41 protein-coding genes, 1 tRNA gene and 1 pseudogene are annotated in these 45,348 nt (G+C 67.9%); 28 read left to right on the forward strand and 15 right to left on the reverse strand.

The features are described 5' to 3' along the window. The coding region (rpoB, locus tag K2Y03_RS00005) for a DNA-directed RNA polymerase subunit beta (RefSeq protein WP_294087230.1) at positions 1–2,350 on the reverse strand (2,350 nt) is incomplete at its 3' end. A 333-nt stretch (positions 2,351–2,683) separates the two neighbouring features. On the opposite strand from rpoB, the gene K2Y03_RS00010 reads away from it, so the two are divergent. After that, positions 2,684–4,573 carry a CocE/NonD family hydrolase gene (locus K2Y03_RS00010; RefSeq protein WP_294087232.1) on the forward strand — a complete coding sequence of 630 codons (1,890 nt, stop codon included), beginning with the start codon at positions 2,684–2,686 and terminating at the stop codon, positions 4,571–4,573. 178 nt (positions 4,574–4,751) lie between these two features. On the opposite strand, the gene rplL is transcribed toward K2Y03_RS00010, so the two are convergent. The 8 genes from rplL to secE form a co-directional block, all read right to left on the reverse strand. Next, a complete protein-coding gene (gene rplL, locus K2Y03_RS00015; RefSeq protein WP_294087234.1) occupies positions 4,752–5,129 on the reverse strand; it encodes a 50S ribosomal protein L7/L12 in 378 nt (125 codons plus the stop codon). Positions 5,130–5,180: 51 nt separating this feature from the next. Beyond that, the gene (gene rplJ / locus K2Y03_RS00020; RefSeq protein WP_294087236.1) at positions 5,181–5,702 is read right to left on the reverse strand and encodes a 50S ribosomal protein L10; all 522 of its coding nucleotides are present in this window, start codon (positions 5,700–5,702) and stop codon (positions 5,181–5,183) included. Between the two features lie 280 nt (positions 5,703–5,982). Then, positions 5,983–6,498 carry a phosphoribosyltransferase gene (locus tag K2Y03_RS00025; protein ID WP_294087238.1) on the reverse strand — a complete coding sequence of 172 codons (516 nt, stop codon included), beginning with the start codon at positions 6,496–6,498 and terminating at the stop codon, positions 5,983–5,985. Further along, positions 6,491–7,513, reverse strand: coding sequence for an adenosine deaminase (locus K2Y03_RS00030; RefSeq protein WP_294087240.1), 1,023 nt, complete (start codon positions 7,511–7,513; stop codon positions 6,491–6,493). The genes K2Y03_RS00025 and K2Y03_RS00030 overlap by 8 nt, the downstream gene beginning before the upstream one ends. 211 nt (positions 7,514–7,724) lie before the next feature. Continuing rightward, the gene (gene rplA / locus K2Y03_RS00035; RefSeq protein ID WP_294087243.1) at positions 7,725–8,423 is read right to left on the reverse strand and encodes a 50S ribosomal protein L1; all 699 of its coding nucleotides are present in this window, start codon (positions 8,421–8,423) and stop codon (positions 7,725–7,727) included. 4 nt (positions 8,424–8,427) lie between these two features. Beyond that, on the reverse strand, positions 8,428–8,859 hold the full coding sequence (gene rplK / locus K2Y03_RS00040; RefSeq protein ID WP_294087245.1) for a 50S ribosomal protein L11: 432 nt from the start codon (positions 8,857–8,859) through the stop codon (positions 8,428–8,430). Positions 8,860–9,008: 149 nt separating this feature from the next. After that, positions 9,009–9,545 carry a transcription termination/antitermination protein NusG gene (nusG, locus tag K2Y03_RS00045; RefSeq protein ID WP_294087246.1) on the reverse strand — a complete coding sequence of 179 codons (537 nt, stop codon included), beginning with the start codon at positions 9,543–9,545 and terminating at the stop codon, positions 9,009–9,011. Positions 9,546–9,555: 10 nt separating this feature from the next. Then, positions 9,556–9,753 (reverse strand): preprotein translocase subunit SecE, encoded by a 198-nt coding sequence (gene secE, locus K2Y03_RS00050; protein ID WP_294087247.1) that lies wholly within the window; start codon positions 9,751–9,753, stop codon positions 9,556–9,558. Positions 9,754–10,019: 266 nt separating this feature from the next. Here secE and K2Y03_RS00055 point away from each other — a divergent pair, with 266 nt between their 5' ends. Further along, positions 10,020–11,414 carry a methyl-accepting chemotaxis protein gene (locus tag K2Y03_RS00055; RefSeq protein WP_294087248.1) on the forward strand — a complete coding sequence of 465 codons (1,395 nt, stop codon included), beginning with the start codon at positions 10,020–10,022 and terminating at the stop codon, positions 11,412–11,414. A 75-nt stretch (positions 11,415–11,489) separates the two neighbouring features. Here the strand turns inward: K2Y03_RS00055 and K2Y03_RS00060 are convergent. The 3 genes from K2Y03_RS00060 to K2Y03_RS00070 all read right to left on the reverse strand — a co-directional run bounded on the left by K2Y03_RS00060 (position 11,490) and on the right by K2Y03_RS00070 (position 15,797). Next, a tRNA-Trp gene (locus K2Y03_RS00060) sits at positions 11,490–11,566 on the reverse strand. A gap of 47 nt (positions 11,567–11,613) precedes the next feature. Further along, positions 11,614–13,971, reverse strand: a complete 2,358-nt coding sequence (locus tag K2Y03_RS00065) for a bifunctional diguanylate cyclase/phosphodiesterase (RefSeq protein ID WP_294087250.1) — start codon at positions 13,969–13,971, stop codon at positions 11,614–11,616. Between the two features lie 62 nt (positions 13,972–14,033). Beyond that, on the reverse strand, positions 14,034–15,797 hold the full coding sequence (locus K2Y03_RS00070; protein WP_294087251.1) for a fatty acyl-AMP ligase: 1,764 nt from the start codon (positions 15,795–15,797) through the stop codon (positions 14,034–14,036). A gap of 105 nt (positions 15,798–15,902) precedes the next feature. Between K2Y03_RS00070 and K2Y03_RS00075 the strand changes: the two genes are divergently transcribed. The 5 genes and pseudogenes from K2Y03_RS00075 to K2Y03_RS00095 all read left to right on the forward strand — a co-directional run. Continuing rightward, complete coding sequence (locus K2Y03_RS00075) at positions 15,903–16,436, forward strand: RecX family transcriptional regulator (RefSeq protein ID WP_294087252.1); 534 nt, start codon at positions 15,903–15,905, stop codon at positions 16,434–16,436. Between the two features lie 113 nt (positions 16,437–16,549). After that, on the forward strand, positions 16,550–17,089 hold the full coding sequence (locus K2Y03_RS00080) for a cold shock protein (protein ID WP_294087254.1): 540 nt from the start codon (positions 16,550–16,552) through the stop codon (positions 17,087–17,089). 11 nt (positions 17,090–17,100) lie between these two features. Continuing rightward, a complete protein-coding gene (locus tag K2Y03_RS00085) occupies positions 17,101–17,589 on the forward strand; it encodes a DUF192 domain-containing protein (RefSeq protein WP_294087256.1) in 489 nt (162 codons plus the stop codon). 43 nt (positions 17,590–17,632) lie between these two features. After that, positions 17,633–18,025 (forward strand): NADH:ubiquinone oxidoreductase subunit NDUFA12, encoded by a 393-nt coding sequence (locus K2Y03_RS00090; protein ID WP_294087258.1) that lies wholly within the window; start codon positions 17,633–17,635, stop codon positions 18,023–18,025. 220 nt (positions 18,026–18,245) lie between these two features. Next, positions 18,246–18,479 (forward strand): annotated as a pseudogene (locus K2Y03_RS00095) (DUF2155 domain-containing protein); the annotation flags it as partial. A gap of 35 nt (positions 18,480–18,514) precedes the next feature. Here the strand turns inward: K2Y03_RS00095 and aat are convergent. The 3 genes from aat to K2Y03_RS00110 all read right to left on the reverse strand — a co-directional run bounded on the left by aat (position 18,515) and on the right by K2Y03_RS00110 (position 21,406). Further along, positions 18,515–19,267, reverse strand: a complete 753-nt coding sequence (gene aat, locus K2Y03_RS00100; protein WP_294087260.1) for a leucyl/phenylalanyl-tRNA--protein transferase — start codon at positions 19,265–19,267, stop codon at positions 18,515–18,517. 11 nt (positions 19,268–19,278) lie between these two features. Continuing rightward, a complete protein-coding gene (locus K2Y03_RS00105; protein WP_294087261.1) occupies positions 19,279–20,004 on the reverse strand; it encodes a ParA family protein in 726 nt (241 codons plus the stop codon). 73 nt (positions 20,005–20,077) lie between these two features. Then, a complete protein-coding gene (locus K2Y03_RS00110; RefSeq protein WP_294087262.1) occupies positions 20,078–21,406 on the reverse strand; it encodes a type VI secretion protein ImpB in 1,329 nt (442 codons plus the stop codon). Between the two features lie 117 nt (positions 21,407–21,523). Between K2Y03_RS00110 and K2Y03_RS00115 the strand changes: the two genes are divergently transcribed. The 21 genes from K2Y03_RS00115 to K2Y03_RS00215 all read left to right on the forward strand — a co-directional run. Beyond that, positions 21,524–23,569, forward strand: coding sequence for an amidohydrolase family protein (locus tag K2Y03_RS00115; protein WP_294087263.1), 2,046 nt, complete (start codon positions 21,524–21,526; stop codon positions 23,567–23,569). Further along, complete coding sequence (locus tag K2Y03_RS00120) at positions 23,566–23,898, forward strand: DUF962 domain-containing protein (RefSeq protein WP_294087264.1); 333 nt, start codon at positions 23,566–23,568, stop codon at positions 23,896–23,898. The genes K2Y03_RS00115 and K2Y03_RS00120 overlap by 4 nt, the downstream gene beginning before the upstream one ends. Before the next feature lie 65 nt (positions 23,899–23,963). Continuing rightward, a complete protein-coding gene (locus tag K2Y03_RS00125; RefSeq protein WP_294087266.1) occupies positions 23,964–24,956 on the forward strand; it encodes a cysteine synthase A in 993 nt (330 codons plus the stop codon). Between the two features lie 83 nt (positions 24,957–25,039). Beyond that, positions 25,040–25,306, forward strand: a complete 267-nt coding sequence (locus tag K2Y03_RS00130; RefSeq protein WP_294087268.1) for a hypothetical protein — start codon at positions 25,040–25,042, stop codon at positions 25,304–25,306. A gap of 336 nt (positions 25,307–25,642) precedes the next feature. Beyond that, positions 25,643–26,146 carry a division/cell wall cluster transcriptional repressor MraZ gene (locus K2Y03_RS00135; RefSeq protein WP_294087269.1) on the forward strand — a complete coding sequence of 168 codons (504 nt, stop codon included), beginning with the start codon at positions 25,643–25,645 and terminating at the stop codon, positions 26,144–26,146. Then, positions 26,143–27,087 carry a 16S rRNA (cytosine(1402)-N(4))-methyltransferase RsmH gene (rsmH, locus tag K2Y03_RS00140; protein ID WP_294087270.1) on the forward strand — a complete coding sequence of 315 codons (945 nt, stop codon included), beginning with the start codon at positions 26,143–26,145 and terminating at the stop codon, positions 27,085–27,087. The genes K2Y03_RS00135 and rsmH overlap by 4 nt, the downstream gene beginning before the upstream one ends. Then, complete coding sequence (locus tag K2Y03_RS00145; protein WP_294087272.1) at positions 27,084–27,668, forward strand: hypothetical protein; 585 nt, start codon at positions 27,084–27,086, stop codon at positions 27,666–27,668. Before rsmH ends, K2Y03_RS00145 begins: the two co-directional genes overlap by 4 nt. A gap of 38 nt (positions 27,669–27,706) precedes the next feature. Next, entirely contained in the window at positions 27,707–29,398 is a 1,692-nt protein-coding gene (locus K2Y03_RS00150) for a penicillin-binding protein 2 (RefSeq protein ID WP_294087294.1), read from the forward strand. Further along, on the forward strand, positions 29,395–30,810 hold the full coding sequence (locus K2Y03_RS00155) for a UDP-N-acetylmuramoyl-L-alanyl-D-glutamate--2,6-diaminopimelate ligase (protein ID WP_294087274.1): 1,416 nt from the start codon (positions 29,395–29,397) through the stop codon (positions 30,808–30,810). Before K2Y03_RS00150 ends, K2Y03_RS00155 begins: the two co-directional genes overlap by 4 nt. Beyond that, positions 30,810–32,183, forward strand: a complete 1,374-nt coding sequence (gene murF / locus K2Y03_RS00160; RefSeq protein WP_294087276.1) for a UDP-N-acetylmuramoyl-tripeptide--D-alanyl-D-alanine ligase — start codon at positions 30,810–30,812, stop codon at positions 32,181–32,183. The genes K2Y03_RS00155 and murF overlap by 1 nt, the downstream gene beginning before the upstream one ends. Further along, the gene (mraY, locus tag K2Y03_RS00165) at positions 32,183–33,253 is read left to right on the forward strand and encodes a phospho-N-acetylmuramoyl-pentapeptide-transferase (protein WP_294087277.1); all 1,071 of its coding nucleotides are present in this window, start codon (positions 32,183–32,185) and stop codon (positions 33,251–33,253) included. Before murF ends, mraY begins: the two co-directional genes overlap by 1 nt. Next, positions 33,250–34,635, forward strand: coding sequence for a UDP-N-acetylmuramoyl-L-alanine--D-glutamate ligase (gene murD / locus K2Y03_RS00170; RefSeq protein WP_294087279.1), 1,386 nt, complete (start codon positions 33,250–33,252; stop codon positions 34,633–34,635). Before mraY ends, murD begins: the two co-directional genes overlap by 4 nt. After that, on the forward strand, positions 34,632–35,870 hold the full coding sequence (locus tag K2Y03_RS00175) for a putative peptidoglycan glycosyltransferase FtsW (protein ID WP_294087281.1): 1,239 nt from the start codon (positions 34,632–34,634) through the stop codon (positions 35,868–35,870). The genes murD and K2Y03_RS00175 overlap by 4 nt, the downstream gene beginning before the upstream one ends. Next, positions 35,867–37,027: an undecaprenyldiphospho-muramoylpentapeptide beta-N-acetylglucosaminyltransferase gene (gene murG, locus K2Y03_RS00180; RefSeq protein ID WP_294087283.1), complete on the forward strand. Its 1,161-nt coding sequence runs from the start codon at positions 35,867–35,869 to the stop codon at positions 37,025–37,027. The genes K2Y03_RS00175 and murG overlap by 4 nt, the downstream gene beginning before the upstream one ends. Positions 37,028–37,034: 7 nt before the next feature. Then, complete coding sequence (gene murC, locus K2Y03_RS00185; protein WP_294087296.1) at positions 37,035–38,438, forward strand: UDP-N-acetylmuramate--L-alanine ligase; 1,404 nt, start codon at positions 37,035–37,037, stop codon at positions 38,436–38,438. Then, positions 38,435–39,334 carry a UDP-N-acetylmuramate dehydrogenase gene (gene murB / locus K2Y03_RS00190; protein ID WP_294087285.1) on the forward strand — a complete coding sequence of 300 codons (900 nt, stop codon included), beginning with the start codon at positions 38,435–38,437 and terminating at the stop codon, positions 39,332–39,334. The genes murC and murB overlap by 4 nt, the downstream gene beginning before the upstream one ends. A gap of 151 nt (positions 39,335–39,485) precedes the next feature. After that, positions 39,486–40,439: a D-alanine--D-alanine ligase gene (locus K2Y03_RS00195; protein WP_294087287.1), complete on the forward strand. Its 954-nt coding sequence runs from the start codon at positions 39,486–39,488 to the stop codon at positions 40,437–40,439. Next, entirely contained in the window at positions 40,436–41,347 is a 912-nt protein-coding gene (locus tag K2Y03_RS00200) for a cell division protein FtsQ/DivIB (protein ID WP_294087289.1), read from the forward strand. The genes K2Y03_RS00195 and K2Y03_RS00200 overlap by 4 nt, the downstream gene beginning before the upstream one ends. Before the next feature lies 1 nt (position 41,348). Continuing rightward, on the forward strand, positions 41,349–42,608 hold the full coding sequence (gene ftsA / locus K2Y03_RS00205) for a cell division protein FtsA (RefSeq protein WP_294087291.1): 1,260 nt from the start codon (positions 41,349–41,351) through the stop codon (positions 42,606–42,608). A 110-nt stretch (positions 42,609–42,718) separates the two neighbouring features. Continuing rightward, positions 42,719–44,254, forward strand: coding sequence for a cell division protein FtsZ (gene ftsZ, locus K2Y03_RS00210; protein ID WP_294087292.1), 1,536 nt, complete (start codon positions 42,719–42,721; stop codon positions 44,252–44,254). Between the two features lie 62 nt (positions 44,255–44,316). Beyond that, positions 44,317–45,348 (forward strand): tetratricopeptide repeat protein (locus K2Y03_RS00215; RefSeq protein ID WP_367114736.1); only part of this gene is annotated, 1,032 nt, incomplete at its 3' end.

A 45,348-nucleotide genomic window follows, 5' to 3' on the forward strand; every position in this document is an offset into this window, starting at 1 on the left:
CCACCTTCACCAGCGGGCGCTGGTTGATGCAGGTGTTCTGGTTGGAACGCTGGAACTTCATCAGCGTGTAGATGTCCACGCCCGACTTGCCGGCTTCGACATCGCCGGTCGCGCGCACCACGATGCGGGTGGCGTCGACCTGATCGACGATGCCCGAACGCTTGGCCGCGATCGCCGCGCCCGAATCGCGCGCAACGGTTGCTTCCATGCCGGTGCCGACGAACGGCGCCTCGGCCCGCACCAGCGGCACGGCCTGGCGCTGCATGTTCGAGCCCATCAGCGCGCGGTTGGCGTCGTCATTTTCCAAGAAGGGAATGAGCGAGGCGGCAACCGACACCAGCTGCTTGGGGCTGACGTCCATCAGCGTGATCGTGTCGGGGATCGCCATCAGGAATTCACCCGCCTGGCGTGCCGAGACGAGGTCTTCGACGAAGCGGCCCTCGGCATCCAGCTCGGCATTGGCCTGCGCGATGGTGTGCTTGGCCTCTTCCATGGCGGAGAGATAGACCACCTCGTTGGTGACGCGGCCATCGACGATCTTGCGATAGGGCGTTTCGATGAAGCCGTATTTGTTGACCCGGCTGAAGCTCGCCAGCGAGTTGATCAGGCCGATATTCGGGCCTTCGGGCGTTTCAATCGGGCAGATGCGGCCATAATGCGTCGGGTGCACGTCGCGCACTTCGAAGCCCGCGCGCTCGCGGGTGAGGCCGCCCGGCCCAAGTGCCGAGACGCGGCGCTTGTGCGTCACTTCCGACAGCGGGTTGGTCTGGTCCATGAACTGCGACAGCTGCGACGAGCCGAAGAATTCGCGCACCGCCGCCACCGCGGGCTTGGCGTTGATCAGGTCGTTCGGCATCACGGTCGACACGTCGACCGACGACATCCGCTCCTTCACTGCGCGCTCCATCCGGAGCAGGCCGACGCGGTACTGGTTCTCCAGCAGCTCGCCGACCGAGCGCACGCGGCGGTTGCCGAGATTGTCGATATCGTCGATTTCGCCCTTGCCGTCCTTCAGGTCGACGAGCGTCTTGACGACCGCCAGAATGTCTTCGGTGCGCAGCGTCGTCACCGTGTCCGGGCAGTCGAGGTCGAGGCGCATGTTAAGCTTCACGCGGCCCACCGCCGACAGGTCATACCGGTCGGGATCGAAGAACAGGCCGGCGAACAGCGATTCCGCCGTTTCCAGCGTCGGCGGTTCGCCAGGGCGCATCACGCGGTAGATGTCCGACAGCGCCTGCTCGCGCTCCTCGGCCTTGTCGGCCTTCAGCGTGTTGCGGATCCAGGGGCCGGTGGCGACATGGTCGATGTCGAGCAGCTCGATCCGGTCGATGCCGGCCTTGTCGAGCTTTTCGAGATTGTCGGCCGACACTTCGTCGCCCGCCTCGATATAGATTTCGCCCGTCGCCTCGTTGATCAGGTCATAGGCGGAATAGCGGCCGAAGATTTCCTCGGTCGGAATGAGCAGGTCAGTCAGGCCGTCCTTGGCTGCCTTGTTGGCGGCGCGCGGGCTGATCTTCTGGCCCGATGCGAACACCACTTCGCCGGTCTTGGCGTCGATGATGTCGAACATCGGCTTCTGGCCGCGCCAGTTTTCCGCCTGGAACGGGATCTGCCAGCCACCCTGGCCGCGCACGAAGGTGACGCGGTTGTAGAAATGGTTGAGGATTTCCTCGCTGTTCAGCCCCAGCGCATAGAGGAGCGCGGTGACCGGCAGCTTGCGCTTGCGGTCGATGCGGACGTTGACGATGTCCTTCGCGTCGAACTCGAAATCGAGCCAGCTGCCGCGATAGGGAATGACGCGGGCTGCGAACAGATATTTGCCCGAGGCGTGCGTCTTGCCGCGGTCATGGTCGAACAGCACGCCCGGCGAGCGGTGCATCTGCGACACGATGACACGTTCGGTGCCATTGATGATGAAGGTGCCGTTCGCGGTCATGAGCGGCATGTCGCCCATGTACACGTCCTGCTCCTTGATATCGAGCACCGAGCGGGCCTCGGTATCGGGGTCCACCTCGAACACGATCAGGCGCAGCGTAACGCGCATCGGTGCGGCATAGGTGATGCCGCGCTGGCGGCACTCGTCGGTGTCGAACTTGGGCGGCTCCAGCTCGTAGTTCACGAAATCAAGCTCGGCGGTGCCGGCGAAATCGCGGATCGGGAACACGCTGCGCAGCGTCTTTTCCAGGCCGGAGACATAGCCGATCGACGGGTCGGAGCGCAGGAACTGCTCATAGCTTTCGCGCTGAACCTCGATCAGGTTCGGCATCTGCACCACTTCGTGAATATTGCCGAAAACCTTGCGAATGCGGCGCTTGTTGGTGGCGCCGCTGTCGATTGCCTTGGTTGCCATAGGGTTGAGCTTGCCTCGTTACCGCAAAAATTTATGCCGGAAAAACCTTCCGGCCGGGCACGCAAGAAAACGCAAAAAGCCGCGTCTCCCGCCGGGGGATCGCAGCTTCAGCGTCTGGACACCGATCGTTCCATACTGTGAACCCGCTGCGCGACGGCGGACCCTGTCCCGGAAAAGCGATGGCGAACGCGCCATGTAGGATTTGGCGCCGTGCCTGTCAAACCGCAAATGTCAAACTGCTAAATCGGCCGCAGGTCGGCCGGGGCCGCTTGCGCGGATGCCGGCAATCGGCACAATCGAATGCTTGTGCGCCACGCCCCGGGGGGATGATGAATGAAGAAACTGCTGCTTGCCGCGACCCTGATGCTGGTGCCGCCGGCACTCGCCCAGCAGGCCGCACCGCGCGGCGACGTTCCCGCCAAATTCACCCCGCCCAACAGCGCCAATGACTATGTGAAGCGCGAGGTGATGATCCCGATGCGCGACGGGGTGAAGCTGTACACCGTCATCGTCATGCCCAAGGGGGCCGCCAACGCGCCGATCGTGCTGACCCGCACGCCCTATAACGCGGCCGCCCGCGCCAGCCGGATGGACAGCCCCAACCTGCTGTCGGTGCTGCCGATGGCGGACGAGGCCTTTGCGCGCGCGGGCTATATCCGCGTCTTTCAGGATGTGCGCGGCAAATATGGGTCGGAAGGGGACTATGTCGTTACCCGCCCGCCGATCGGCCCGCTCAACCCCACCACCACCGACCATGGCACCGATGCGTGGGACACGATCGACTGGCTGGTGAACAAGGCCAATCTGCCCCAGTCGAACGGGCGGGTAGGGATGATCGGCTCCTCCTATGAGGGCTTCACCGTGGTGATGGCGTTGCTGAAGCCGCACCCCGCGCTGAAAGTGGCCGCACCCGAAAGCCCGATGATCGACGGCTGGATGGGCGATGACTGGTTTCACTACGGCGCCTTTCGCCTGGCCAATATCGGCTGGATCGCCTCGCAGACCGGCTACAAGGGCAGGGGGCGCGACCCGGCAACGGGCATCTATGACAATTATGACGAGTTCCGCCGTATCGGCGGCGCGGCCGAATGGGCAAAGACGTCGGGCTTCGACCAGCTGCCCGCCTGGCAGCGGATGCTGGCCCACCCGGCCTATGATGCGTTCTGGCAGGGGCAGGCGCTCGACCGGATGCTGGCCGCGAACCCCGGCAACATTCCGACCATCTGGGAACAGGGGCTGTGGGACCAGGAGGATATCTATGGCGCGATCCACGCCTGGGAAGCGCTGAAGGCGGCGGGCAAGGCCGGCAACAACTATCTGGTGATGGGGCCGTGGCGGCACAGCCAGGTCAATCGCGACGGCCGCACGCTGGGGCCGTTCCAGTGGAGCGCCGACACCGCCGCCCAGTTCCGCGAGGACATGGTGTTCCCGCTGTTCGACCATTATCTGAACGACGGCCCGGCCCCCCGGCTGGCGCCGGTCACGCTCTACAATCCCGGGCTCAACCGCTGGCAGACGTTCAGCGACTGGCCGCAGGCATGCGAGCGAGGCTGTGCGGCGCCGCTCACGCCCTATTATCTGCGCAGCGAAGGCGGCCTTGGCACCGCCAGCGACGCGGCCGGCGAGGACAGCTATGTCAGCGATCCCGCCAAGCCCGTGCCGCACCTGCCGCGCCCGGTGAATTTCGACGATGGCCGCTGGGGCGACTGGCTGGTGAGCGACCAGCGCCATGTCGACGGGCGCCCCGACGTGATGACCTATGTCAGCCCGGTGCTTGCCACGCCACTCAGCGTCTCCGGCGTGCCGGTGGCCGAGGTGTTCGCCAAGACGACCGGCACCGATGGCGACTTCGTCGTCAAGCTGATCGACGTCTATCCCGACGAGGTCGCCGGCGACGCCAAGATGGGCGGCTATCAGCTGGCCGTCAGCCTGGACATCTTCCGGGGCCGCTACCGCGACAGCTTCGAACAGCCCAGCCCGATCCCGGCGGGCAAGGTGCAGCGCTACCGCTTCCGCCTGCCGGTGGTGAACCATGTCTTCCGGCCCGGCCACCGGGTGATGGTGCAGGTGCAGTCCAGCCTGTTCCCGCTCTATGACCGCAACCCGCAGAAATATGTGCCCAACATCTTCCTCGCCAAGCGCGAGGATTATCAGAAGGCGACAATCACCCTGATGCGCGGCGGCGCACAGGCCAGCGCGGTGTGGCTGCCGGTGGTGAAGTAACACATTCTCCCCTCCCGCTTGCGGGAGGGGCCGGGGGTGAGCCGGCAATGTCGTGCCCGGGGACATGCCCACCCCAAACCCCTCCCGCAGGCGGGAGGGGCTTTTCGGTTGGGCGCACACAAGAAAAGGGCCGCCCCCGGCTGGGGACGGCCCTTTCGATAAGCGTCGGTGAGACGGCTTACTTGATCTCGACAGTCGCGCCGGCTTCTTCCAGCTGCTTCTTGATCTTTTCGGCTTCGTCCTTCGACACGCCTTCCTTCACGGCCTTCGGCGCGCCTTCGACCAGCGCCTTGGCTTCGGTCAGGCCGAGCGAGGTGATCGCGCGGACTTCCTTGATGACGTTGATCTTCTTGCCGCCGTCGCCGGTCAGGATGACGTCGAATTCGGTCTTTTCTTCAACCACCGGGGCGGCAGCGCCACCGCCGGCCGGGGCCGCAACCGCAACCGCTGCCGCGGCCGAGACGCCCCACTTCTCTTCGAGAAGCTTCGAAAGTTCAGCCGCCTCGAGGACGGTCAGTTCGCTCAGCTGGTCAACCAGCGCGTTCAGGTCTGCCATGTTCAATCTCCGAAAAATTGGGTTCAGTTTGCAAATTCGCTGCCTTGAAGATCAGGCCGCTTCCTTGTCCTTGTCGGCATAGGCCGCGAACACGCGCGCAAGCTGCGCGGCCGGGGCCTGGGTGATCGAGGCCAGCTTCTGTGCCGGTGCCTGGATCAGCCCGATCAGCTTGGCGCGAAGCTCGTCGAGTGACGGCATCGTCGCCAGCGCCTTCACGCCATCGACATCAAGAACGGTCGCCCCCATCGCGCCGCCGACGATTTCGAACTTGTCGTTCGTCTTGGCGAAATCGACCGCGACCTTCGCCGCGGCCACGGGGTCAACCGAAGTGGCCAGCCCGACCGGCCCGGTGAGCAGATCGCCCAGCGAGAGATAGTCGGTGCCACCCAGCGCGATCTTGGCAAGCTTGTTCTTCGAGACCTTGTAGCTTGCGCCGGCGTCGCGCATCTTGTTCCGAAGCGCCGTCGACTGCGCGACGGTCATGCCCAGGTTACGGGTGACGACCACCACGTTGACCTCGGAAAAAGTGCGGTTCAGCTCGGCAACCAGCTCGGCCTTTTCAGCACGATCCATGCCATTCTCCACGTAACATGGCCCCGTTGCCAAATGGCGCGGGGGCCGGGTGAACCGGGCATGGGCAGGGAGTCCCCGCGCCAGGCCCGGCAACAGTCCGTCAAAGGGGGTGGATCGTGGCGCAAACCACGGCAGACCGACGGCAGCGTCGCCGCAATCGGTTCCAGTCCCCGTCTAGGCAGGAGATTAAGCGGGTTGCCCCGCGCCTGCGGTCTCGGACGGCGGCGTCCGCGCGAGCGCGAACGTCAGGGCGCGGGCGTTAGCGGAAATCCGCGCAAAGTCAAGCGGTGCGTTCGGGCACGGCGGCGGCGTCTTCCAGCACGGTGGCAGTGGGGGCGACGGCTTCCCAGGGAAAGACGAACCAGTCCTTCACCACCGCCCGGTCGATGACGCGGGCGGCATAGTCCACCCGCGCGATCGAGCGGCAATTGTCGATCAGCGTGGCAAAGCGCACCGCGCCTTCCACCGCGCCTGCCGCCGCCAGTTCCTGGCGCAGCCGGGTGATGGTGCCGCCGGTGTCGTTGATGTCATCGACGAACAGCAGCTTTTCGCCGGCCCGGGTACGCGCCGCCAGCTTCACCAGCGGTTCGCCCGAAAAATCGGCGACGGGCGAGGAGTAATCGACTGACAGCATCTTCAGTCCTGCCGCGTGCGACAGGAACACCGCCGGGGTCAGCCCGCCCCGGCCGATGCCGATCAGGAAGTCGGGCGTCCAGCCGCTGTCGGCCAGCTGTGCGGCGAGCACGCGCACACCGGCCACGAACTCGTCGTGTGCGATGGGGGTCAGCTCAGGCATCGGCCTGCGCCCCGGCATAGGCGTCGAGCCGGGCGAGGAGCGGCGCCTGTTCAGCGGCGCTCAGGAAGCTGCCGGTGATGCTGTTGCGCGCCAGCTGCACCAGCGCGGCCCGGCCCAGCCCGCGCCCGGCCGCCACCGCGCGATAATTGTCGGCGACATAGCCGCCGAAATAGGCGGGATCGTCCGAATTGATGGTGGCCTTCAGCCCGGCCGCCAGCATCCGGTCGATGGGGTGGTTCTCGATCGCATCGACCACGCACAGCTTCACGTTCGACAGCGGGCAGACGGTGAGCACCATCTGCTCGGCCGCGAGCCGCGCGACCAGCGCCCCGTCGTCCAGCGAGCGGTTGCCATGGTCCAGCCGGTCGATCTTCAGCACATCGAGCGCTTCACGCACATAATCGGCCGGGCCTTCTTCGCCGGCATGGGCGACGCGCTTCAACCCCATCGCGCCGGCACGGTCGAACACGCGCGCGAATTTGGCCGGCGGGTGGCCCAGTTCCGACGAATCGAGGCCGACCCCGGCAATGCGGTCGAGCCAGGGCTCGGCGGCGGCGAGCGTGTCGAACGCGGCCTCCTCGTCCAGATGGCGCAGGAAGCACAGGATCAGCTTGCTGGTCAGCCCGTGGCGCGCCTCGGCCTCGGCCATGCCGGCGAACAGCCCGTCGATCACCTCGCGCATCGGAATGCCGCGATCGGTGTGGGTCTGCGGATCGAAGAAGATTTCGGCGTGGACGACGCCATCGGCCGCCGCGCGGTCGAAATAGGCGCTGGCCAGGTCGCGGAAATCCTGTGCCGTCTGCAGCACGGCGGCGCCCGCATAATAGATGTCGAGAAAGTCCTGCAGCCGGGTGAAGGCATAGGCCGCGCGCACCGCCTCCACCGAGTCGAACGGGATCGTCACCCGGTTGCGCCGCGCCAGCGCAAACATCAGTTCGGGCTCAAGACTGCCCTCGATATGCAGGTGAAGCTCGGCCTTGGGCAGGCCGGTGATGAAGTCGTTGAGGTCCGCCATGCGCCAGTCTTACGCAGGCCGGCCGGAAAACAAAAGGGCCGGCGTTGCGGCGCCGCGCCAATCCTCCCCATTCATGGGGAGGGGGACCGCCCGCATCGCGGGTGGTGGAGGGGGTTTCGCGGCTGGGCGCCACAGCGCTGCCGGTCAGCACCCCCTCCGTCCGCCGCCAAAGCGGCTGCCACCTCCCCGTAAACGGGGAAGATCTTTTGGGTTACGCGCCCGCCACGTCGGCCACGTCAACCTTGATGCCGGCGCCCATGGTCGAGCTGACGGCGATCTTCTTGACGTACTTGCCCTTGGCGCCCGACGGCTTGGCCTTCACCACCGCGTCGACCAGCGCGTCGAAATTGGCGCGCAGATCTTCGGCCGGGAAGCTCGCCTTGCCGATGCCGGAATGGATGATGCCGGCCTTTTCGACGCGGTATTCCACCTGGCCGCCCTTGGCCGCCTTCACCGCTTCGGCGACGTTCATCGTCACGGTGCCGAGCTTGGGGTTGGGCATCAGGCCCTTGGGGCCCAGAATCTTGCCCAGCCGGCCGACCACGCCCATCATGTCGGGCGTCGCGATGCAGCGATCGAACTCGATCGTGCCGCCCTGCACCAGCTCCATCAGGTCTTCGGCGCCCACCACATCGGCGCCGGCGGCCTTGGCTTCATCGGCCTTCGCGCCCTTGGCGAACACGCCGACGCGCACGGTCTTGCCGGTGCCCTTGGGCAGGGTGACGACGCCGCGCACCATCTGGTCGGCGTGACGCGGATCGACGCCCAGGTTCAGCGCGACTTCGATCGTCTCGTCGAACTTGGCGGTGGCATTGGCCTTGGCCAGCGCAATCGCATCGTCGACCGAATAAAGCTTCTCGCGGTCAACCGCGGCGGTGAGGGCCTTTGCCTTCTTGGTCATGGTTGCCATCGTCTCAGCCCTCCACCACTTCGAGGCCCATCGCGCGGGCGGAGCCTTCGATGATGCGGGTCGCCGCTTCGATGTCGTTGGCGTTCAGGTCCTTCATCTTCACCTGCGCGATTTCGCTCAGCTGCGAGCGCTTGATCTTGCCGGCAGACGTCTTGCCCGGCTCCTTCGAGCCCGACTTCAGGTTGATCGCCTTCTTGATGAGATAGGTCGCCGGCGGCGTCTTGGTCTCGAACGAGAAGCTGCGGTCGGCATAGACGGTGATCACGGTCGGGATCGGCGAGCCCTTTTCAAGCTCGGTCGTCGCCGCGTTGAACGCCTTGCAGAATTCCATGATGTTGACGCCGCGCTGACCGAGCGCGGGGCCGATCGGCGGGCTGGGGTTGGCGGCGCCGGCTGGCACCTGCAGCTTGATATAGCCGGTTATCTTCTTTGCCATGTGTCACTCTCTAGTAGAGCGGGCTTTCGGGCCCGCCCGGTTCAAGTCTAGCGGTGCAAACGGCCCGAAAGCCTCCCGCAAGCATGCGCTGCCCGCGAATCGGGCGGCGCAAGGCCACGCGCGATAGCGGCACGCCGCCGCGCGCGCAATCACTTCATCCGTTCGACCTGCTCGAAATCCAGCTCGACCGGGGTGGCGCGGCCGAAGATGGAGACCGACACCTTGACCTTGGACTTGTCGAAATCCAGCCCCTCGACCGTGCCGTTGAAGCTGGCGAACGGGCCTTCCAGCACCTTCACCGCGTCGCCGATCTCGAAATCGACCTTCATCTTGGCCTTGGGCGCGGCGACCGGATCGTCCTTGGTCGACAGCATCCGGGCGGCCTCGGCGTCGCTGATCGGCTGGGGCTTGCCCATCGCGCCCAGAAAGCCGGTCACCTTGGGCGTGTTCTTCACCAGGTGATAGACATCGTCGTTCATGCTGAGCTTGGCCAGCACATAGCCGGGCATGAACTTGCGTTCGACCTGCACCTTCTTGCCGCGCCGGGCCTCGGTCACGGTTTCGGTGGGCACTTCCACCGCCTCGACCAGTTGCTCCAGCCCCATGCGGGTGGCCTCCGACATGATCGCGTCGCGAACCTTGCCCTCGAAACCCGAATAAGCGTGAATGATGTACCAGCGCGCCATGTCTTCTCTCTTACTTGGCCAGGGACAGCAGCAGCGCGACGGCCGCGTCGAACACCGAGTCGATTGCAAAGAAGAAGGTGCCCAGCATCGTCGTCATGATCACCACCATCACGCCGGTCATCCAGGTTTCGCGCCGCGTCGGCCACACTACCTTGGCGGTTTCCGCGCGCACCTGGCGGATGAAATCGATCGGGGTCGTCTTTGCCACTGTTCTGTCGTCCTATCAGCTCCGGTGCATCGGGACATGGGGCCGCCGTCCGGCCCTGCGCAAGGTGCCGACGACGTTTAATCCCGATTTCGGATTAGTGCGTCGCATAACGATCCTGCGCGCGGCTGGCAAGCGCCCGTCGCCAGCCCGACAAATACACCCGAAATGGGTATATCGTAAGTCTACGGATTGCCAGCCTTAGGAACCGGCTAACCGGTCGCGTGACAACGATTGCGCCTGTTTAGCGTAACGGGAGTAGTTGGGCGATGATCGTCTGGTTTCAGAAGCACGCACCGATCCGCCGCAAGTTCGACGTGATGCTCGGCACGCATCTGGCGCTGACCGGGGGCGTCGCGGCGACGATCTACTCGGCGCAAGGGTGGAGCATGCCGACCTATGTCGCGCTGGGCGCGACGGCAGTGACCGGCGTCATCGTCTGGGGTGCCAAGCAGCTGATCTGCACGCCCTATGTCAACACGGTGGTGCGGATGGAGGCACTGGCCCGGGGCGACGTGGACACCCCCATTGCCTATACCGACTTCACCGATTGCGTGGGCCGGATGACGCGGGCGATGGACGTGTTCCGCGCCAATGCGAAAACGCTTCAGGAAGACAGCGGCAAGGCGCTGGACGTGGTGGTCGGCTATCTTAGCCAGGCGCTGGAAGCGCTGGCGGCAGGGCAGCTGCACCACCGGGTGACCGCCGAATTCCCCGCCGGCTATGACGTGTTGAAGGCCAATTTCAACCATGCGATCGGCGATCTGGAAGCGCTGATGGCGCGCGTGATCGAGTCCGCCGGCAGCGTGCGGGTCGGCGCGTCCGAAATCAATTCGGCCTCGCACGATCTCGCCCAGCGCACCGAGCGTCAGGCCGCCTCGCTGGCCGAAACCGCCGGCGCCATGGCCGCCGCCACTCGCGCGCTGAACGAATCCGCCCAGGGGGCGCACGGCGCCAGCCAGTCGATCGGCACCGTGCATGAACAGGCGGTCGCCGGCGGCCGCGTGGTGCAGGATGCGGTGGCGGCGATGGCCGCGATCGAAAAGTCGGCGGGCGAGATCGGCCAGATCATCAACGTGATCGACGGCATTGCCTTCCAGACCAATTTGCTGGCGCTGAACGCCGGCGTGGAAGCGGCGCGCGCCGGTGATGCCGGACGCGGCTTTGCCGTCGTCGCCAATGAAGTGCGCGCGCTTGCCCAGCGCTGTGCCGATTCCGCGCGCGACATCAAGAAGCTGATCGAGGCGAGCAACCAGCAGGTGGCGGGCGGCGTACGGCTGGTGGGCGACACCGGCACCATCCTCACCGAGATGCTGGGGCGGCTGGGCAGCGTGACCGAGGCGGTGCGCGCGATCTCCGACAGCGCCGAGCAGCAGGCGGCACGGCTGGAGCAGATCAACGGCGCGGTCGGCCAGATGGACGTGATGACGCAGCAGAACGCGGCAATGGTGGAACAGTCGACCGCCGCCGCGCGCAGCCTGGCAACCGAGGCGGATGCGCTTTCCAACATGATGGAACGGTTCGAAGGCGGGCAGGGTGGTCGCCCATCGGTGCCCGTCAGCCGCCCGGTGGCGGTTGCCCGCCCGGCGGCGCGTCCCGTCCGCCGCAGCGGTGGCGCCGCCCTTGCGGTCGCCCCGTCCGACGAGGACTGGGCCGAATTCTAGTATCCACGAGATAGTCTAGTTAGCGCCGGGGAGGGGGCAATCGCTCCCTTCCCGGTTTGCTGTCTGCGGTGATGCTGGCAGGAGTGGAGGGATTCGAACCCCCGGCCCTCGGTTTTGGAGACCGATGCTCTAACCAGCTGAGCTACACTCCTGTACGGCGCCGTCCTTAGCGCCGGTGTTTGCCGGCGGCAAGCGGCGATCAGGCAGCAGCGCTGTCGTCGATTACGGGCGCGGCCAGCGCCCTGGCTTCCTCCACCGGCAGCGGTCGGCCGAAGAAATAGCCCTGCACCTTGGTGCAGCCCAGCGACTGGATCAGCCGGTGTTCGGCATCGGTCTCCACCCCTTCGGCGGTGGTCGCCATGCCCAGGCTCTGCGCCAGCGCCACCACGGCGCGGATGATTGCAATCGCCTCGCGCTCACCCTTGGCGGCCGCCTGCACGAAGCTGCGGTCGATCTTGATCGAGGAGAAACGGGTCCGGCTGAGATAGCCGAGCGAGGAATAGCCGGTGCCGAAATCGTCGAGGCTCAGCTTCACGCCCAGGTCTAGCACCCGCTCCAGCACCTGGGTGGCGACGGTGCCCTGTTCCATGAACACGCTTTCGGTGACTTCCAGTTCCAGCTGTTCGGCGCCGATGCCGCTGGTCGCCAGCGCCTGCGCCACGGTGGTGGCGAAGCCCTGATTGTGCAGCTGTTGCGGCGAGACGTTGACCGCGACGCGCAAACTCGTCCGCCACCGCGCGACCTCTGCACAGGCGGTGCGCAGTACCCAGTCGCCGATCGGCCCGATCAGGCGGCTTTCCTCGGCAATCGGAATGAACTTCGATGGCGGGATCATGCCGAGGTCCGGGTGCTGCCAGCGCACCAGCGCCTCAAAACCCAGCAGGGTGCCGCAGCCCGCACGCACCACCGGCTGATAGAACAGGCTCAGCTCGCCATTGGCGAGCGCGCGGCGCAGCGCCATTTCCAGCGTGCGCCGTTCCTCCGCCTCGACATGCAACTGGCGCTCATAGAGGTGGTACACGCCGCCGCCTGCATCTTTGGATCGGTAGAGCGCAAGGTCGGCCGAGCGGATCAGCGTTTCGGCGGTCTTGCCGTCGCGCGGGCCGAAGGCAATGCCGATGCTCGCCCCCACGTGCAGCGTGTGATGGTCGATGTCATAGGGGTTGGTCAGCGCGGCGATCACCTCGGCGGCCAGCGTTTCCACCCGGCGGGCGTCGCTTGCGTCGCGCACGACGACGGCAAATTCGTCGCCGCCCAGCCGGCCGACCATTTCTTCCGGCCCCATGAGCGCCGCCAGCCGCTCGGCCACGCGCTCCAGCAGCTGGTCGCCGATCGGATGACCAAGCGTGTCATTCACCGCCTTGAACCGGTCCAGGTCGATCATCATGAAGGCGCAGCGCCGGTTCCATTTCTCGGCATCTGCCATTGCCTTGGTCAGGGTTTCGCTGATCATCAGCCGGTTGGGCAGCCCGGTCAGCATGTCGTACCGGGCAAGGCGGTTGATCTGATCGGCGGAGGCGCGCGCCTCGGTCACGTCCGAACCCACGCCGCGAAAGCCGACGAACTTGCCCTCCTCGTCGAGGCGCGGTGAAGCGCTGATCTGCCACCAGCGATCGGCGCCCTTCACATTCACCGGCAGCAACAGGTCGCGGAAGGACTCGCGCTTCTTCAGCTTTTCCGCCAGCAGGCGCAGGCCGGGCGCGAAGGTGCCGCTGTCCCAGCTCGGCCCGGCCAGCAGCTGCAGCAGCGGCTGCTTGTTGATGGTGGCCGGGTCGCGATCCAGCGCATAAGCGAAGCGGGCGCTGGCGCGCACGATCCGCCGCTGCGCGTCGATCTCCCACAGCCAGTCGGCGCTCTGGTCTTCCTCTTCGTTCAGCAGCAGGCTCAGCGTTTCATCGCGCTCGGCCAGTGCCATTTCATTGGCGCGCAGTGTCACCAGGCTGTGCGCGCGGGTGACGCAGCCAATCATCAGCAACAGCGTGAACAGCGCCATGGTGGCCGCCAGCACCGGGCCGCTGATCAAGGCGACCATGGTCACAGTCGCGCTGCCGACCAGGAGCAGAAAGGCGATCACTGCGAGCGGCAGGGCCGGCATGGCCACGGCCAGCGCTGTCATCAACGCGGTGATGACGATGACGAGGCCCAATATCTCCTCGGTGCCCACCCGCGTGATAAGGGCGAGCGGCGGCACCGCCCAGACCACGCCCAAAGCCACGCCTTCCAGCAGCGTGTCGCGCACCGCCGCAACCGGCGCGCTATAGGCGCCGCGATACTGCGAGGACAGGCGCCGCGTCGTCACCCACAGCGAGACGCCCGTCACGGCGGCGCCCCAGGCGAGAACGGCCCAGAATGGCGCGCGGTCGGAACAGGCGACCATCGCCACCACCGCACTGATCAGGTTGAGCGCGAACAGGAACAGCGCGAGGTCGCGGCCGGCATTCACCTGGGCGGCGCGGATCGGCCCCCAATCGGTCGAATCCGCCGGGTCGCGCAGGCCGAGCAACGCGGCCGCGTCGATCCGGGGCTTGGCAAAGTGCGAGGCGGGTTTGCTGTTCACAAACCCCGTTCATAGCCGATCGAGGTTAGGGAAGCGTTGCGCCGCCCCGTCCCCCAATCACCTCAGGCGGCGATGGCGTAGGGCTTGATCTCGCCGGTCAGATACAGGTTGCGCGCCTTGGCCCGGCTTAGCTTGCCCGAGCTGGTGCGCGGCAGCGTGCGCGGCGGCACCAGTTCGATCACGCAGTTCATGCCGGTGACCGAGCGCACCCGCTCGCGGATTTCGTCGCGCAGCCGGCTGCGTTCATGATCGTCGGAGGTGCGGCACTGCACCAGCACCGCCGGCGTTTCCTCGCCACCCGGCGTCGTGATGGCAAAAGCGGCGATGTCGCCCGCCTTGAAGCCGGGCAGCTGCTCCACCGCCCATTCAATGTCCTGCGGCCAGTGGTTCTTGCCGTTGATGATGATCATGTCCTTGGCACGGCCAACGATGAACACGTAGCCGTCGGACATGTAGCCCATATCGCCGGTGTCGAGCCAGCCATCGGCCATGCAAGCCGAGGTGGCCTCGGCATCGCGGAAATAGCCGGTCATGATCGACGGGCCACGACACCAGATCTTGCCGATCGCGCGCTCGGGAAGCGCGCCACCGTCTTCGTCGCGGACCTGCACTTCCATGTCGCGCACCGGCTTGCCGCAATTGACGATGGCGCGGTAACGCTGCGGCCGGTCCTGGCGCGCGGCGCCGCCCGACAGCTGCGTCTCCTCGACCAGCTCGACGCGGATGCCCTCGCCCGGCGGCATGATCGACACCGCAAGCGTCGCCTCCGCCAGGCCATAGCTGGGCAGGAACGCGCTGGCCTTGAACCCGGCACCGGCAAAGGCATCGACGAAGCTTTGCATCACATCGGGCCGGATCATGTCGGCGCCGTTGCCTGCCAGCCGCCAGCGCGACAGGTCGAACCGGTCCGCCGCCTTGGTCTGGCTGGACATGCGGCGCGCGCAAATGTCGTAGCCGAAGGTCGGCGAATAGCTGACCGTGGTTCCCTGATTGCGGGTGATAAGATCAAGCCAGGCAAGCGGGCGGCGAGCGAAATCCTCGGTCTTCAGATAATCGACCGACAGCTGGTTGGCCATCGGCGACAACATGCAGCCGACCAGCCCCATATCATGATACCAGGGCAGCCACGAAATGCAGCGATCGCTGGGCTGCAGCGCCATTGCATGGCCGTGCGCGGCAAGATTGTTCAGCAGTGCACGGTGGGTGATCGCCACGCCATGCGGAAAGCGGGTCGAGCCGCTCGAATATTGCAGATAGCAGATATCGTCCGGCGACGCGGCCGGCAGCGCGGCCTCCGGCGCCGGCATATCGGCAAGCGTTGCCCAGTCCAGGCCCTTCACGCCCACCAGGCGCGCCGCTTCGCTCGCCATTTCCGCCAGTTCGGGCGGATAGATCAGCATCATCGGGTCGCTGCTGGCCAGCTGGACGCGGATTTGCTCGACATAGCTTTCGCGGCCACCAAAGGAGGTGGGCAGCGGCAGCGGCACCGGCCAGGCGCCGGCATAGACAGCGCCAAAGAACAGCGCGGCGAAATCGGCGCCCGTCTCTGCGATCAGTGCGATGCGTGCTTCCGGCGTCACCCCCAGGGCGATCAGCCGGCGCGCCATCGCCAGCGCATCGGCGCGCAGTGCGGCATAATCATAGGTGCGGATCAGCGTGCCGCGCGCATCATGGAAGTTGAACCCGCACCCGCCATCGGCGGCATAATCCAGCGCTTCGCCCAGCGTGGCAAAGTCAGCAATGCGGCGTGGCAGCGTGCTGGTGGTGGGTGTCGCCACCAGTGCGGTTTCTGGCGCGACCTCGATGTGCCCCAAATCGATCCCCATTCAAATGCCCTTGAAGACGGTGTCCGGCCAGCTGGCCGATGCGAAAACCGCCCATTGCCCACCCTAAGCGTTCAAAATCGGGTTTGACTGTGGCACAATCATGGCATGGTTGACGAGCATGGTGATCGACGGCGCAGGCGCCCGCTGGACGCAGCAGCGCTGGAACAACTCGCGCTGCACTATGTCGCCCGCTACGCCACCAGCCGGGCCAGGCTGATCCGCTATCTGAACGACAAGGTTCGCGCGCGCGACTGGCAGGGGCCGCCGGCGGACCCGCAGGCGATTGCCGATCGTTTCGTGGCGCTGGGCTATATCGACGACATCGCCTTTGGGCGCGCGCGTGCCAATGCGATGCGGCAGCGCGGCCTTGGCACCCGCCGGATCGCGGGCGCGCTGATTGCCGCCGGTATCGACCGGGATGGGCTTGCCGACATCGCCCGGGCGGACGATGCGGCGGCGCGCCAGGCGGCGCTGGTCTTTGCCAGGCGTCGCCGATTGGGCCCCTATGCCCCAGAACGGGTTGGCCCGGATGACCGCAGACGGCACATCGTTGCACTGGTGCGTGCCGGTCATGATTATGATTTGGCCCGGGAAATTGTTGACCTGCCGCGCGAAAACTGTCACAAAAATTTGACGTAACTTTTTTCTGTCAGATTTTGGCGCTGCCGCGATTCTGTGCTAACGTTTGCGGATAATCGGGGAAGACGCGGCCGATGCGACTAGAAACACAATCGCCCAGCTCTGGATTGGCCATGCCGCCGGGGCTCTCGCTACCCGAAATTGATGATGCGCCTTCCGAATGCCGGCTGAGCGGCGTGGTCAAATGGTTCGACGTGACACGCGGCTTCGGCTTTGCGGTTACCGAACAGCCGAGCATCGGCGACATCCTTATTCATTTTTCCGTGCTGCAGCCCCATGGACGGCGCAGCTTGCCGGAAGGGGCGCGGGTTGATTGCATCGCGGTGAAGCGCGAGCGCGGTTTCCAGGCGCGGGAGATCCTGTCGATCGACATGAGCCATGCGATCGATCCGGCGCCGCGCGCAAAGCCGGTCGATCGGGTTGATCCGCGTCAGCTGATCGACCAGGCCGGGCCGCTGGAGCCGGTGACGGTGAAATGGTTCAACCGGCTGAAGGGCTACGGCTTTCTGGTCCGCGCGGCAACCGGTGCCGATGTGTTCGTCCATATGGAAACGCTGCGCCGCGCCGGCATTGGCGAAGTTTCCCCCGATCAACCATTGCGCGCCCGCATCGTGGACGGGCAAAAGGGGCCGTTGGCGGTTCTGGTTGAATAGGGTTTGGCGTTATGCGTGGGGTGTTTCTTGCCGGGCTGGCGGTGCTGTGCCTGTCCGGCTGTTCGGCGGCGGGTTCGGGCGGGGCGACGCAGCAGGCACCGGCAACCGCTGACCTGACCATCACATCGGCCGCAGGCGGGGCACACCGCTTCAAGGTGGAGCTGGCACGCACCACGCCGGAACAGGCGCGTGGCCTGATGTTCCGCACCAATATCGCGCCCGACGGGGGGATGCTGTTTCACCCCTATCCCGCCGATGGTGGCCCGCCGCGTGAGGCGACCTTCTGGATGAAGGACACGCCCAGCCCGCTCGACATCATCTTCATTCGCGCTGACCGCACCATCGCGCGCATTGCGGAGAATACGACGCCCTTTTCGCAGGATCCGATCCCCTCGGGCGAGCCGGTGGCCGCGGTGCTGGAACTGCGCGGCGGGCGGACGGCCGAGCTTGGCATTGCCGAGGGTGACCGGGTCGCCTGGGGAAAGGCTGGCCAACCATAAACGCCGGTTGAAGCGCGCCGCGCCACCGGCTAAGCGGCAGGCCATGGGAATGTTGGGCAAAATCTTCACCTGGTGGAACGGCGCCACCATCGGCACCGCATGGCAGCTGCGCCGCAAGCGCCGCGTCGGCAGCGACTCGCTGGGCAATGTCTATTATGAGGGCGGCACCGACCCCAATGGCCTTACCCGCCGCTGGGTGATCTACAATGGCGCCAACGACGCCAGCCGGGTGCCGCCCGAATGGTTCGGCTGGCTGCATCATCAGGTCGCCGATCTGCCCGATCAGGCACTGCCGCCGGTGCGCGCGTGGCAGAAGGAGGCCGTGCCCAACCTGACCGGCACCGGCCTTGCCTATCGCCCGCCGGGCGCGCTGGAAAAGGGCGGGCGCCGCGCGGCCGCAACCGGCGATTATGAGGCGTGGACCCCGGGTGAGTGACCGCCGCGGCCTGCGGTTCTGGGCGTTCGGCGCGGGTGCGGCGGCGCTGTTCGGCCTGGCCGGCTGGGGCGGCTATTCATGGTGGGTGGCCGAGCAGCAGGCGCAGGACCAGCCGGTAAAGACCAGCGGCACCACCGCGCTCGACGAGGGCGAGGGGCCGTCGGACATCACCACCGTGGACGTGACGCCCGACGCGGCGCAGACGAGCGGCGTGACGCCGATGAACCAGCGCGTTGCGACGCTGGGTTTCCTCAACAAGCGCAATGGCCAGTCGCGCGACCTGACGCTGAAGCCCGGCGAGGCGATCCGTGTGGGCGACGCGGTCGTCCGCCTGCGCGCCTGCGAGGAAACCGCACCGTGGGAGACCGACCATTATACCGGCGCGTTCGTGCAGCTGGACCGTGAGATGCCCAACAAGAAGTGGCGGCGGGTGTTTTCGGGCTGGCTGTTTCGCGAACGGCCCAGCCTGAACGTCATCATCGATCCGCTCTATGATATCTCTGTCAAGAGCTGTGCGATGCGCTTCCCCGGCCCGGCGCCAGAGGCCGCCCCACCCGGCAATGGCGCGGCGAGCAACGCATCGAGCGCGGCAAAATCGCCGGCGGCCGAGCCCGATGAGCCGGTGGCCGATGATGCCGGCCCCGCCGGCACACCGCCCGCCACCACCCCCGACACCGCTGACGCCAGCAATCCCAGATAGGTGGTTCGGCTGATCTCGACCGCGCCGAGCGAGGCGAGGTGATCGGTCTGGAACTGGCAATCGAGCAGGCTGAACCCGCCCTGCTTCAGCCGCGCCACCAGCCAGGCGAGCGCCACCTTTGACGCATCGCGCGCGCGGCTGACCATCGATTCACCGAAAAAGGCGCGGCCCAGCGCCAGGCCATAGAGGCCGCCGGCCAGCCGGTCCCCCTCCCAGCATTCGATCGAATGGGCAAAGCCCAGCCGGTGCAGTTCGACGAATACCGTCTCGATTGGCCCGCTGATCCAGGTTTCGGGCCGGTCCACCGCGCTTTCGGCGCACAGCCGGATGATCTGGTCGAAGGCGGTGTCGGCAGTCACACGGTAGCGGTCGCCGGCGATGGTCTTGCGCAGCGAGCGCGACAGGTGAAAGCCGTTGAGCGGCATGATCGAGCGGCGCTTCGGCTCCACCCAATAGACCGAGTCGGCGGCGCGGTGGTCGGCCATCGGGAACACACCCACGGCATAGGCGCCCAGCACCATCCGGGGGTCCAGCCGCTCCATATGGTCCCCCGTTACGCCCCCTTGCTTGTCGCCAGCCTCTTTTCGATTGCCACCCACAAGGCGGCAAAGGCCTGCGCCGCCGCCGACCTTGGCGCGAACTGGCCGATCGGCGCGCGCTTGGCCGCCATCTGCTCGATCAGGCTTGCCATCGGGATCACCGGCCAGTCCGGGTGCCGGGCCAGCGCCTCGGCATGAAGCTTGCGCCGCTTGTCGACCATGGCGTGAACGGGGAGCAGCGCGGCGCGCTTGCCCAGCCGCTCCTCAACCTCGGCAAAGGCGCGCGCCGAGAGCGGTGAGGGGATCACCGGCACCACGATCAGGTCGGCGGCGCGCATCACCTGGTCGCTCGTCTCGGTGATGCCGGGCGGGCAGTCGAGCAGCACCCGGTCGTAATTCTTGCCGGCCTGGGCGAGCAATTTGGTCAGCAGCTTTTTCTTGTCGAGCTCGTGGAACAGGATGTCGAGCCCGCGCAGAGAACTGTCCGCGCCCAGCAGGTCGAGCTGCGCCACCGCCGTCTTGCGGATCAGCTTGGCGGGGTCGGCATCCTTGGTGAACACCGCCTGTGCCGGCTCCTTTGTCTTGCGCTCGCCGAGCAGGAAGGTGCTGGCCGCCTGCGGGTCGAGGTCCCACAGCAGGGTGCGGCGGGCGGAAAGCGTTGCGGCGCACCAGGCAAGGTTCACCGCCAGCGTGGTTTTGCCGACGCCGCCCTTCAGGCTGTAGATCGCGATCGTTGCCAACGGGGTGCTGCCTCCTTCGTGGTTGGCGGCTCATCGTGGCGGCAATGGCGCGGGCGCGCAAGGGCTGGGGCGCTTATTCGTGAAACTCGCTAAGCTCGGGAATCCGCCCGAAGGCGATCTTGGCGCCCACCGCGTCGAGCCGCTCGCCATGGAGCGGGCCGACCGACACCGCGTTGCGGCCGAAGCGGGCGTTGATCCGGTCCATCGCGCGGCTGAGCGCCAGGCCGCGCGCCTGCGTGCCGGCGGGGGCGTCGAACAGGCCGGGCTGGGCGCCGTCCAGCGGGCGCAGGTCGGACAGGGTGATGCCGATCTGGCGCAGCATGCAGCCGCCGGGGCGCCGGGCGCCATCTGCGTGCAATGCGTCGAGCAGGGGTTCGAGCGCGGCGAGGATGACGAAATTGTCCTGCGTCGCCGCCAGCTTCACCTCGGCCGCCCAGCGTGCCTTGTCCTGCTCGAACCGGGCGCCCAGCGTCACCAGCCCGGTACTATAGCCCTTGCGCCGCAGCCGGCTGGCCGCCTTGACCGCCAGCCGCCGTGCGGTGAGCCGCGCGCCGGCAAAGCCGCGCCGCGACGGCGACAGGATCTGGCTGTGGCCGATGGTGCGCGTCTGGCTGGCAATGTCGGGCAGGTCGAAGCCGTGGAGCTGATACCACAGCCGGTCGCCATGCGTGCCGCCCCAGGCAGCACCAGCGGCGCGCGGGGAGAGCGCGCAGAGCTGGCGGATGTCGTTCACGCCGGCGCGCGCCAGCCGCCGCCCCATGCGCGGGCCGACCCCGGCAATGTCGGTCAGCGGCAGGTGGAACAGCGCGTGGGGCAGCTGGTCGCCGGTCAGCACGACCAGGCCGTCGGGCTTCATCATGTCGCTGGCGAGCTTGGCCAGCAGCCGGTTGGGCGCGATGCCGACCGAGCTGGTCAGGCACTCACCGACATGGGCGCGGATGCCGGCCTTGATCCGCCGGGCAAGGGCGGTGGCGGTGGCGACGCTGTTTTCATTGTCGAGCAACCGGCACGCCACTTCGTCGATCGAGCAGATGTGGGTCACCGGAATGTGGCGCCAGACCTCCGCCACGATCGCTTCGTGAAACTCCACATAGCGGTCGTGCCGCGCCAGCGTGACGACGATCTCCGGGCAGCGGCGGCGCGCTTCCCACACCGGCGTGCCGGTGGAAATGCCGAAGCGCTTGGCCTCCACCGAGGCGGCGATGGCGACGGTGGTGTCGCTGTCGACGGGGGCGACCAGCACCGGCCGGCCGCGCAATTCGGGCTGAACCTGCTGCTCGACGCTGGCAAAATAGCTGTTCAGGTCGAGAAACAGCCAGCGCAGCGGGCGCGGCGGCAGCGGGCCGGCCGGCATTTCCGCACCGGCCGCAGCGGGATACGACTCGGCAGCGTTGTCGAACATAAGTAGAACGTATCGCAGATACGTGGGAAAGCGAAAGTCCCTTCGCAGACAGCTTGCGGGGTTGGAAAAAGAGGCAGAGTATTGCCCGGGCAAGACACAGTCGGAAAGGGCGAGTCGATGACCGGCAAGGCAGGGATTCTGGGCATTGTGGGCTGGGCGGCGCTGGCGGCGGGAGCGGTGGCGGCACAGGTGCCCAAGGAGCAGCTGCTTTCTCCGCCCGACGGCGCGCAGAAGTTCAAGATCGTCTCCGCCGCCGGCGAACATGGCAGCGCCGCGGTCTGGCGGCTGGCCGATGGCAGCTTTGCCGTGCGCGAAAGCATGAACCTGCGCGGCCAGGTGTTCGAGCAGGATGAGGTGATCCACATGGCCGCGAACGGCCAGCCGGACAGCATCGTCATTCGCGGCTTCACCCCCAATGGCGACGCGGCGGAAAGCTTCACCGTCACCGGCGGCACCGCGCGCTGGCAATCGCCCATCGACAAGGGCAGCGCGCCCTATGACGGCAAGGCGCAATATGCGAGCTTTGGCGGCCCGTTTGCCGGCAATGCCTATTTCGCCGAGAAGCTGTTCGCCGCGCCCGGGCGCCAGATGGCGTTGCTGCCCGGCGGCACTGCCCGGCTGGAAAAGCTGGTCGATGTGGCGGTGGGCAGCGGTGCCACCGCCAAGACCGTCACCGTGTGGACGATCGAGGGGATCAGCAACGAGCCGCTGCCGGTGGTGATGAACGCCGATTGCAGCTTCTTCGGCTTTGTCAGCGGCATCGCGCTGCTGCCGGAAGGCTATACTGGCGACATGCTGAAGATCCAGAAGGCCCAGATCGACGCGCTCGCCGCGCGCAACCCGGGCTACAAGGCGCGCTTCGGCAAGGTGTCGCCGGTGCCAGTCGCCTTCACCCATGTGAAGCTGTTCGACGCGGTGAAGGCGCGCTTCGTGGCCGATCAGACAGTGGTTGCAAACAAGGGCAGGATCGTGGCCGTCGGGCCGGCCGCCACGGTGAAGGTGCCCGCGGGCGCGCGCGTCATCAACGGGCGCGGCAAGACGCTGTCGCCCGGAATCTGGGACGCGCACATGCATGTCGGCAGCGACCTGCAGGGCCTGCAATTGCTGTCGCAAGGGGAGACCAGCGCGCGCAATCCGGGCGCGGACATTCAGCCGACGGTGCTGCGCAACCAGCAGATCGCCGCCGGCAAGCTGCTGTTCCCCACCGTCTATTCATCGGTGCTGATCGACGGCAAGGGGCCGCTCCAGGCGCAGGGCGGCATCAGCGTGAGCTCGGCGGAAGAGGCGGTGGCGGCGGTGCGGCGGGCCAAGGACAATGGCTTCAGCGCGGTCAAATTCTACACCTCGATGAAGCCCGAATGGCTGTGGCCCGCGGTCAAGGAAGCGCACCGGCTGGGGCTGCACGTGCATGGCCATATCCCCGCCACGCTGCGCCCCACCGACGTGATTGCCGGCGGCTATGACGAGATCACCCATATCAACTTCGTGATGATGCAGGCGCTGCCCGATGAAGTGGTGAATGTCGACAATGGCATCCAGCGTTTCTTCGGCCCCGGCAAATATGCCAAGGATGTCGATCTGAACGCGGAGCCGATGAAGTCGCTGATCAAGCTGATGGCGGCGAAGAAGATTGTCGTCGACCCCACCATTTCGGTGTTCGAGGGGCTGTATGTGCCCGAAAATGGCGATCTGTCGCCGGCCTATGCCCCCTATCTCGGCACGCTGCCGCCGGCGGTGGAGCGGGGCTTTCGCGCCGGCGGGTTCCAGCCGCCAGAGGGCGTAACCCGCGCCGACTGGCGGGCCAGCTATGCCAAGCTGCTGGCGCTGGTGAAGGCGCTGCACGATGCCGGCGTGCCGATTGTCGCCGGCACCGATGGCAGCGGGCTGGAAATCGTGCGCGAGCTGGAACTCTATGTGAAGGCCGGCTTCACCACCGCGCAGGCGTTGCAGAGCGCGACGCTGGTGCCCGCCCGGCTGGTCGGCGCGGACAAGGCGACCGGCTCCGTCACCATGGGCAAAGAGGCCGATCTGGTGCTGGTGGACGGTGATGCCGAAAAGGATATCGGCGCGATGCGGCGCACGCTGTGGGTGATGTCCGACGGCGCGCTGATGAATGCTGACGAGCTGCGCAAGGCGGCGGGCTTTGCCGGGCGGCCCAAATGACCGCGCGCGCCATCACCAGCTATGCCGCGTTCTGGCCGCATTATCTGCGCGAACATGCCCGCGCCGAAACCCGCGCGCTGCATTACGCCGGCACGACGCTGACCTTCGTCTTCGCCGCCCTTGCCCTCATGGCGGGCGGCTGGTGGTGGCTGGCGGTGCCGCTGGCCGGTTATGGCTTTGCCTGGCCCGCGCATTTCGCGGTGGAGCGCAACCGGCCGGCCACCTTCACCTATCCGCTCTGGTCGCTCATCAGCGATTACCGCATGTTCTTCCTGTGGATCAGCGGGCGGCTGGGGCCGCATCTGGCGCGGGCCGGGGTGGCGCCATAGCGCGGATTGGCGCCCCTGCAGATTAGCTCGCTTGCTCGGCCGCGCGATCGGGCTATTTCGGGGCGATGGCAACCGCTCCCAACATCCTGTCGCTGATCGGCAACACCCCGCTCATCCGCCTGCGCGGCCCCAGCGCCGACAGCGGCGGCGAAATCTTCGGCAAGTGCGAATTCGTCAATCCCGGCGGATCGGTGAAGGACCGCGCGGCGCTCTCCATCGTCGAGGATGCCGAGGAGCGCGGGCTGATCCGCACCGGCGGCACGATTGTGGAGGGGACCGCGGGCAACACCGGCATCGGTCTCGCCCTGGTGGCCAATGCCAAGGGCTATCGCACCATCATCGTGATGCCCGAGACGCAGAGCCGCGAGAAGATGGACACGCTGCGCGCGCTGGGGGCGGAGCTGGTGCTGGTGCCGGCGGCGCCCTATTCCTCGCCCTGCCATTTCGTGCACCAGTCGCGCCGGCTGGCGGAGGAAACGCCCAACGCCATCTGGGCGAACCAGTTTGACAATGTCGCCAACCGCCGTGCCCATATCAACCACACGGCGGGCGAAATCTGGGATCAGATGGAGGGGCGGCTGGACGGCTTTACCTGTGCCGTGGGCACCGGCGGCACGCTGGCCGGGGTCGGGCTGGGGCTGAAGGAACGCGACGAGCGGGTGCAGGTCGCGCTCAGCGATCCGCATGGCGCCGCGCTCTATAATTACTACGCGCATGGCGAGCTGCGCGGCGAAGGCTCCTCGGTCGCCGAAGGGATCGGGCAGGGGCGGATCACCGCCAATCTGGAAGGCGCGCCGATCGACGCGCAGTTCCGCATCGCCGATGCCGAAGGGATGTACTGGGTCGACCGGCTGCTGAATGAGGAGGGGCTGTGCCTGGGGCTGTCCTCCGGCATCAATGTGGCGGGTGCGGTGGCGCTCGCTCGCCGGCTGGGGCCGGGCAGTCGGGTGGTGACCATCCTGTGCGACAGCGGCCTGCGCTACCTCTCGACGCTGTACAACCCGGCCTGGCTGACCGCGAAGGGGCTGCCCGTGCCCACCCAGCTGCGCGGGGGCTAGGCGCCGGGTTCGACAGCCGCGCGTGAAGCTGCTACCATGCCCTTGTGCGAGATGTACCTAACGTAAATGAGCCATCGCAATCGATGCAGCGTATCCGCGTGGCGTTGACCGGGCTCGCCTTCGTCCTGCTGCTGATCGGCCTGGCGAGCGCGATCTTCAGCTCGGCCAGCCGCGAGCGGCCGGTGGCGACGACTCCCGCACCCAAGGCGGAAATAGCCGCCCGCGCCGCCGACAGCGCCAACAGCCAGATGATGGTGCCCACCAACAAGGAACCGCTCGCCGAACTGGGCGTGGCGCCCAGCGCCAGCACGATGAACAGCAGCGCGCCGGCCAGCGGCCCGCGCCGCTGATCCGCCGCCAGCGATGCGGTCCGCCAACCGGGCCGAATCCCGTCTGACCCGTATTTTCCCCGATCTGCGCCCGCGCGTTAACCTTTCTGTATGGAACATTAAATGATCATATGGGGAAATTTCGAGGATGCCGCTGGTCTGGCCATCCGTAGTATCCCTTATATCTACTCGCTTTACCGCAAATTCCCCGAAAATCCCGTTGTCACCCCACAGGTCCCTTGATATGCCTATGGTTAACAGGGGCGGGCTCCTTGTTCGCGTTTGAACAGTGCTGAGGGCGGTTGGCAGACCGTTTTCGGCGTTGGCGGAGCCTTGCCTCTGGAGGGGACCAGGGGCGTGTCGATCAAAGGCATCTACCAGGGCTATGCTTTGCAGCTGGTTGACGACAAGGGTCGCGTTGCGATCCCCTCGTCGCTCCGGGCGACGCTGGTTGCGCGTAACCCCGCCGGCATCGATCCCAAGGATGCTTCGACCGTCGTCATCGGCATGCACGAAAGCGATCCCTGCCTGATCGGCTATGACGCCGGCTTTGCCGAGCGGCTGCATACCGACCTTGCCGAGCGCGCCCGCGCCCATGCCGGGGCAGACGGCGCGCCGCGCGCCCAAATCCTGCGCAGCGGCATGGCGGCAGAGGCGCTGGCGTTCGATGCGTCGGGCCGGTTCATCATGCCGGGCTTTCCGCGCAAGCGCGTGAAGATCGGCAAATACGCCTTCTTCTATGGCATGGGCGACCATTTCGAAATCTGGGACCCGGCCACGCTGGTCGCGTGCGACACCGCCGCCGGCGTGATGAAGGATGCCGTGCGTTATTTCATGGAAGAGCGCGGGGAAGTGCTGTGAGCGCGCCGCACGTTCCCGTGCTGCTCGACGAAGTGATCGCTGCTCTCGCCATTGCGCCGGCCGAACGGCATGTCGACGCGACCTTCGGCGCCGGCGGCTATACCCGCGCGATGCTGGCGGCGGGCGCCGAGGTGATCGCGTTCGACCGCGATCCGGCCGCGATCGAGGGCGGGGCGGCGCTGGTGGCGGCGCAGGGCGGTCGGCTGACGCTGATCCACGCCGCATTTTCCGGGCTGGAGGGTGAACTGGCCGCGCGCTCGCTGGCGCCCGTTGATGGCGTGGTGATGGACATCGGCGTGTCGTCCATGCAGCTCGACCAGGCGGCGCGCGGCTTTTCGTTCCAGGCCGACGGCCCGCTCGACATGCGCATGGCGCAGGCCGGGATGACGGCGGCCGAGTGGCTGAACGAGGCCGACGAGGCCGAGATTGCCGATGTCCTCTATCATCTGGGCGAGGAGCCGCGCGCGCGGCGCGTGGCGCGGGCGATTGTCGCCGCGCGCCCGCTGACCCGCACGGTGGAGCTGGCCGAGGTCGTCCGCCGCGCGCTGGGCCACAAGCCGCACGAGAAGAAGGACCCCGCCACCCGCACCTTCCAGGCGATCCGCATCCACCTGAACCGCGAGCTGGACGAGCTGCGCGACGGGCTGATCGCGGCCGAGCGGGTGCTGAAGCCGGGCGGGCGGCTGGCAGTGGTGAGCTTTCACAGCCTGGAAGACCGGCTGGTGAAGCAGTTTCTGCGCAGCCGTTCGGGCGCCCGGCCGGGCGGATCGCGGCATCTGCCGGAAGCGGCGCCGGGGCCGGCGCCGACCTTTGAAACTTTGGGCCGCGGGCAGCGGCCTGGCGACGCCGAGGTCGCCCGCAATCCGCGGGCGCGCTCGGCCACACTCAGGGTGGCCCGCCGCACGGCGGCGACCGCCTGGCAACGGGGAGCATGGCAATGACGGCGGCATATCGGTTGCGTGGACTGGGGTGGCTGGTCACCTGTGTGATTGTGGCGCTTGGCTGTTACATGGTGTCGCTGCAGGTGGCGGCGGTGCGCAAGCAGGTGGCCGATACCGACCGCGCCATCGCCCGGGCGATGGGCGCCATCCGCCAGCTGGAAACCGAATTCGGCACCCGCGCCAACCTGGCCCAGCTGGAGCGCTGGAACGCCGAGGACATCATGCTCGATGCGCCGCGCGCCGAACAGTTCGTGCCCGATGAGCAGGTGCTGGCCGCGCTCGACCCAGCAACGCTGGGCGGTGTCGATACGCAGCTGATCACCGCGCCGGCTGCCGTCACCGCCACCCCGGCCGCCGCCCCGGCGCCGGTGGCGCTGGCGCAGGTGGCGCCCGCCCCGCGCATCCGCCGCGCCGAGACTGCCGAAGCGCCCGCCCGGCCGGTGCTGGCAATGGCGAGCGTGGCCGCCGTGTCGCCCCGCGCCTCTTCTGCCCCGCGCAACCTGGCGATGATCGACCGGCAGCTGCTGTCCGACCCCGCCTTTGCCGACTTCCTCGATGCGCCCCGCCGGGGCCGGCATTGAGCGTTCTGGTCGCCCGGATCCAGGCATCCTCGCGCCGGTTGACGCCGGCGCGGGCCGACATCTTGCAGGTCGCGCCAGAGCGGCTGGTGATGCTGATGCTGGTCATTGCGGCGGGTGTGGCGCTGGTGCTGTCGCGGCTGATCTGGCTGGGGCTGATGGCGCAGGGGCCGGAAGGGCGCGACGCGCTGGCGCTGGTGCCGCTGCGCGGTGACATTGTCGATCGCAACGGCGCGCCGCTTGCCCGCACCATCGACATCTGGGCGATTCAGGTCGCGCGGCACGAACTGGCCAATGATCCCGCCGACCTGGCCGGCAAGCTGGCCCAGATCATGCCGGAGCATGACCGCGCCTGGTATTATCGCCAGCTGACCAGCGGGCCGCGCTACAATTATCTGGCGCAGCGCGCGCTGCCGGAGACGGTGAATGCGGTGAACGCGCTGGGCGAGCCCGGCATCCGCTTTGCCCGGGTGCCGGAACGGCTTTATCCGCAGACGGTGCTCGCCGCGCACGCGCTGGGGCCGATCGATGCGTCTGGCCACGGCGTGAGCGGCGTCGAACGCGCGCTGGACGACCAGCTGACCAACCCCATCGCCCGCGCCCGGCCGGCGATGCTCTCGCTCGACGCGCGCGTGCAGGCCGCGGTCGAGGCGGAGCTGGGCAATGCGATGACCAGCTTTCAGGCCAAGGGCGCGGCCGGGCTGGTGCTGGACGTGGCCACCGGCGAAGTGGTGGCGATGGCGTCGCTCCCCAATTTCGACCCCAACCGCCCGCCCGCCATTGCCAACCCCAAGGACCCGTTCGATCCGGCCGCGCTGATGCTGCGCAACAATGTGGTGCAGTCGGTCTATGAGCTGGGCTCCACCTTCAAGCCGATCACGATGGCAGCGGCGATCGATTCGGGCGTGGTCGGCTCGATGGCGCGGCGCTTCGACGCGACCGAGCCGCTGGCGATCGGCGGGTTCAAGATCAAGGACGACCACCCCCAGCGCCGCTATCTCAACATCCCCGAAACGCTGGTGCATTCCTCCAACATCGCCACCGCGCGCATTGCCGATGAACTGGGCGCGGAGCGGATGCAGGCGATGTTCCGCAAGCTGGGCTTCGACACGCGGCCTGACATCACGCTGAAGGAGCGCGGCCGCCCGATCTGGCCGGTCAGCTGGGGCCGCGTCGCGACGATGACGACCGCCTACGGCCATGGCATCGCGATCACCCCGCTGCAGCTGGCCAGCGCCTATGCCGCGCTGGTGAATGGCGGCATCTGGCGGCCGGCAACGCTGCTGCGGCTCGCCCCCGGCCAGGTGCCCGCCGGGCGCCGGGTGATCAGCCCGGCGACCAGCGCGCGGATGCGCCAGCTGCTGCGGCTGGTGGTGCTGAAGGGCACCGGCAAGAAGGCGGAGGCGCCCGGTTACCGCGTCGGCGGCAAGACCGGCACGGCCGAGGTGGCCACCAAGGCCGGCTATGCAAAAAATCGCAACGTTTCCACCTTCGCGGCGGCTTTCCCGATGGACGCGCCGCGCTATGTGGTGGTGGTGATGATCGATTCTCCTATCGCCTCCGCCGCTTCCGCCGGCCAGACCACCGCAGGCTGGACCGCCGCGCCCGTGGTCAGCCGGGTGATCATGCGCACCGGCAGCATGCTGGGCGTGACGCCGGACCGCAACCGCGACGTCGATGTCGCCGAGCTGATGCCGCTGCTCTGGTCCGCGCCCGGGGATGCGGACGAATGAGGCTGGGCGCGCTGACGGGGGGCCTGGAACAGGCACTGGTCACCGGGTTCGCGATCGATCATCGCAAGGTTGCGCCGGGCACCGTTTTCGGCGCCTTTCAGGGGCTGAGCGCGAATGGCGAGGATTTCATCGCGCAGGCCATTGCCAGCGGCGCGGTGGCGGTGGTCGCCCGGCCGGAGGCGCAGGTTGCGGGCGCGGTACACATCGCCGACGCCAACCCGCGCGCCGCCTTTGCCCGACTGGCGGCGAAATTCTTCGCGCCTTTCCCGCCGACAGCGGTTGCCGTGACCGGCACCAACGGCAAGACCTCCACCGTCGAAATGACACGCCAGCTGTGGCGGATGGCCGGGCACCATGCCGCCTCGATCGGCACTTTGGGGGTGACGACGGCGGATGATCGCGTGTCGACGGGGCTGACCACGCCCGACATCGTCACCTTCCTGTCGAACGTCGCGGGGCTGGCGCGCGAGGGGGTGACGCATCTGGCGTTCGAGGCGTCGAGCCACGGCCTGTCGCAATATCGCACCGAAGGGGTGCGGGTGGCGGCCGCCGCCTTCACCAATCTCAGCCGCGATCACCTCGATTATCACCGCGACATGGACGATTATTTCGCCGCCAAGATGCGCCTGTTCGCCGATGTGGTGGACGGGGCGGGCACCGCCGTGATCTGGGCCGATGACGACTGGTCGGCGCGCGCGGCCGAGGTGGCCTGGGCGCGCGGGCTGAAGGTGATGACGGTGGGCACCGCCGGTGAGGCGATCCGGCTGGTCTCGCGCAGCCCCACGCTGCTGGGGCAGGGGCTGGTGGTGGAGCATGGCGGCAAGGCGCACAAGGTCACGCTGCCGCTGATCGGTGCCTATCAGGCGGCCAATGCGCTGACCGCGGCGGCGCTGGTGATCGCAACCGGCGGCGACGCGGCGCAGACGATGGCGCATCTGGCGCGGCTGCAGGGGGTGCGCGGCCGGCTGGAACGCGCGGTGATCAACCGGGCGGGCGCGCCGGTCTATGTCGATTATGCGCATACGCCCGACGCGATCGAGGCGGCGATTGCCGCGCTGAAGCCGCATGTCGCCGGGCGGCTGATCGTGCTGATCGGCGCGGGCGGCGACCGCGACGCCGGCAAGCGCGCGCCGATGGGCGCGGTGGCCGCCGCCCATGCCGATGTCGTGATCGTGACTGACGACAATCCCCGCAGCGAAGACCCCGCGCTGATCCGCGCCGCCGTGATGGCGGGCGCGCCCGGCGCGATCGAGATTGCCGGCCGGCGCGAGGCGATTGCCGAGGCGGTGGCGATGGCCGGCGCCAAGGACATCGTGCTGATTGCCGGCAAGGGGCATGAGCAGGGGCAGATCATCGGCGATCTCGTCCTGCCGTTCGACGATGTTGCCGTTGCGCGCGAGGTGGCGGCCTGATGCTGTGGACCGCAACCGAAATCGCCGCCGCCACTGGCGGCACCGCCTCGGCCGGCTTTGCCGCGACCGGTGTCACCTTCGACTCGCGTGAGGTGGCGCCGGGGCATCTGTTCGTCGCGCTGAAAGGGGCGGAGACCGACGGCCACCGCTTCCTGCCGCAGGTGTTCGAGCGTGGCGCGGCGGGCGCCATCGTGTCGCAGCCGATTGAACAGCCGCATGTGCTGGTCGGCGATACCATGGCCGCGCTCAACGCGCTTGCCATCGCCGCGCGCCGGCGAATGCACGGCAAGGTGATCGGCGTCACCGGATCGGTCGGCAAGACCGGAACCAAGGAAGCGCTGTTCGCCGCGCTCGACCGGGGGGTGCCCGGGCGGGTCCACCGTTCGGTAAAGAGCTACAACAACCATACCGGCGTGCCGCTCAGCCTGGCGCGGATGGATGCCTGCAGCCGCTATGGCGTGTTCGAAATGGGCATGAACCATGCGGGCGAGCTGGCCGCGCTCACCCGGCTGGTGCGCCCGCATGTCGCCATCATCACCGCGATTGCGCCGGCGCATACCGAATTCTTCTCGGGCGAAGCCGCGATTGCCGATGCCAAGGCGGAGATTTTTCAGGGGCTGGAACCCGGCGGCACTGCTATCGTGCCGTTTGACAGCCCGCATGGCGCGCGGCTGGCGGCGGCGGCGCGGCCCCATGCCGGCCAGGTGATCAGCTTTGGCCTGAACCCCGGCGCCGATGTCTGCGCGCTGGAGACGATGAGGAGCGCCGGCGGCGGCACCTTCGTCACCGCGCGGCTGATGACGTGCGAGCTGGGCTTCACCATCAACCAGCCGGGGCGCCACTGGGTGTCGAACGCGCTGGCGGTGCTGGCGGCGGTGGAAGCGGTGGGCGGCGATGTTGCCGCCGCGGGCCTCGCGCTTGCCGATCTGGATGGCCTTGCCGGGCGCGGCGCGCGCTTTTCCGTGCCGCTGGCGGATGGTGGCCAGGCGCTGGTGATCGACGAAAGCTATAACGCCAACCCCAGCTCGATGCGGGCGACGCTCGCCGTGCTCGCCGCCGAGCCCGCCACGCGCCGGCTGGCGGTGCTGGGCGAAATGCGCGAACTGGGGCGCGAGAGCGACGCATATCATGCCGGGCTGGCCGAGCCGGTGCTGGCGGCGGGGGTGGCGGGCGCGGTGCTGGTGGGCGGCGGCATGGCGGCGCTGGCAAAGGCGCTTGAGGGACGGCTCGATTTCGTCCATGTGGCCGATGCCGCCGCCGCCCGCGCCCAGCTTTCCTCGATGCTGTCCGATGGCGACGCGGTGCTCATCAAGGGATCTAACGGCGTGGGGCTGGCGGCAGTGGTCGCGGCGCTCAAAGGCGGAACCGCATAATGCTTTACCTGATTGCCCAGCAGCTCGGCTTCCCCGGCGTCCTCAACCTGGTGCGCTATCTCAGCTTCCGCTCGGGCGGGGCGGTGGCGACCGCGCTGCTGATCGGCCTGGTCATCGGCCCGCGCTTCATCGGCTGGCTGCGCGTGCGCCAGGGCAAGGGCCAGCCGATCCGCACCGACGGCCCGCAAAGCCACCTCGCCAAGCGCGGCACGCCGACCATGGGCGGGCTGATGATCCTGACCGCGCTCAGCGTGTCGATCCTGTTGTGGATGGACCTGACCAATCCGTTCGTCTGGGCGTGCCTGTTCGTCACGCTGGGCTTCGGCCTGATCGGTTTCCTTGATGATTATGACAAGGTCCGCAAGCAGAAGACGGCGGGCATTTCCGGCCGGATGCGGCTGGCCGGCGAATTCCTGATCGCGGGCGTCGCCAGCTGGATCATCACCCAGCATAACGGCACCCATCTCTATCTGCCGTTCCTGAGCGACGTGTCGATTGACCTGGGCTATTTCTACATCCTGTTCGCCGCCTTCACGATTGTCGCGTTCGGCAATGCGGTGAACCTGACCGACGGGCTGGACGGGCTGGCGACGATGCCGGTGATCATTGCCGCCGTCGCCTTCATGCTGATCGTCTATCTGTGCGGCAATGCGAAGTTCGCGGCGTATCTGGGCATTCCGCATGTGCCGCGCGCGGGCGACCTGGCGATTTTCTGCGGCGCGATGGTGGGGGCGGGGCTGGCGTTCCTGTGGTTCAATGCGCCGCCGGCGGCGGTGTTCATGGGCGATACCGGCAGCCTGGCGCTGGGCGGCGCGCTGGGCGCGATTTCGGTGGTTGCGCACCATGAAATCGTGCTGGGCATCATCGGCGGGCTGTTCGTGGTGGAGGCGCTGTCGGTCATCATCCAGGTGTTCTTCTACAAGCGCACCGGGCGGCGCATTTTCCGCATGGCGCCCATCCATCATCATTTCGAGCAGCTTGGCTGGGCCGAGTCGACCGTGGTGATCCGCTTCTGGATCGTCGCGCTGGTGCTCGCGCTGGCGGGGCTGTCCACGCTGAAGCTGCGATGATCAGCTGCACCGCCTGGCGCGGCAAACGCTATGCGGTGCTGGGGCTCGCGCGCTCGGGCGCGGCGACGGTGCAGGCGCTGCTGGCAAGCGGCGCGCAGGTGGTGGCGTGGGACAGCGACGAGGGGCGGCGTGCGGCCCTGCTTCAAACCCCTCCCCTTCAGGGGAGGGGCAGGGGGTGGGGCGCGGCTGCCGGCGAACAACCTCTGGATAGGCCCCACCCCAACCCCTCCCCTGAAGGGGAGGGGCTTTTGACGCTCGCCGATCTCGACACGCTGGACCTTGCCGGGTTCGACGCGCTGGTCGTCTCGCCCGGCGTGCCGATCAACCGGCACCCGCTAGCGGCCAAGGCTCGCGCGGCGGGCGTGCCGATCATCGGCGATGTCGAGCTGTTCGCACAGGCGCGTGCCGAGCTGCCGCCGCACCGCGTCGCCGCGATCACCGGCACCAATGGCAAATCGACGACGACCGCACTGCTCCACCACATCCTGGCCACCGCCGGGGTGCCGACGCTGATGGGCGGCAATATCGGCCTGCCGGTGCTGTCGCGCGATCCGCTGCCGGCGGGCGGCGTCTATGTGCTCGAACTGTCCAGCTATCAGATCGACCTGACCACCTCGCTCGAGTGCGAGGTGGCGGTGCTGCTGAACATCACGCCCGACCATCTGGACCGTTATGACGGCTTTGCTGGCTATGCCGCTGCCAAGGCGCGGCTGTTCACGATGCAGCGCGGCACCGGCACCGCGATCATCGCCATCGGCGACGCGGCGAGTGCGGCGATTGCCCGGTCGCTGAGCGCGCGGGGCGAGGGGCTGATCAAGATCGCGCCGGGCTTCTGCATGGATCAGTCGCGCTGGCCTGCGCTGCAGGGCCCGCACAATGCCGTGAACGCGCTCGCCGCGATCCGCGCGGCAGAGGCGCTGGGCGTGCCCGCCGCTGCCATCGACCGGGCGCTGGAAAGCTTCACCGGCTTGCCGCACCGGATGGAAACGGTGGCGGTGAAGCGCGGCGTGCGCTTCGTGAACGACAGCAAGGCGACCAACCCGGAAAGCACCGCGCCGGCGCTTGCCGCCTTTGGTCGTATCCACTGGATTGTCGGCGGGCAGGCAAAGACCGACACGCTGGATGCGTGCGCGCCGGGCTTTGGCCATGTTGTCCGCGCTTATGCGATTGGCGAGGCGGCGGCGCGCTTTGCCGCGCTGCTGACGGATGTGGTGTCGGTCGAGCAGTCGGGCACGCTGGCGGCGGCGGTGGCGGCAGCGGCGGCGCGCGCGGGCGAGGGCGACACGGTGCTGCTGTCGCCGGCCTGCGCCTCGTTCGACCAGTTCCGCGATTTCGAGGATCGCGGCGACCAGTTCCGCGCGCTGGTGGAGGCGCTGCCATGAACGGGCGCGCGCGCAGCGGGCTGTGGGCGCGGGTGCGGCCGCGCGGCGGGCGCGGCGACCGCTCGGCGCTGGGCATGTGGTTTTTCGATATCGACCGGGTGCTGCTGCTGCTGGCGCTGCTGCTGATCGCGATCGGGCTGCTGGCGGTGGCAGCGGCCTCGCCCGCCTCGGCCGTGCGCTATTCGAGCGAGAAGGTGCATTACGCCCCGCTTTATTATTTCTGGCGCCAGCTGATGTGGGTGGCGGTGGGCGTGCCGGCGATGATCATCGTTTCCATGCTGCCGGTCGATACCGCGCGGCGGCTGGCGCTGCTGGGTGCCGCCTTCTTCTTCGCGTGCCTGGTGCTGGTGCCCTATCTGGGGGTGACGGTGAACGGCGCGCGGCGCTGGCTGGGGGTGGGGATTGCCCAGTTCCAGCCGTCCGAATTCCTGAAGCCCTGTTTCGTCGTCGCGATTGCCTGGCTGCTGAGCCTGAAGGACAAGGACCCCGGCCTGCCGGTGGTGCCGATCAGCATGGCGCTGCTGGCGCTGGTCGGCTTCCTGCTGATGCGCCAGCCCGATTTCGGGCAGACGGTGGTGTTCGTGTCGATCTGGCTGGCGCTGGTGATGGTGTCGGGCATGTCGTTCCGGCTGCTGGCCTTTCTGGGCGCGGCGGCGCCGGTGGGGCTGGCGGCGGCCTATATCTTCTATCAGACGGCGCGGGTGCGCATCGACGCCTTCATCTGCGGCATTGCCAAGCTGCCGCACTGCGTGAGTGAGGATCGCGAGCCGATCGACACCTTCCAGACCGACGCCGCGCACGCCACCATTACTGGTGGCGGCTGGTTCGGCACCGGCCCCGGCGGCGGCACGATGAAGTTCGGCCTGCCGGAGGCGCATACCGACTATATCTTCTCGGTCGTGGGGGAGGAGTTCGGGCTGATCGCCTGCGGGGTGATCGCGCTGATCTTCGTCACCCTGGTCGTGCGGGTGTTCGTGAAGCTGCTGGACGAAACCGATTCCTTCCGCCTGCTGGCCGCGGCCGGGCTTGCAACCCAGTTCGGCGTGCAGGCGTTGATCAGCATGGCGGTCAACACCGGGCTGGCCCCGTCGAAAGGCATGACATTGCCATTTATTTCCTATGGCGGCTCGTCGATGCTGGCGCTTTCGGGCGGAATGGGCTTGCTGCTGGCGTTTACCCGGCGCAATCCGTTCCTGGTACGCTCTCCCTATATCGTGCGATGGAACAGCCAATGAGTGAACCGCGTCATTTCGTTCTCGCCGCCGGCGGCACGGGCGGGCACATGGTGCCGGCCGCAGCACTTGCCGCCGAGCTGATCCGCCGGGGCCATTCGGTGGCCCTGGTCAGCGACGCGCGCGGCGTGCGCTTTCCCGGCCTGTTCGAAGGGATAGAAACGCACATCATGCCGGCCGGGCGGCTGGCGGGCGGGCCGGTCGGCTGGCTGCGCGCGGGCCGCGCGATGCTGAAGGGCCGGGCGATGGCGATCAAGCTGTTCAAGGCGCACCGGCCGGCGGCGGTGATCGGTTTTGGCGGCTATCCCGCTTTCCCCGCGCTGATGGCGGCCTTTGCCTGCCGCATCCCGACCGCGATCCATGAGCAGAATGCGGTGCTCGGCCGCGTCAACCGGCTGGTGGCGGGGCGGGTGAGCGCGATTGCCACCTCCTACCCCGATGTCGCGCGGCTGGCGCCGGGCCATTGGGGCAAGACCCGGCTGGTCGGCAATCCGGTGCGCGAGTCGGTGCGGATGCTGCGCGAGCGGCCCTATCCGCTGATCGAGGAGGATTCGATCTTCCGCGTGCTGGTGACGGGTGGCAGCCAGGGCGCAAGCGTGCTCAGCCAGGTGGTGCCCGACGGGCTTGCCCTGTTGCCGGTCAGTCTGCGCCGCCGCCTGCAGGTGACGCATCAGGCGCGCGCCGAAGATATCGAGGCGGTGCGCGCCAAATATGCCGAGCATTCGATCCCGGCGGAACTGGCCACCTATCTGCCTGACCTGCCCGAGCAGCTGGGCTGGGCGCATCTGGTGATCGCGCGCGCCGGCGCCTCGACGCTCGCCGAGCTGACCTGTGCCGGGCGCCCGGCGATCCTGGTGCCGCTGCCCAGCGCGACCGACGATCACCAGACCGCCAATGCCCGCGAAATGACCGACGCGGGCGGTGCGCGCACCATTGCCCAGCGGCATTTCAACCCGGTGGAACTGGCCAAGCAGATGCAGAAGCTGGGGCTGGACCCGCAGGCGCTGCAGAACGCGGCGCACCGTGCCTGGTCGATCGGCCGGCCGGAGGCGACGGGCGACCTGGCCGATCTGGTCGAAAGTCTGGACGGGCCGCTGCGCCCCAATCCGGTGGGCGCCCCGCGCGCCGCCCGGCCAAAGCCGCAGGCCGCCTATGCATAAGCGGGTGATGCGCGGCGTCGCGACCGACATCGGCACGATCCATTTCGTCGGCATCGGCGGCATCGGCATGTCGGGCATTGCCGAGGTGATGCACAATCTTGGCTATCGCGTGCAGGGGTCGGACGTGGCCGAAAGCTATGTCGTCGCCGGGCTGCGCGCCAAGGGGATCGAGGTGTTCATCGGCCAGAAGGCGGAAAATCTGGGCGAGGCGGCGGTCATCGTCACCTCCACCGCCATCCGCCGTGACAATCCGGAGGTGGAGGCCGCCTATGAGCGCCGCATCCCCGTGGTGCGCCGCGCCGAGATGCTGGCGGAACTGATGCGGCTGAAATCCACGGTCGCGGTGGCCGGCACGCACGGCAAGACCACCACCACCTCGATGGTCGCCGCGCTGCTCGATGCGGGCGGGGTGGACCCGACCGTCATCAACGGCGGCATCATCAACAGCTACGGCTCGAACGCGCGGCTGGGCGCCAGCGACTGGATGGTGGTGGAGGCCGACGAAAGCGACGGCAGCTTCCTGCGTCTGGACGGCACGATTGCGGTGGTGACCAATATCGACCCCGAGCATCTGGACCATTATGGCTCGTTCGACCGGGTGAAGGACGCGTTCGTCCAGTTCATCGAGAATGTGCCCTTTTACGGCGCGGCGCTTCTGTGCCTCGATCATCCCGAGGTGCAGGGCATTTTGCCGCGCGTGCGCGACCGGCGCGTGGTGACCTATGGCTTTTCCACCCAGGCCGATGTGCGCGGCGTGAACGTGACGCCGATTGCCGGCGGCAACCGGTTCGAGGCGATCGTGCGCCAGCGCGACGGCACCACCCGCTCGATCGAGGGGATCGAGCTGCCCATGCCCGGCCGGCACAATGTGCAGAACGCGCTGGCCGCAATCGGCGTGGCGCTGGAGCTGGGCATTCCCGACGAAACCATCCAGCAGGGCTTTGCCAAGTTCGGCGGGGTGAAGCGTCGCTTCACCAAGGTGGGCGAGGTGAAGGGCGCGGCGATCATCGACGATTATGGCCATCATCCGGTGGAAATCCGCGCGGTGCTGGCGGCGGCGCGCGAAGGGGCGCAGGGCCGGGTGATCGCGGTGATGCAGCCGCACCGCTATTCGCGCCTCGGCGGGCTGATGGACGAATTTCAGCAGGCGTTCAACGATGCCGACATGGTCTTCGTGACGCCGGTCTTTGCCGCTGGCGAAGCGCCGGTCGAGGGCGTGTCGGCCGATGCGCTGGTGACGGGGATCAAGAACCGGGGCCACCGCTCGGCGCAGACGGTGGCGGACGCGGCGAGCCTGGCACAGGCGCTGGCCGGCATCGTCCAGCCGGGCGATCAGGTGGTGTGCCTGGGCGCGGGCGACATCACCAAATGGGCCGCGGGGCTTGCTGCCGCGATCGAGGCGGCGGCATGAGCGCCGCGCTCGCCCTGCCGGTGGTGCGTGGCGCGCTAACGGCGGCCGCGCCGCTGGCACCGCTCGTCTGGTTCAAATCGGGCGGCGCGGCCGAATGGCTGTTCGAGCCGGCCGATGTGGACGATCTGCAGGCCTTCCTCGCCAGCCTGCCGGCGGAGACGCCGGTGATGGCGCTCGGCCTTGGCTCCAACCTGATCGTGCGCGATGGCGGCGTGGCGGGCGTGGTGGTGCGGCTGGGCAAGGCCTTCGCGCACGTAGAGCATGTCGTGGATACTCAAATCCGCGCCGGCGGCGGTGCATCGGGCATTCTACTCGCGTCGCGGGCGCGCGATCTGGGCATTGCCGGGCTGGAATTCCTGCGCGGCATTCCGGGCACGGTGGGCGGCTTCGTGCGCATGAACGGCGGCGCCTATGGCCGCGAAGTCTCTGATATTCTTGTCGAATGTGACGTGGTGCTGAAGGATGGCACGCGCCGCACCCTGTCGCGCGCGGCGCTCGACTATCGCTATCGCCATTCCGCGCTGCCCGAGGGGGCCGTCGTCGTCTCCGCACTGTTCGAAGGGGTGCCGGGCGACCCGGCCGTGATCGGCGCCGAGATGGACCGCATTGCCGCCGCGCGCGAGGCATCACAGCCGCTGCGCAGCAAGACGGGCGGCTCCACTTTCAAGAACCCGCCGGGCGAAAAGGCCTGGGCGCTGATCGACGCGGCCGGCTGCCGGGGCCTGCAACGCGGCGACGCGCAGGTCTCGCCCAAGCATTGCAACTTCCTGATCAACCTGGGCAGCGCGACTAGCGTCGATATCGAGGCGCTGGGCGAGGAGGTGCGCGCCCGGGTGAAGGCGGCAACGGGCATCGAGCTGGAATGGGAAATCAAGCGCGTGGGGGAAGTGAAGTGAGCGGCAACGAACCAATCCTCCCCGTTCACGGGGAGGTGGCGCGCGAAGCGCGACGGAGGGGGGCTGCCACCAGCGGCGCGCTCGGCGCCTACCCCCTCCACCATCGCCGCTTCGCGTCGACGGTCCCCCTCCCCGTGAACGGGGAGGATTTGTGACCGCCGCCCTCCACATCGTCGTGCTGATGGGCGGCTGGTCGGCGGAGCGTGAGGTGTCGCTGGCGTCCGGCAAGGGCGTCGCGGAGGCGCTGGAGAGCCTTGGCCACCGCGTGACCCGCATCGACATGGGCCGTGACGTTGCCCAGCGGCTGGCGGAGGCCAGGCCCGATCTGGTGTTCAACGCGCTCCATGGTTCGCCCGGCGAAGACGGCACGATCCAGGGCATGCTCGACCTGATGGGGCTGCGCTACACCCATTCGGGGCGGGTCGCCTCGGTCATCGCCATCGACAAGCAGCTGACCAAGGCGATGCTGGTGCCGCACGGCATCCCCATGCCCGGCGGGCGGGTGGTGCGGTCCGAAGAGCTGTTCCGCGCCGATCCGCTGCCGCGCCCCTATGTGGTGAAGCCGATCAACGAAGGCTCCTCGGTCGGGGTCGCCATCGTGACCGAGGGCGGCAATTACGGCCACCCCATCGGCCGCGACACGGCCGGCCCGTGGAACCAGTTTGACGAGCTGCTGGCCGAACCCTTTATCCGCGGGCGCGAGCTGACCGCCGCCGTGCTTGGCCATCAGGCGCTGGGCGTCACCGAATTGCGGCCCAAATCCGGCTTTTACGATTACGACGCCAAATATACCGACGGGATGACCGACCATCTCTATCCCGCGCCCATTCCCGATGAGGTGGCAGCGGCATGCGAGCGGATCGCGCTCGACGCGCACCGGATTCTGGGCTGTCGCGGTGCCACCCGCGCCGATTTCCGCTGGGATGACAGCCAGGGGGTGGACGGGCTGTTCCTGCTGGAAATCAACACCCAGCCGGGGATGACGCCCCTGAGCCTGGTGCCCGAACAGGCGCGCCACCGGGGCATCGGCTATGCCCAGCTGTGCCAGCGCATCGTCGACGAAGCGATGACGGCCGACGCAGCCCATGCGGAGCTGGCGGCATGAGCAAGACGCTGCGCCGGGGCACCACGCCACAGCGCGCCGCCGCCGGTACTTCGCGGCGCGTGCCCGCGATCCGGCGCCAGACGATGGTCGAGCGGGTGGCGCAGAAGCTCCCCGTCTCGCCCCAGTTTGTGCGCCGGCTGATCACGCTTGCCCTAACTGGCGCGGTGCTGGCGGTGCTGCTGGCGATTGCGTCGATCCTGGGCGTGCCGCAGGCGGCCGGGCTGGCGCTGGCCGAAGCGGCCGGCGATTTCGGATTCCGCGTCCGCGCGATCGAGGTGAAGGGCGCCGAGCGGATGGACGCCAACACCGTCTATGCTGCCGTGCTCGACCAGGAATCGCGCGCGATGCCGCTCGTCAATCTGGGCGCGGTGCGCGCGCGGCTGCTGAAATATGGCTGGATCGCCGACGCGCAGGTGGCGCGGCGCCTGCCCGACAAGCTGGTCGTCACTTTGGTGGAGCGCAAGGAAGCGGCACTCTGGCAGCAGGATGGCAGGCTGATGCTGATCGACGCCGGCGGCACCCCGCTGGAAGCAGTGGCGCCCGAAAAGGCGCCCAACCTGCCGCTGCTGATCGGCCCCGGCGCCAACCGGCAGGCGCGCGATTATCAGCAGCTGCTGAGCGTGGTGCCCGCGCTGAAGGACGAGGTGAAGGCCGCGACCTGGGTGGGCAACCGGCGCTGGGACCTGATGTTTGCCAGCGGCGAGATTTTGGCGCTGCCCGAGGAGAACCCGGCGCGCGCGCTGGTGAAATTTGCAGAGATCGACGGCAAGCAGACGCTGCTGGGGCGCGGCTGGGCCAAGTTCGACATGCGCGACCCCGCCAAGCTGGTGGTGCGCAAGGGCGAGGCCGTGCGCCCGATTACCGACACATCCGCAATCATCACGCCGGCAGCAGGGGAGGAGGGCTGACATGGCCAAGGTGGCACCCGAAGGGCTGATTACCGCGCTCGACATCGGATCGTCGAAAGTCTCCGCGATGATCGCGCAGCGCGCCGATGGCGGCGAGCTGATCGTGCTGGGCACCGGCCAGCGCGAAAGCCGGGGGGTGAAGCGCGGCCATATCGCCGATATCGCCGCCACCGAAACCGCCGTGCGCGAGGCGGTGGAACAGGCCGAACGCATTGCCGGCATGAACATCGAGAATGTGTGGGTCGGCTTTTCCGCGCTGGGGCTGGTGTCCGACGTTGCCTCGGTCGAGGTCGATCTGGGCGGCCACCGGGTGGAGCAGGGCGATATCGACGATCTGCTCCAGGCCGGGCGGGATTCGATCGATCCGGCCGGGCGCATGGTGCTCCACGCCCAGCCCGCGCTCTACACGCTTGATCATGTGACGGGCGTCAAGAACCCGCTTGGCCTGCATGCCGACCGGCTGGGGGTGCACATCCATGTGATCGCGGCGGAAGGATCGCCGCTGCGCAACCTGGATTTGTGCGTCCGCTCGGCACATCTGGAGGTGAAGTCGATCATCGCCACGCCGCTCGCCACCGGCATGGCGTGCCTGTCCGACGAGGAGCGCGAACTGGGCGTCGCGCTGGTCGAAATGGGTGCGGGCGTCACCAATGTGTCGCTGTTTGCCGGCGGCATGCTGGTCGGGCTCACCTCGATCGCGATGGGCGCGGCCGACATTACCGACGACATCGCCAGCGCCTTCGGCACCCGCCGCGCGCAGGCGGAACGGATGAAGTGCTTCTATGGCTCGGCCAATACCAGCCCGCGCGACAATCACGACATGATCGAGGTGACGCCGATCGCCGCCGAGGAAGATGGCGGCGAGGCGACCCGCATCACCAAGGCACAGCTGATCGCGGTGATCCGCCAGCGGCTCGACCATCTGATGGGCGAGGTGGGCCGGGCGCTGAAGGAGCTGGGCTTTGACGGGCCGGTCGGCCGCCAGGTGGTGCTGACCGGGGGCGGCGCCGAGCTGAAAGGCATTGCCGATTATGCGCAGGCGGCGCTGGGCCGTTCGGTGCGGATCGGCCGCCCGCGCGGGCTGACCGCGCTGCCCGAGGCGCATTCGGGGCCTGCCTTTGCGACGCTGGCCGGCCTTGCCCACCATGCGGCGACCAATCCGGTTGATCTGCGCTGGATGGCGCGCGCCGAGCAGACGGTGACGCGCGCGCGCGGCGGCATGATGGCGCGGCTGATCCGCGCGATGCGGACGAATTATTAAGGAAATGCGACAGCGACGACGATTTTGGCTAGAGTCGCTCAACAACTTTGTGCAGAACAACAGTTAATGCCCCGGGGCGTTGTTGGGGGGCAAGCGTGGAGACAAGGGCGATGAGTATCGAATTTCTTCCCACCGAAGTGGACGAACTGACCCCGCGCATCGTGGTGGTCGGCGTCGGCGGCGCCGGCGGCAATGCGATCGCCAACATGATGCGCGCCGGCGTGCAGGGGGTGGACTTCCTGGTTGCCAATACCGACGCGCAGGCGCTGAAACAGTCCGCCGCGCCGCAGCGCATCCAGCTGGGCACCAAGGTGACGCAGGGGCTGGGCGCCGGATCGCGCCCCGAAATCGGCCGCGCGGCGGCGGAAGAAACCATCGAGTCCATCTCCGCGCTGCTGGAAGGCGCGCATATGTGCTTCATCGCGGCCGGCATGGGCGGCGGCACCGGCACGGGCGCGGCACCGGTGATTGCCAAGGCCGCGCGTGACCTGGGCATCCTGACCGTGGGCGTCGTCACCAAGCCCTTCTCGTTCGAGGGCAATCGCCGCGCCAAGGCGGCCGAGGCGGGGATCGAGGAACTGCAGAAGTTCGTCGATACGCTGATCGTCATTCCGAACCAGAATCTGTTCCTGATCGCGAACGCCAACACCACCTTCAAGCAGGCGTTCGAAATGGCGGACGAAGTGCTGCAGCAGGGCGTGCGCGGCATTACCGACCTGATGGTGATGCCGGGCCTCGTGAACCTGGACTTTGCCGACATCCGCTCTGTGATGCAGGAAATGGGCAAGGCGATGATGGGCACCGGCGAGGCAGCGGGCGACGACCGCGCCATCGTGGCCGCGCAGCAGGCGATCAACAACCCGCTGCTCGACGGCGTCAGCATGAAGGGCGCCAAGGGCGTGATCATCTCGATCACCGGTGGCGAGGATCTGCGCCTGCTCGAACTGGACGAAGCGGCGAACCATATCCGCGAACTGGTTGATCCGGATGCGAACATCATCTGGGGTTCGGCCTTCAACCCGCATCTGGAGGGCAAGATCCGCGTCTCCGTGGTCGCCACCGGCATTGAAGCGCAGGCCCAGTCCGCCACGGCCACTCCGGCCCGGTCGACCGCGTCGCACGGCTTCTCGTTCACCGCGCCGCCACGCCTGGCCGATCCGGCGCCGGAGCCCGCCTTTGCCGCACCGGCACCGGCACCCGAACCCGAGCCGCTGGAACTGGACAACAGCCACAGCTTCACCACCACCGCCGATGATGCAGCGCCCCCGGTACCGGCAGCCTATGAGCCCGAGCCTGAGCCGGAGGCCGCGCCGCAGGTGTTCGGCGAGGACGACCTGCCGCCGCCGCCCGCGCATCTCGGCCAGCAGCCGCCCGCGCAGGACGAGCTGGTGCTGGGCAGCGAGGAAGCCGTGCCGATCGAGCCGGTGTTCGGTACCAGCGAGCCCGAGCCCTCGATCCGCCGGCGCTGGCTGGCCGCGGGGGGCAGTGCCGAGCCTGCCCCGCCCGAGGAGCCGCTGGTCCGCACCAAGCTGGGCGGCACGCTGTTCGAGCGGATGTCGTCGATCACGCGTGGCAAGAGCGACGATGACGATGGCAATCCGCCGCCGGAAATCCCCCGCTTCCTCAATCGCCAGAACAACCAGTAACGGCGACAAAACCGGCCGCGCGGTGGTTTCAATCCGCCGCGAAAGCCGGTAGCGCGGGGAAGATGCGGTTCGTTTCGCTTTCCGGCACAATGGCGCTGGCGGCTTTGCTCGCCCCGGCGGGGGCCGCTGCGCAACAGGGTGCGGTCACCCCGGTCCCGGGCGAAGTGGTGGCGCCGCCGGCGCCCGATGCTGACGCGCTGGCCGCCGAAATGCGTGTGCTGGCGACCAGCCCCAACGACATGGTCGCCCTGCTCAACGCCGGCGAACTGGCGCTGAAGCTGGGCGATCCGGCGGCGGCGGCCGGGTTTTTCGCGCGCGCCGAACGGGTTGATCCACGCTCGGGCCGGCTGGTGGCGGGGCGCGCGGCGCTGCTCATCCAGATGCGCCGCCCGGGCGAGGCGCTGCTGCTGTTCCAGCAGGCCGAGGCGCTGGGCTATGACCCGGCGCGCTTCCTGCTCGACCGGGCGCTGGCCTATGACCTGATCGGCGAGCAGGAGCGGGCGCAGCGCGACTATCGCGCGGTGCTGAAGGCGCGCGACACTGATGAGGCGCATCGCCGCTATGCGCTGTCGCTGGCGATTTCGGGGCGGCGTGAGGCGGCACTGGCGGAGATCGACGCGCTGGTGCGCAAGCAGGATCGCGGCGCGTGGCGCGTGCGCACCTTCGTGCTGGCGATGACCGGCGACGTGGCGGGGGCGGAGGCGATTGCCCAGTCGATGCTGCCGCCGGCGCTGGCGCGGGGACTGTCCCCATTTTTCGCGCGGCTGGCGCAGCTGGGCGCGGTCGACCGCGCCTTTGCGGTGCATTTCGGCGAGCTGACCGGCAATCCCGCGCGGGTCGCCGATGCCCGGCTCGCCCCGCCGCTTACCCCGCTGCCGCCAGAGGCGGTGCCGGCGCCGCCGCCGGTGGCCGTTGCCAAGGCCGAACCCCCGGCGCGCGACGCGAAGAAGGATCGCAAGCGGCGCGGGCGGGAGGTGGCCGTTGCCGCCACGCCGGCGCCGCCCCCGCCGCCACCGATTCCGCCGCCGCCGGTGCTGGCGGGGGCGGCGGTTCCTGCGGCGCAACCCGCTCAGCCCGTGCAGAGCGCGCCCGCG

The sequence above is a fragment of the Sphingomonas sp. genome (assembly GCF_019746015.1).
In the GTDB taxonomy this organism is placed as follows: Bacteria; Pseudomonadota; Alphaproteobacteria; order Sphingomonadales; family Sphingomonadaceae; genus Sphingomonas.

Bases quoted from the DNA above. Each gene is read 5' to 3' on its own strand.
- K2Y03_RS00030 (WP_294087240.1), bottom strand. From the start codon at position 7,513: ATGGCGGACCTCAACGACTTCATCACCGGCCTGCCCAAGGCCGAGCTT.
- K2Y03_RS00155 (WP_294087274.1), top strand. From the start codon at position 29,395: ATGAGGCTGGGCGCGCTGACGGGGGGCCTGGAACAGGCACTGGTCACC.
- rplA (WP_294087243.1), bottom strand. From the start codon at position 8,423: ATGGCAACCATGACCAAGAAGGCAAAGGCCCTCACCGCCGCGGTTGAC.
- K2Y03_RS00125 (WP_294087266.1), top strand. From the start codon at position 23,964: ATGGCAACCGCTCCCAACATCCTGTCGCTGATCGGCAACACCCCGCTC.
- K2Y03_RS00115 (WP_294087263.1), top strand. From the start codon at position 21,524: ATGACCGGCAAGGCAGGGATTCTGGGCATTGTGGGCTGGGCGGCGCTG.
- murD (WP_294087279.1), top strand. From the start codon at position 33,250: ATGATCAGCTGCACCGCCTGGCGCGGCAAACGCTATGCGGTGCTGGGG.
- K2Y03_RS00120 (WP_294087264.1), top strand. From the start codon at position 23,566: ATGACCGCGCGCGCCATCACCAGCTATGCCGCGTTCTGGCCGCATTAT.
- murC (WP_294087296.1), top strand. From the start codon at position 37,035: ATGCGCGGCGTCGCGACCGACATCGGCACGATCCATTTCGTCGGCATC.
- K2Y03_RS00055 (WP_294087248.1), top strand. From the start codon at position 10,020: ATGATCGTCTGGTTTCAGAAGCACGCACCGATCCGCCGCAAGTTCGAC.
- K2Y03_RS00110 (WP_294087262.1), bottom strand. From the start codon at position 21,406: ATGTTCGACAACGCTGCCGAGTCGTATCCCGCTGCGGCCGGTGCGGAA.
- ftsA (WP_294087291.1), top strand. From the start codon at position 41,349: ATGGCCAAGGTGGCACCCGAAGGGCTGATTACCGCGCTCGACATCGGA.
- K2Y03_RS00075 (WP_294087252.1), top strand. From the start codon at position 15,903: ATGGTTGACGAGCATGGTGATCGACGGCGCAGGCGCCCGCTGGACGCA.
- nusG (WP_294087246.1), bottom strand. From the start codon at position 9,545: ATGGCGCGCTGGTACATCATTCACGCTTATTCGGGTTTCGAGGGCAAG.
- K2Y03_RS00085 (WP_294087256.1), top strand. From the start codon at position 17,101: ATGCGTGGGGTGTTTCTTGCCGGGCTGGCGGTGCTGTGCCTGTCCGGC.
- murG (WP_294087283.1), top strand. From the start codon at position 35,867: ATGAGTGAACCGCGTCATTTCGTTCTCGCCGCCGGCGGCACGGGCGGG.
- K2Y03_RS00070 (WP_294087251.1), bottom strand. From the start codon at position 15,797: ATGGGGATCGATTTGGGGCACATCGAGGTCGCGCCAGAAACCGCACTG.
- K2Y03_RS00025 (WP_294087238.1), bottom strand. From the start codon at position 6,498: ATGCCTGAGCTGACCCCCATCGCACACGACGAGTTCGTGGCCGGTGTG.
- K2Y03_RS00145 (WP_294087272.1), top strand. From the start codon at position 27,084: ATGACGGCGGCATATCGGTTGCGTGGACTGGGGTGGCTGGTCACCTGT.
- murB (WP_294087285.1), top strand. From the start codon at position 38,435: ATGAGCGCCGCGCTCGCCCTGCCGGTGGTGCGTGGCGCGCTAACGGCG.
- rplL (WP_294087234.1), bottom strand. From the start codon at position 5,129: ATGGCAGACCTGAACGCGCTGGTTGACCAGCTGAGCGAACTGACCGTC.
- K2Y03_RS00080 (WP_294087254.1), top strand. From the start codon at position 16,550: ATGCCGCCGGGGCTCTCGCTACCCGAAATTGATGATGCGCCTTCCGAA.
- K2Y03_RS00010 (WP_294087232.1), top strand. From the start codon at position 2,684: ATGAAGAAACTGCTGCTTGCCGCGACCCTGATGCTGGTGCCGCCGGCA.
- rplJ (WP_294087236.1), bottom strand. From the start codon at position 5,702: ATGGATCGTGCTGAAAAGGCCGAGCTGGTTGCCGAGCTGAACCGCACT.
- rplK (WP_294087245.1), bottom strand. From the start codon at position 8,859: ATGGCAAAGAAGATAACCGGCTATATCAAGCTGCAGGTGCCAGCCGGC.
- mraY (WP_294087277.1), top strand. From the start codon at position 32,183: ATGCTTTACCTGATTGCCCAGCAGCTCGGCTTCCCCGGCGTCCTCAAC.
- K2Y03_RS00090 (WP_294087258.1), top strand. From the start codon at position 17,633: ATGGGAATGTTGGGCAAAATCTTCACCTGGTGGAACGGCGCCACCATC.
- ftsZ (WP_294087292.1), top strand. From the start codon at position 42,719: ATGAGTATCGAATTTCTTCCCACCGAAGTGGACGAACTGACCCCGCGC.
- murF (WP_294087276.1), top strand. From the start codon at position 30,810: ATGCTGTGGACCGCAACCGAAATCGCCGCCGCCACTGGCGGCACCGCC.
- aat (WP_294087260.1), bottom strand. From the start codon at position 19,267: ATGGAGCGGCTGGACCCCCGGATGGTGCTGGGCGCCTATGCCGTGGGT.
- K2Y03_RS00200 (WP_294087289.1), top strand. From the start codon at position 40,436: ATGAGCAAGACGCTGCGCCGGGGCACCACGCCACAGCGCGCCGCCGCC.
- K2Y03_RS00175 (WP_294087281.1), top strand. From the start codon at position 34,632: ATGAACGGGCGCGCGCGCAGCGGGCTGTGGGCGCGGGTGCGGCCGCGC.
- K2Y03_RS00130 (WP_294087268.1), top strand. From the start codon at position 25,040: ATGCAGCGTATCCGCGTGGCGTTGACCGGGCTCGCCTTCGTCCTGCTG.